Origin of the sequence: Dietzia sp. PP-33 (genome assembly GCF_033790845.1) — a bacterium.
Taxonomy (GTDB): domain Bacteria; phylum Actinomycetota; class Actinomycetes; order Mycobacteriales; family Mycobacteriaceae; genus Dietzia.
The window spans coordinates 227,228-283,735 of sequence record NZ_JAMYEI010000003.1; the positions used below are offsets into that span (position 1 = coordinate 227,228).

General features: G+C 71.2%; 54 protein-coding genes and 2 pseudogenes (2 of these 56 only partly in view). 29 read left to right on the top strand and 27 right to left on the bottom strand.

The genetic code is table 11. The features are described 5' to 3' along the window. A protein-coding gene (locus tag NJE57_RS07270) for a DUF3499 domain-containing protein (protein ID WP_319027721.1) crosses the window boundary here: on the bottom strand, nucleotides 1-69 show its start. 402 nt of this gene lie to the left of the window's left edge; the window shows 69 of its 471 coding nt (coding positions 1-69); it begins with the start codon at nucleotides 67-69; its stop codon lies off the left edge, out of view. Nucleotides 70-316: 247 nt separating this feature from the next. Here NJE57_RS07270 and NJE57_RS07275 point away from each other — a divergent pair, with 247 nt between their 5' ends. After that, entirely contained in the window at nucleotides 317-772 is a 456-nt protein-coding gene (locus NJE57_RS07275) for a metallopeptidase family protein (protein ID WP_413464382.1), read from the top strand. A 71-nt stretch (nucleotides 773-843) separates the two neighbouring features. Here NJE57_RS07275 and NJE57_RS07280 read toward each other — a convergent pair whose 3' ends face one another. Next, nucleotides 844-1,155: a WhiB family transcriptional regulator gene (locus tag NJE57_RS07280; protein WP_319027723.1), complete on the bottom strand. Its 312-nt coding sequence runs from the start codon at nucleotides 1,153-1,155 to the stop codon at nucleotides 844-846. A gap of 262 nt (nucleotides 1,156-1,417) precedes the next feature. Between NJE57_RS07280 and cofD the strand changes: the two genes are divergently transcribed. Both cofD and NJE57_RS07290 read left to right on the top strand, forming a co-directional pair. Beyond that, on the top strand, nucleotides 1,418-2,482 hold the full coding sequence (gene cofD / locus NJE57_RS07285; RefSeq protein ID WP_319027724.1) for a 2-phospho-L-lactate transferase: 1,065 nt from the start codon (nucleotides 1,418-1,420) through the stop codon (nucleotides 2,480-2,482). Further along, on the top strand, nucleotides 2,479-3,894 hold the full coding sequence (locus tag NJE57_RS07290; protein ID WP_319027725.1) for a coenzyme F420-0:L-glutamate ligase: 1,416 nt from the start codon (nucleotides 2,479-2,481) through the stop codon (nucleotides 3,892-3,894). Before cofD ends, NJE57_RS07290 begins: the two co-directional genes overlap by 4 nt. On the opposite strand, the gene NJE57_RS07295 is transcribed toward NJE57_RS07290, so the two are convergent. Together NJE57_RS07295 and NJE57_RS07300 are read right to left on the bottom strand one after the other, a co-directional pair. Continuing rightward, the gene (locus tag NJE57_RS07295; protein ID WP_413464383.1) at nucleotides 3,876-4,964 is read right to left on the bottom strand and encodes a sugar phosphate nucleotidyltransferase; all 1,089 of its coding nucleotides are present in this window, start codon (nucleotides 4,962-4,964) and stop codon (nucleotides 3,876-3,878) included. The two genes, NJE57_RS07290 and NJE57_RS07295, sit on opposite strands and share 19 nt — an antisense overlap. 140 nt (nucleotides 4,965-5,104) lie before the next feature. Then, nucleotides 5,105-5,983: a glycosyltransferase family 2 protein gene (locus tag NJE57_RS07300; RefSeq protein ID WP_319027726.1), complete on the bottom strand. Its 879-nt coding sequence runs from the start codon at nucleotides 5,981-5,983 to the stop codon at nucleotides 5,105-5,107. 180 nt (nucleotides 5,984-6,163) lie between these two features. Between NJE57_RS07300 and NJE57_RS07305 the strand changes: the two genes are divergently transcribed. Both NJE57_RS07305 and NJE57_RS07310 read left to right on the top strand, forming a co-directional pair. After that, nucleotides 6,164-7,723 (top strand): LCP family protein, encoded by a 1,560-nt coding sequence (locus NJE57_RS07305; protein ID WP_319027727.1) that lies wholly within the window; start codon nucleotides 6,164-6,166, stop codon nucleotides 7,721-7,723. 32 nt (nucleotides 7,724-7,755) lie between these two features. After that, nucleotides 7,756-8,442, top strand: coding sequence for a TIGR03089 family protein (locus tag NJE57_RS07310; protein WP_319027728.1), 687 nt, complete (start codon nucleotides 7,756-7,758; stop codon nucleotides 8,440-8,442). A gap of 114 nt (nucleotides 8,443-8,556) precedes the next feature. On the opposite strand, the gene NJE57_RS07315 is transcribed toward NJE57_RS07310, so the two are convergent. From NJE57_RS07315 to NJE57_RS07335, 5 genes are all read right to left on the bottom strand, one after another. Then, nucleotides 8,557-9,726, bottom strand: a complete 1,170-nt coding sequence (locus NJE57_RS07315) for an acyl-CoA dehydrogenase family protein (protein ID WP_319027729.1) — start codon at nucleotides 9,724-9,726, stop codon at nucleotides 8,557-8,559. Between the two features lie 221 nt (nucleotides 9,727-9,947). Further along, the gene (purE, locus tag NJE57_RS07320; RefSeq protein ID WP_319027730.1) at nucleotides 9,948-10,460 is read right to left on the bottom strand and encodes a 5-(carboxyamino)imidazole ribonucleotide mutase; all 513 of its coding nucleotides are present in this window, start codon (nucleotides 10,458-10,460) and stop codon (nucleotides 9,948-9,950) included. A gap of 28 nt (nucleotides 10,461-10,488) precedes the next feature. Next, nucleotides 10,489-11,775, bottom strand: a complete 1,287-nt coding sequence (locus NJE57_RS07325; RefSeq protein ID WP_319027731.1) for a 5-(carboxyamino)imidazole ribonucleotide synthase — start codon at nucleotides 11,773-11,775, stop codon at nucleotides 10,489-10,491. Nucleotides 11,776-11,797: 22 nt separating this feature from the next. Further along, on the bottom strand, nucleotides 11,798-12,361 hold the full coding sequence (locus NJE57_RS07330; protein ID WP_319027732.1) for a PH domain-containing protein: 564 nt from the start codon (nucleotides 12,359-12,361) through the stop codon (nucleotides 11,798-11,800). A gap of 3 nt (nucleotides 12,362-12,364) precedes the next feature. Next, the gene (locus tag NJE57_RS07335; protein ID WP_319027733.1) at nucleotides 12,365-13,243 is read right to left on the bottom strand and encodes a biotin--[acetyl-CoA-carboxylase] ligase; all 879 of its coding nucleotides are present in this window, start codon (nucleotides 13,241-13,243) and stop codon (nucleotides 12,365-12,367) included. 106 nt (nucleotides 13,244-13,349) lie between these two features. Here NJE57_RS07335 and NJE57_RS07340 point away from each other — a divergent pair, with 106 nt between their 5' ends. From NJE57_RS07340 to NJE57_RS07360, 5 genes are all read left to right on the top strand, one after another. Beyond that, nucleotides 13,350-14,999: an acyl-CoA carboxylase subunit beta gene (locus tag NJE57_RS07340; protein WP_319027734.1), complete on the top strand. Its 1,650-nt coding sequence runs from the start codon at nucleotides 13,350-13,352 to the stop codon at nucleotides 14,997-14,999. After that, on the top strand, nucleotides 14,996-15,244 hold the full coding sequence (locus tag NJE57_RS07345) for an acyl-CoA carboxylase subunit epsilon (protein WP_319027735.1): 249 nt from the start codon (nucleotides 14,996-14,998) through the stop codon (nucleotides 15,242-15,244). Before NJE57_RS07340 ends, NJE57_RS07345 begins: the two co-directional genes overlap by 4 nt. Nucleotides 15,245-15,446: 202 nt before the next feature. Continuing rightward, nucleotides 15,447-15,857 (top strand): cupin domain-containing protein, encoded by a 411-nt coding sequence (locus tag NJE57_RS07350; protein WP_319027736.1) that lies wholly within the window; start codon nucleotides 15,447-15,449, stop codon nucleotides 15,855-15,857. 93 nt (nucleotides 15,858-15,950) lie between these two features. Further along, the gene (locus NJE57_RS07355; RefSeq protein ID WP_319027737.1) at nucleotides 15,951-16,652 is read left to right on the top strand and encodes a Maf family protein; all 702 of its coding nucleotides are present in this window, start codon (nucleotides 15,951-15,953) and stop codon (nucleotides 16,650-16,652) included. Between the two features lie 144 nt (nucleotides 16,653-16,796). Then, complete coding sequence (locus tag NJE57_RS07360; protein ID WP_319027738.1) at nucleotides 16,797-18,584, top strand: acetyl/propionyl/methylcrotonyl-CoA carboxylase subunit alpha; 1,788 nt, start codon at nucleotides 16,797-16,799, stop codon at nucleotides 18,582-18,584. A gap of 84 nt (nucleotides 18,585-18,668) precedes the next feature. Here NJE57_RS07360 and NJE57_RS07365 read toward each other — a convergent pair whose 3' ends face one another. Then, nucleotides 18,669-20,441 carry a glycerol-3-phosphate dehydrogenase/oxidase gene (locus tag NJE57_RS07365; RefSeq protein ID WP_319027739.1) on the bottom strand — a complete coding sequence of 591 codons (1,773 nt, stop codon included), beginning with the start codon at nucleotides 20,439-20,441 and terminating at the stop codon, nucleotides 18,669-18,671. 80 nt (nucleotides 20,442-20,521) lie between these two features. Between NJE57_RS07365 and glpK the strand changes: the two genes are divergently transcribed. Next, entirely contained in the window at nucleotides 20,522-22,081 is a 1,560-nt protein-coding gene (gene glpK, locus NJE57_RS07370) for a glycerol kinase GlpK (protein WP_319027740.1), read from the top strand. Here glpK and NJE57_RS07375 read toward each other — a convergent pair whose 3' ends face one another. From NJE57_RS07375 to NJE57_RS07390, 4 genes are all read right to left on the bottom strand, one after another. Continuing rightward, nucleotides 22,082-23,155, bottom strand: coding sequence for an ABC transporter ATP-binding protein (locus NJE57_RS07375; protein ID WP_319027741.1), 1,074 nt, complete (start codon nucleotides 23,153-23,155; stop codon nucleotides 22,082-22,084). Beyond that, nucleotides 23,152-24,711 (bottom strand): iron ABC transporter permease, encoded by a 1,560-nt coding sequence (locus NJE57_RS07380; RefSeq protein WP_319027742.1) that lies wholly within the window; start codon nucleotides 24,709-24,711, stop codon nucleotides 23,152-23,154. Before NJE57_RS07380 ends, NJE57_RS07375 begins: the two co-directional genes overlap by 4 nt. Before the next feature lie 55 nt (nucleotides 24,712-24,766). Then, the gene (locus NJE57_RS07385; protein WP_319027884.1) at nucleotides 24,767-25,792 is read right to left on the bottom strand and encodes an iron ABC transporter substrate-binding protein; all 1,026 of its coding nucleotides are present in this window, start codon (nucleotides 25,790-25,792) and stop codon (nucleotides 24,767-24,769) included. 100 nt (nucleotides 25,793-25,892) lie between these two features. Beyond that, nucleotides 25,893-27,299, bottom strand: coding sequence for an NAD(P)H-quinone dehydrogenase (locus NJE57_RS07390; RefSeq protein WP_319027743.1), 1,407 nt, complete (start codon nucleotides 27,297-27,299; stop codon nucleotides 25,893-25,895). Nucleotides 27,300-27,451: 152 nt separating this feature from the next. Between NJE57_RS07390 and NJE57_RS20005 the strand changes: the two are divergent. The 4 genes and pseudogenes from NJE57_RS20005 to NJE57_RS07405 form a co-directional block, all read left to right on the top strand. Further along, nucleotides 27,452-27,737: pseudogene (locus tag NJE57_RS20005) on the top strand (gamma-glutamylcyclotransferase family protein); the annotation flags it as partial. A gap of 92 nt (nucleotides 27,738-27,829) precedes the next feature. Further along, nucleotides 27,830-27,988, top strand: a pseudogene (locus tag NJE57_RS20010) (gamma-glutamylcyclotransferase); the annotation flags it as partial. A gap of 2 nt (nucleotides 27,989-27,990) precedes the next feature. Next, nucleotides 27,991-28,824, top strand: coding sequence for a purine-nucleoside phosphorylase (locus tag NJE57_RS07400; RefSeq protein WP_413464377.1), 834 nt, complete (start codon nucleotides 27,991-27,993; stop codon nucleotides 28,822-28,824). Between the two features lie 23 nt (nucleotides 28,825-28,847). After that, nucleotides 28,848-30,344, top strand: a complete 1,497-nt coding sequence (locus tag NJE57_RS07405) for a phospho-sugar mutase (protein ID WP_319027745.1) — start codon at nucleotides 28,848-28,850, stop codon at nucleotides 30,342-30,344. Nucleotides 30,345-30,350: 6 nt separating this feature from the next. On the opposite strand, the gene upp is transcribed toward NJE57_RS07405, so the two are convergent. Beyond that, nucleotides 30,351-30,974 (bottom strand): uracil phosphoribosyltransferase, encoded by a 624-nt coding sequence (upp, locus tag NJE57_RS07410; protein WP_319027746.1) that lies wholly within the window; start codon nucleotides 30,972-30,974, stop codon nucleotides 30,351-30,353. Nucleotides 30,975-31,095: 121 nt separating this feature from the next. Between upp and NJE57_RS07415 the strand changes: the two genes are divergently transcribed. From NJE57_RS07415 to NJE57_RS07435, 5 genes are read left to right on the top strand one after another with little or no spacing between them, the layout of a single operon-like run. Then, nucleotides 31,096-31,443 carry a type VII secretion target gene (locus NJE57_RS07415; protein WP_319027747.1) on the top strand — a complete coding sequence of 116 codons (348 nt, stop codon included), beginning with the start codon at nucleotides 31,096-31,098 and terminating at the stop codon, nucleotides 31,441-31,443. Further along, entirely contained in the window at nucleotides 31,440-32,567 is a 1,128-nt protein-coding gene (locus NJE57_RS07420; protein ID WP_319027748.1) for a C40 family peptidase, read from the top strand. The genes NJE57_RS07415 and NJE57_RS07420 overlap by 4 nt, the downstream gene beginning before the upstream one ends. Further along, on the top strand, nucleotides 32,564-32,833 hold the full coding sequence (locus NJE57_RS07425; RefSeq protein WP_319027749.1) for a hypothetical protein: 270 nt from the start codon (nucleotides 32,564-32,566) through the stop codon (nucleotides 32,831-32,833). The genes NJE57_RS07420 and NJE57_RS07425 overlap by 4 nt, the downstream gene beginning before the upstream one ends. Beyond that, nucleotides 32,830-33,207, top strand: a complete 378-nt coding sequence (locus NJE57_RS07430) for a YbaB/EbfC family nucleoid-associated protein (protein ID WP_319027750.1) — start codon at nucleotides 32,830-32,832, stop codon at nucleotides 33,205-33,207. The genes NJE57_RS07425 and NJE57_RS07430 overlap by 4 nt, the downstream gene beginning before the upstream one ends. 24 nt (nucleotides 33,208-33,231) lie before the next feature. Further along, nucleotides 33,232-34,452 carry a primosomal protein gene (locus tag NJE57_RS07435; protein WP_319027751.1) on the top strand — a complete coding sequence of 407 codons (1,221 nt, stop codon included), beginning with the start codon at nucleotides 33,232-33,234 and terminating at the stop codon, nucleotides 34,450-34,452. A gap of 61 nt (nucleotides 34,453-34,513) precedes the next feature. Here the strand turns inward: NJE57_RS07435 and NJE57_RS07440 are convergent, their stop codons facing one another. Together NJE57_RS07440 and NJE57_RS07445 are read right to left on the bottom strand one after the other, a co-directional pair. After that, nucleotides 34,514-35,818: a thymidine phosphorylase gene (locus NJE57_RS07440; protein ID WP_319027752.1), complete on the bottom strand. Its 1,305-nt coding sequence runs from the start codon at nucleotides 35,816-35,818 to the stop codon at nucleotides 34,514-34,516. After that, complete coding sequence (locus NJE57_RS07445; protein ID WP_413464378.1) at nucleotides 35,815-36,243, bottom strand: cytidine deaminase; 429 nt, start codon at nucleotides 36,241-36,243, stop codon at nucleotides 35,815-35,817. Before NJE57_RS07445 ends, NJE57_RS07440 begins: the two co-directional genes overlap by 4 nt. A 190-nt stretch (nucleotides 36,244-36,433) precedes the next feature. Between NJE57_RS07445 and sdhC the strand changes: the two genes are divergently transcribed. The 5 genes from sdhC to NJE57_RS07470 all read left to right on the top strand — a co-directional run bounded on the left by sdhC (nucleotide 36,434) and on the right by NJE57_RS07470 (nucleotide 41,698). Beyond that, nucleotides 36,434-36,841: a succinate dehydrogenase, cytochrome b556 subunit gene (gene sdhC / locus NJE57_RS07450; RefSeq protein WP_319027753.1), complete on the top strand. Its 408-nt coding sequence runs from the start codon at nucleotides 36,434-36,436 to the stop codon at nucleotides 36,839-36,841. Between the two features lie 14 nt (nucleotides 36,842-36,855). Further along, on the top strand, nucleotides 36,856-37,287 hold the full coding sequence (locus NJE57_RS07455; protein WP_319027754.1) for a succinate dehydrogenase hydrophobic membrane anchor subunit: 432 nt from the start codon (nucleotides 36,856-36,858) through the stop codon (nucleotides 37,285-37,287). A gap of 48 nt (nucleotides 37,288-37,335) precedes the next feature. Continuing rightward, complete coding sequence (sdhA, locus tag NJE57_RS07460) at nucleotides 37,336-39,105, top strand: succinate dehydrogenase flavoprotein subunit (protein WP_319027755.1); 1,770 nt, start codon at nucleotides 37,336-37,338, stop codon at nucleotides 39,103-39,105. Continuing rightward, nucleotides 39,105-39,890 carry a succinate dehydrogenase iron-sulfur subunit gene (locus tag NJE57_RS07465; RefSeq protein WP_319027756.1) on the top strand — a complete coding sequence of 262 codons (786 nt, stop codon included), beginning with the start codon at nucleotides 39,105-39,107 and terminating at the stop codon, nucleotides 39,888-39,890. The genes sdhA and NJE57_RS07465 overlap by 1 nt, the downstream gene beginning before the upstream one ends. A gap of 404 nt (nucleotides 39,891-40,294) precedes the next feature. Next, a complete protein-coding gene (locus NJE57_RS07470; protein ID WP_319027757.1) occupies nucleotides 40,295-41,698 on the top strand; it encodes a D-alanyl-D-alanine carboxypeptidase family protein in 1,404 nt (467 codons plus the stop codon). Nucleotides 41,699-41,735: 37 nt separating this feature from the next. Here NJE57_RS07470 and NJE57_RS07475 read toward each other — a convergent pair whose 3' ends face one another. After that, nucleotides 41,736-42,335, bottom strand: a complete 600-nt coding sequence (locus NJE57_RS07475) for a TetR/AcrR family transcriptional regulator (protein WP_319027758.1) — start codon at nucleotides 42,333-42,335, stop codon at nucleotides 41,736-41,738. A gap of 252 nt (nucleotides 42,336-42,587) precedes the next feature. Between NJE57_RS07475 and NJE57_RS07480 the strand changes: the two genes are divergently transcribed. From NJE57_RS07480 to NJE57_RS07495, 4 genes are all read left to right on the top strand, one after another. Continuing rightward, a complete protein-coding gene (locus tag NJE57_RS07480; protein ID WP_319027759.1) occupies nucleotides 42,588-43,700 on the top strand; it encodes an iron-sulfur cluster-binding domain-containing protein in 1,113 nt (370 codons plus the stop codon). Between the two features lie 65 nt (nucleotides 43,701-43,765). Next, nucleotides 43,766-44,950 carry an acyl-CoA desaturase gene (locus tag NJE57_RS07485; RefSeq protein ID WP_319027760.1) on the top strand — a complete coding sequence of 395 codons (1,185 nt, stop codon included), beginning with the start codon at nucleotides 43,766-43,768 and terminating at the stop codon, nucleotides 44,948-44,950. 45 nt (nucleotides 44,951-44,995) lie between these two features. Beyond that, the gene (locus tag NJE57_RS07490; protein ID WP_319027761.1) at nucleotides 44,996-45,238 is read left to right on the top strand and encodes a hypothetical protein; all 243 of its coding nucleotides are present in this window, start codon (nucleotides 44,996-44,998) and stop codon (nucleotides 45,236-45,238) included. Nucleotides 45,239-45,319: 81 nt separating this feature from the next. Next, on the top strand, nucleotides 45,320-46,315 hold the full coding sequence (locus NJE57_RS07495; protein WP_319027762.1) for a ribonuclease HI family protein: 996 nt from the start codon (nucleotides 45,320-45,322) through the stop codon (nucleotides 46,313-46,315). A 361-nt stretch (nucleotides 46,316-46,676) separates the two neighbouring features. Here NJE57_RS07495 and trpS read toward each other — a convergent pair whose 3' ends face one another. The 9 genes from trpS to NJE57_RS07540 all read right to left on the bottom strand — a co-directional run. Then, nucleotides 46,677-47,747, bottom strand: coding sequence for a tryptophan--tRNA ligase (gene trpS, locus NJE57_RS07500; protein WP_319027763.1), 1,071 nt, complete (start codon nucleotides 47,745-47,747; stop codon nucleotides 46,677-46,679). Between the two features lie 70 nt (nucleotides 47,748-47,817). After that, entirely contained in the window at nucleotides 47,818-50,328 is a 2,511-nt protein-coding gene (locus NJE57_RS07505; protein ID WP_319027764.1) for an ABC transporter permease, read from the bottom strand. Further along, nucleotides 50,325-51,140 (bottom strand): ABC transporter ATP-binding protein, encoded by an 816-nt coding sequence (locus tag NJE57_RS07510; protein ID WP_319027765.1) that lies wholly within the window; start codon nucleotides 51,138-51,140, stop codon nucleotides 50,325-50,327. The genes NJE57_RS07505 and NJE57_RS07510 overlap by 4 nt, the downstream gene beginning before the upstream one ends. A 140-nt stretch (nucleotides 51,141-51,280) precedes the next feature. Next, the gene (locus NJE57_RS07515) at nucleotides 51,281-51,985 is read right to left on the bottom strand and encodes a response regulator transcription factor (RefSeq protein WP_319027766.1); all 705 of its coding nucleotides are present in this window, start codon (nucleotides 51,983-51,985) and stop codon (nucleotides 51,281-51,283) included. Then, on the bottom strand, nucleotides 51,982-53,382 hold the full coding sequence (locus NJE57_RS07520; protein ID WP_319027767.1) for a sensor histidine kinase: 1,401 nt from the start codon (nucleotides 53,380-53,382) through the stop codon (nucleotides 51,982-51,984). The genes NJE57_RS07515 and NJE57_RS07520 overlap by 4 nt, the downstream gene beginning before the upstream one ends. A gap of 36 nt (nucleotides 53,383-53,418) precedes the next feature. Beyond that, a complete protein-coding gene (locus NJE57_RS07525) occupies nucleotides 53,419-53,907 on the bottom strand; it encodes a PPOX class F420-dependent oxidoreductase (RefSeq protein ID WP_319027768.1) in 489 nt (162 codons plus the stop codon). Between the two features lie 78 nt (nucleotides 53,908-53,985). Next, nucleotides 53,986-54,831: an exodeoxyribonuclease III gene (locus tag NJE57_RS07530; RefSeq protein ID WP_319027769.1), complete on the bottom strand. Its 846-nt coding sequence runs from the start codon at nucleotides 54,829-54,831 to the stop codon at nucleotides 53,986-53,988. A gap of 72 nt (nucleotides 54,832-54,903) precedes the next feature. Continuing rightward, a complete protein-coding gene (locus NJE57_RS07535) occupies nucleotides 54,904-55,506 on the bottom strand; it encodes a response regulator transcription factor (RefSeq protein WP_319027770.1) in 603 nt (200 codons plus the stop codon). Further along, nucleotides 55,503-56,508: the 3' portion of a sensor histidine kinase gene (locus tag NJE57_RS07540; RefSeq protein WP_319027771.1), read on the bottom strand. Its footprint extends 224 nt past the window's final position; 1,006 of the gene's 1,230 nt are visible here — the last part of the coding sequence; its start codon lies off the right edge, out of view — the gene reads right to left on this strand; it ends in the stop codon at nucleotides 55,503-55,505. The genes NJE57_RS07535 and NJE57_RS07540 overlap by 4 nt, the downstream gene beginning before the upstream one ends.

Sequence of the window (56,508 nt, forward strand, 5' to 3'; positions counted from 1 at the left end):
GACGTAGGTGAGCGTGGCGACCGCACGATTGGGGCACCCCGGGCGGCAGCAACGACGGTTCTCACTCACGAGGCCCCAGGGTAGTCCGACGGGGCCGCGGGGTGTGCCGCGACCCGCCGCGCCGGTGCCGCGCCGCTACCGCGGCGCCCGCTCGGCGGCGGTTACCCTCGCTTCCATGACCCCACCCGCACCGGTTCCCGGTCGACCTCCGACCGGCAACGCCATCCCCGGCGCCGGCCAGAACGACGTGTGCGCCGGCAGCCGGATCTCGGTCCGCGACTTCCCCGGGGACCCCGGACCCCGCGGCCCACGCGTGGTGACCTCCCGGCGCGCCGAGCGGCGCGGTCACGGTCCCCGGGGACCGGTCCTGCCGCCGGAGGTCCCCCGGTGGCGGAGCCGGGCCGCCGAGTTCGACGCCGCCGCCCTCGAGGCGTTCGCGGAGATCGACCAGCACTGGCATTCCCGGCTGGTGCATCTGGACCTCGCCGTGGACATGGTGCCGAGGATGCGTCTCAAGCCCGGCGAATCGTGGCCGGAGGAGGTCGTGGCGGACGGCCTCGTCCCGCTGGCCCGGTTGGTCCCCGCCGGTGTCGACCGTTCCGGCCAGCCCACGAGGGCCCGGTTGGTGCTCTTCCGCAAGCCGCTGACCCGCCGGGCGCAGGGCGGGGACGACCTGCGTGACCTGGTCTACTCGGTCCTGGTGGAGCTGGTCTCCCAGCACCTGGAGATCTCGCCGGACGATGTCGAGGCAGGGCCGGACGACGACGCCTGACCGCTCCCGGGGGGACGGTCAGGCGGTGAGGGCCCTGGGCAGTGATCGGGACCGGTCGGTCCCGTGCGGGATCACATCACGGCTTCGCGCTTGATGCGGCGTCGTTCGCGCTCGGACAGCCCGCCCCAGATACCGAAGCGCTCGTCGTTGGCCAGTGCGTACTCGAGGCACTCCGCCTTGACCTCGCACCCCGTACAGATCTTCTTGGCCTCGCGGGTCGAGCCGCCCTTCTCGGGGAAGAACGCCTCGGGATCCGTCTGGGCACAGAGAGCCCGGTCCTGCCAGCTCTCCTCCTCGTCCTCCACGAAGAGCGCACCGGTTCCGAAGTCGACCAGGGTCAGTTCGGGCCCCGCTGCGGTGCGTGACTGTCGATCCACGGTCATCCCCTCGTGTTACTTTGCTCGTCGCTCATGCGTCTGCCGGGCCTTGAGGTGCCGCTCAGATGAGAATGACACACCTGTGATTACACACATGCGAGTCGCAGAGGTCAAGCGAATTCCGGGATCCCTAGCATTTTCCTCCGACAGCCAGGTCGGTGACACGCCGCGAATCGGTGTGGCGTAGGACACCGTCGACGCCGTGGCCGGGGCTGCCGGGCACGGCCACCGGGGCCGGTGCACGACCTCGTCACTACTCTTGGACCACGTGAGGATCTGTGTATTGGCCGGTGGCGTCGGTGGCGCCCGTTTCCTGCTCGGCGCACGCCGACTTCTCGGACTGGATCCCGCGCCGGAGGGCGCGGGGACCGGACCCGGGGGCGCCGACCCCGCGCACCGGGTCGACGCGGTGGTCAACGTCGGTGACGACGCGTGGATGCACGGCGTTCGGATCTGCCCGGACCTGGACACGTGCATGTACACCCTCGGCGGGGGCATCGACCCCGACCGCGGCTGGGGACACGCGGGCGAGACCTGGAACTGCCGGGACGAACTCGCCGCCTACGGCGTCCAGCCCGACTGGTTCGGGCTCGGGGACAAGGACCTGGCCACGCACCTCGTACGCACCCAGATGCTCGGCGCCGGCTACCGGCTGACCGACATCACCGAGGCCCTGTCCGTCCGCTGGTCCCCCGGCGTCCGCCTGTTGCCCGTGACCGACGACCGCTGCGAGACGCATGTGGTGGTGCCCGACGCCACCGACAGCGCAGACGGCGCCGGCGAGCGGGCGATCCACTTCCAGGAGTGGTGGGTCCGTCACCGGGCACAGCTGCCGGCCTCCGGGTTCGTGCAGATCGGTGCCGACGCGGCCCGGCCCACCCCGGAGACCATCGAGGCCATCGAGGCGGCCGACCTCGTCGTCGTCGCCCCCTCCAACCCCGTGGTGTCCGTGGGTGCGATCCTCGCCGTCCCGGGGATCCGCGCCGCGCTGCGTTCCACCTCCGCGCCCGTAGTGGGGGTGAGCCCCGTGATCGGGGGCGCCGTGCTCCGCGGGATGGCCGACGCGTGCCTGACCGCGATCGGGGTCGAGACCTCCGCCCTGGCCGTGGCCCGGCACTTCGGCGCCCGGTCGGGCACCGGCCTGCTCGACGGCTGGCTGGTCGCCCCCGGCGACGGCCCCGGCGACGGCCCCGGCGACTCCCGGGGCGAGGTGGACGGGATCGCCGTCCGCGAGGCCCCGCTGCTCATGACCGACCCGGACGCCACGGCGCGGATGGTGGCGGCCGCCATCGAGCTGGCCGGTCTCGAGGTCCCCGTGCGGTCCGACCGATGACCGACGGCGCCGTCCCCGAGATCCGCCACTGGTCGGCCGAACACGCCGCCCCCGCGGACGTCCGACTGTGGGCCCCGGACGGACTGCCGGAGTTCCGGCCGGGCGACGACCTCGCGGGCATACTGGCCGGCGTCCTCACCGGTGACCCACACGGACTGGCCGACGGCGACGTCGTGGTACTCACCTCCAAGGTGCTCTCCAAGACCGAGGGACGGATCGTGGCCGCCCCCACCGACCCCGACGAGCGTGACGCCCTGCGCAGACAGCTGGTCGAGCAGGAGTCCGTGCGGGTGGTGGCGCGGGTCAACCGCACCCTCATCACCGAGAACCGACTCGGCATCGTCCAGGCCGCCGCGGGCGTGGACGGCTCCAACGTCGAGACCGGCGAGCTCGCGCTGCTCCCCGAGGACCCCGACGCCTCCGCCTCCGCGCTGGCGCGCGAGTTGCGCCGGCGGACCGGGGTGACGGTGGCGGTCGTCGTCACCGACACCATGGGCCGGGCCTGGCGCACCGGTCAGACCGATGTGGCGATCGGCGCGGCGGGACTTCGCGTGTCGGTCGGGTACGACGGCGCCGTCGACCGGCAGGGCAACGAACTCCAGGTCACCGATGTCGCCGTGGCCGACGAGATCGCTGCGGCCGCCGACCTGGTCAAGGGCAAGCTGGGCGCCCGACCCGTCGCGGTGGTCCGGGGGGTGGGACACCTGCTGCTCCCGGACGACGACGAGGACAGCGCCCCCCGTCGAGCCCGCGACCTGGTCCGGGACAGCGCGTCGGACCTGTTCCGGCTGGGCACCGCCGAGGCGCTGGCGCAGGGGCGCCGGGAGGCCGTCCCCGGGCGCCGCTCGGTCCGGCGGTTCTCCGGCGAGCCGGTCCCCGCCGGGTCACTGGAAGACGCTGTGGCCGACGCCCTCACCGCTCCCGCACCGCACCACAGCACCCCGGTCCGGTTCGTCCGGGTGACCGGCGGCGCCCGGACGCGGCTGCTCGACGCGCTCCGCGCCGACTGGGAGTCGGACCTGAGGGCCGACGGTCACTCGGGCGACGTCCTGGCCCGGCGCCTGGCCCGCGGGGACCTCCTGCGTACCTGCCCCGAGCTGGTCCTGCCGTTCGTGGACGACTCCGCCGGGGCCCACGACTACCCGGACCCGCGCAGGAACGCCTGTGAGGAGACCATGTTCACCGTCGCCGGCGGCGCGGCCGTGCAGTCGTTGCTCGTGGCGCTGGCGGCCCGCGGTCTGGGGTCGTGCTGGGTGGGCTCGACGATCTTCGCCGCCGCGACCACCCTGCGCGCTCTCGACCTGCCGGCGACCTGGCGTCCGCTCGGGGCCGTGGCCGTCGGCGTACCCGCCGAGCCGGCCCCGCCCCGGGCCCCGCGCTCGACCGGGGACGCCTACATGTCCGTGGAGTAGCGGATCCCGCCGTCGGGGATCACGACCCCGGGCCAGACCCGGGCCCCGCGCAGCAGCTCACATCTCGCGCCCACGTCGGCGCCGTCGCCGATGACCCCGTCGCGGATCAGCGCGCGGTGGCCGATGCGCGCCCCGGTCCCGATGATCGACCGCTCGACCGTGGCCCCGGCCTCGATCCGGGCGCCGTCGAAGACCACGGCCCCGTCCAGTCGCGCGCCCGCACCGATCTCGGCTCCGCGCCCGACGACGGTGCCGCCGATGAGGACCGCCCCGGCGCCGATGCCCGCGCCGTCGTGGACGAGCGCCTCCCCGTGGTTGCCGGCGAGCGCGGGCGACGGCGCGATGCCACGCACCAGGTCGGAGGACCCGCGGACGAAGTCCTCGGGCGTGCCCATGTCCCTCCAGTACGCCGAGTCGACGAAGCCGTAGACCCGCCTACCCTCCCCGAGCAGCTGGGGAAAGGTCTCACGCTCCACCGAGACCGGGACGCCCTCCGGGATCTGCTCGATGAGCTCGCGCCGGAAGACGTAGCAGCCGGCGTTGATCTGGTCGGTCGGCGGGTCCTGCGTCTTCTCCAGGAATTCCAGCACCCGCCCGTCGTCGTCGGTCGGCACGCAGCCGAACGCGCGGGGGTCGGAGACGCGCACGAGGTGCATGGTCAGGTCGGCGTTCTTGGCGTGGTGGAGGTCCAGGATCCGGGTGAGGTCGGTGCCCCCCAGTACGTCCCCGTTGAACACCATGATCGTCGAGGCGGTGAGCTGGTCCAGGACGTTGCGGATGCCGCCACCGGTGCCCAGGGGCTCGGTCTCCACCACGTACGTCAGTTCCAGGTCGAGGTCGGACCCGTCCCCGAAGTACTCCTCGAACACCTCGGCCTTGAACGACGTCCCCAGCACCACGCGCCGGATCCCGGCCGCCCGGATCCGCGAGAGCAGATGGGTGAGGAAGGGCAGGCCGGCGGTGGGGAGCATCGGCTTGGGCGCCGAGATGGTCAACGGCCGTAGACGGGTCCCCTTGCCGCCCACCAGGACCACCGCCTCGGTGTCGGCGATCGGCTCGGTGGCGGCGATCGGGACGGAGTCCGCGACCGGTTCGCCCGGCCCGGCGCTGAAGGAGGTCGTCGAGGTCACGTTCTGGCTCCCGCTGTGTTGGGCCCCGAGGCCGCGCACTCGCGCGGCCCGGACGGGCCGGTGGATGGTCTTGCCCGGCGTCAGCGTAGATCGCGCCTGGCGGATCGGATCGCGAGGCGGCACCGCAGCTGCAGGCCGGCCTTGAGGGCCCAGCGTATCGGCGCCTGCCACACGTGCGGATGCCTGTCCGCCTGGAACAGGTACGCACTGCGGTGGTGCGCGCGGAGGGTGAACTCCGGCACCGTCCTGGCCGCGTGGCCCTGGTCGTGGTGGATCACCGACGACGGCACGTAGACCGATTGCCACCCGGCGCGGCCGAGCCGGTCCCCCAGGTCCACGTCCTCCAGGTACATGAAATAGCGTTCGTCGAATCCGCCGAGCGCGTCGAACGCCTCCCGCCGGAGCAACAGGCACGAACCCGACAACCACCCCGCGGGGCGCTCGGTGTCCATGTCCGCATCATCGAGGTACCGGGCGGTCCACGGGTTTCCCGGCCACACCGGGCCGAGGAGGGCGTGACCGACACCGGCGCCGAGACGCGGGACGGCGCGGGCGGAGGGGTACACGGACCCGTCGGGCTCGGCGATCCGCGGTCCGAAGGCCGCCGCGCGGGGCCAGCGGTCCGCCGCTTCGAGCAGCGCGTCCACCGAACCCGGCTCGAACCGGACGTCCGGGTTGACGACCAGCACGAACTCCTGGTCGAAGTCCTCGGGGCGGCCGGAGATCTCCGTCACGGCGCGGTTGATGGCCGTCCCGTAGCCCAGGTTCCCCCCGGTCGGGAAGAAGTCGGCGAAGTCGTGCGCGGCCGCCGCCGCCTCGGGGGCGCCGTCCGTGGAACCGTTGTCCGCCATCACCAGCCCGACCGGCCTCGTCGTGGACCCGGGCAGGGTGTCGATGAAGCGTCGGAGATGGTCGCCGGGAGAGTAGGTCACCGTCACGACGGGCAGTCGGGTCGTCACGCGCAACACCCTACGACGCTGCACGCCGATTCCGACGCCCGGCGCGCGGCGCGGTACCGTGGGGTGATCATCGGCGGCCTCGTGCGGTCTTCGTGCCGCCCCGACGCCACCGGCCCGCGGGCCCGTCCCTCCACTCGCCGGAGCGGACCGACCGCCCCGATTCGACGACAAGGACGGTGGATGAGCGCCGAGCTACCAGCGACGCCCCGTCGCGCACCGGCCCCCGGGCGCGGTCGACGTCGTGCCACCCCCTCCCGACCGGTGGCCTCGAGGGTCGGCCGCGTGCTCGCCGCGCTGGTCTCGGTGTTCTGCCTCCTGGTCACCGGTGTGGGCTGGTCGCTGTTCAACGGTCTGAGCTCGGACCTGTCCTCCGCCGGCGGCCTCGACGTGGGCGACGGCGGTCTCGACGGTGCCGTCGACATCCTCCTGGTGGGTACGGACAACCGCACCGACGCCCAGGGCGAGCCGCTGAGCCAGGAGGAGCTCGCCACCATCCGGACGGGCGAGGAGGACGGCGAGAACACGGACACCATCCTGCTCATCCGGATCCCGGAGGACGGCAGCTCGGCCACCGCGATCTCCATCCCGCGGGACGTCTACGTGGAGACCAGGACCCTCGGGGGCAGCAAGATCAACGGGGTGTACTCCGCCTACAAGGAGGCCCACCTCGAGGAGGCGATCGCGGAGGACCCCGACGGCGCGCTCACCGAGCAGGACCAGCGCGAAGCCGTGCAGGCCGGCCGCAACGGACTGATCAACGCCGTCCAGGACCTCACCGGCGTGCAGGCCGACCACTACGCGGAGATCGGGCTGCTGGGCTTCGTGCTCCTCACCGACGCGGTCGGTGGGGTCCCCGTGTGCCTGAACGAACCCGTGGATGAGCCGCTGTCCGGCGCGAATTTCCGGGCGGGGGTCCAGACCGTCTCCGGGTCGGACGCCCTGAGCTTCGTCCGGCAGCGGCACGACCTGCCAGCCGGAGACCTCGACCGCATCGTCCGTCAACAGGCGTTCATGTCCCAGTTGGTCAAGAAGACCCTGTCGGCTGGCACGCTCGCGGACCCGTCCAAACTCGGAGCGCTGGTCGACGCGGCCAGGCGCTCGTTCGTCATCGACGAGGACTGGGACTTCGTGGACTTCGCCATGAAACTCCAGGACATCAGCGGCGGCGACGTGCGGTTCGAGACCATCCCCGTCACCAGCATCGACTCGTTCACGGAGTGGGGCGAGTCCATCGTCACCGTCGATCCCGACGAGGTCGCCGAGTTCGTCGGCGGTTTCGCCAGCTCGGAGGACCTGCCCGAGGAGTCCGAGGAGACCGGGACCGGCACTCCCGGTGTGGACCCCGCCTCCGTGAGCGTGTCCGTGGTCAACACCACCGTGATCGACGGTCTCGCCGCCCGGGTCTCCGGTTCCCTCAGCGAGCTCGGGTACGGCGTCGGGGACCTGCTCACCGACCCCGCCGCCGCGTACACCTCGCACGTGGCGGCCGGTTCGGCGGACGACCCCGTGGCGTTCGCGGTCTCCGACGCCCTGGGCGGCCTGCCCGTACAGGTCGATCCCGCGGTGCCCCCGGGGGCCGTGCGGGTGGTCCTCGCGGAGGACTACAGCGGCCCCACCGGAGACGCGTCGACGACCGAGTCCCTCTCCCCCGGGACCACCACCTACGCCCCGCTGCCGCCCTCGATTGCGCAGCGTCCCACCTTCGACGCCGGGGGCTCGGACGTCCCCTGTGTCAACTGACCGGGCCCGCCCGACGATCCGGAGGACGAACCGTGAACACCGCCGCAGACACCGTGCTCCAGCCGCTGCTCTCCGCGGACCCGGGCGCGCCGCTGGTCACCCACTACGACCTCGAGGCCCCGTCCCGCATCGAGCTGTCGGTGGTCTCGACCGCCAACTGGGCCGCCAAGATCGCCGGACTGCTGCGGGACGAGGTGGGCGTGGCACCGGGTGAGGTCGTGGTGTGTGACCTGCCGGCCCACTGGCTCACCGCCGGGGTACTCCTGGGCGTATGGTGGGCGGGGGCCGAGGTACGGACCGGAGCGGCCGACGACGCCGTCGCGGTGGTCACCACCTCCGAACGGCTGGACCGCCATCCGACCGATGTCGAGACCCTTCTCATGACCACCGACCCGATGGGCCGTCCGCTGGCCGCGGCCGGTGTGGATGTACCCCCCGGCGTCACCGATCTCGCGGAGGCCTGCCGGATCCACCCGGACGCGTTCGTACCGTCCGGTGCGGGTGGGCAGGCCCTGGACGGGCTGGGAGTGCACCAGCTCGCGGACCCGGCGCTGTCCGGTCGGGCGATGATCGCGGGTCTGGAGCGCGCGGACATCGTGGGCGTCCTCGCCCGGGTCTTCGCCTCGGGCGGTTCGGCGGTGCTGGTGACCGGAGCGGAGGCGGACGCCCCCCAGGTCGCCGACGTGGCGACCACCGAGCGCACCACGCTCTCCCTCTGACCGGCCCGCCACCGCCAGGGTCGCTCTCCACGGCCGTGTGGACGTGGAGAGCCGCCACCCCCGGTCGGAAGTGGCGGCTCTCGAGTGCCGGTCAGCGGACCGGGGCCCGTCGGGTCAGCTCAGGATCTGACGCGCCATCACCATGCGGTTGATCTGGTTGGTGCCCTCGTAGATCTGGGTGATCTTGGCGTCGCGCATCATGCGCTCGACCGGGAAGTCGCGGGTGTACCCGGCGCCGCCGAAGAGCTGCACGGCGTTGGTGGTGACCTCCATCGCGACGTCCGAGGCGAAGGTCTTGGACGCCGCGGCCATGAAGCCCAGCTTCTGGCCACCCGGTGCGCTGCCGCGCTCGGCGTTGGCCGCAGCGGTGTACACCATGAGGCGGGAGGCCTGGACCTTCATCGCCATGTCCGCGAGCATGAACTGCGTGTTCTGGAAGTCCGAGATCGCGCGCCCGAACTGCTTGCGCTCCTTCGTGTAGGCGATCGCCGCGTCGAGCGCACCCTGGGCCAGGCCCACGGCCTGGGCGCCGATGGTGGGGCGGGTGTGGTCCAGGGTCTGCAGGGCGGTCTTGAACCCGGTGCCCGGCTCGCCGATGATCCGGTCACCCGGGATGCGGCAGTTCTCGAAGTACAGCTCCGCGGTGGGCGAGCCCTTGATACCGAGCTTCTTCTCGGTCTTGGAGACGCCGAAGCCCTCGTCGTCGGCGTGGACCATGAACGCGGAGATGCCGCCGGCGCCCTTCTCCGGGTCGGTGACCGCCATGACGGTGTACCAGGTGGACTTGCCGCCGTTGGTGATCCACGCCTTGCCGCCGTTGAGGATCCAGTCGTCGCCGTCCTGGCGGGCGCGGGTGCGCATGGCCGCCGCGTCCGATCCGGCCTCGCGCTCGGACAGGGCGTAGGAGGCCATCTTGCCCTCGGCGATCTCGGACAGGACCCGCTGCTTGAGGTCCTCCCCCCCGGCCAGGATCAGGCCCATGGTGCCGAGCTTGTTCACGGCCGGGATCAGGGAGGACGAACCGCAGACGCGGGCGACCTCCTCGATGACGATGCAGGCCGCGACCGAGTCCGCTCCCTGCCCGCCGTACTCCTCCGGCACGTGGACCGCGTTGAAGCCCGAGGCGTTGAGCGCGTCGAGGGCCTCCTGCGGGAAACGCTCGTTCTCGTCGACGTCCGCGGCGTGCGGCTCGATCTCCTTCTCGGAGAGGGCCCGGATCGCGGCGCGGAGCTCCTCGTGCTCCTCCGCCGGGCGGTACAGGTCGAAGTCGGGGTTACCGGACATGTGCGGTCCTCCATGAGGGATTCGTCGGGGCAGATCGCGCGGCGGACACCGTCCGGGGTACCTCCCGGCGATGCCGACGACGCACGTCCTGCCGTCATCCTCGCCGCGGGGTCTGACGTGCCGCGCCCGACCACCCAAGTTACCAGCCGGAAACCTCCGCCCGGTCCTGGCGCCGCCGCCCCCTCGACCGTCCCCCCGGTCGCACGCGGGGAACCGCCCGGTCAGCCCAGGAGGGTCTGCCGCAGCGCGGCGTCCTTGCGCTCCACCATCGCCTCGAGATCGTCCTGGAAGCTCTCCATGCGCTCACGCAGCGCGGGGTCGGAGGCGGCGAGGATCCTGACCGCCAGGAGCCCGGCGTTGCGCGCGCCGCCGATCGACACGGTGGCCACGGGGACCCCGGCGGGCATCTGCACGATCGACAGGAGCGAGTCCATCCCGTCCAGGTACTTGAGCGGTACCGGCACGCCGATGACCGGCAGCGCGGTGGCCGAGGCGACCATCCCGGGCAGGTGCGCGGCACCACCGGCCCCCGCGATCACCACCCGGATCCCCCGGCCGGCGGCCGAGCGGGCGTAGTCGAGCATCTTCTGCGGGGTCCGGTGCGCCGAGACCACCCCGACTTCGAAGGCGATACCGAACTCGGCGAGCGCCTCCGCGGCCGCCTCCATGGTCGGCCAGTCGGAGTCGCTGCCCATGATCAGACCGACCTGCGGCCCGCCCTGTGGTGCGGTCATGGTGGTGCCTTTCGTCGAAGGTGTGGCGTCAGCGGTCGAAGTCCCCGACCGGAGCCCCCGTGTGGGGGTCCCAGCCGTCGGCCCACTCCGCGTGGGAGAGCCAGTGTGCGGCGTGCTCGGCCACCGCGCGGACCGGGGCCACCTGGTCGGCGTCGTCCGGGTCGACGCCGGGGTCGGCGAGGACGTTCACGTGTCCGATCTTGCGGCCCGGCCGTTCGGATTTGCCGTAGAGGTGCACCTTGGCGTGCGGGAAGCGGGCCCCGAGGTGGTGGACCCGCTCGTCCATGCTCATCTCCGGCGCCTCCGGCGCCCCGAGCACGTTCGCCATCACGGTCACCGGGGCGGTCGGCACCGTGGAACCCAGCGGGTAGTCGAGCACGGCACGCAGGTGCTGCTCGAACTGACTGGTCGTGGCACCGTCCATGGTCCAGTGACCGGAGTTGTGGGGACGCATCGCCAGCTCGTTGACCAGCACACCGGGGCGTCCGTCGGAACCGATGACCTCGAAGAGCTCGACCGCCATGACACCGGTGACGTCGAGGTGTTCGGCCAGGCGCAGGGCGGTGGCCTGCACGGCGGATCGGAGGTCGTCGGGTAGCCCGGTGGCCGGCGCCACGACGACCGCGCAGATGCCGTCACGCTGCACCGTCTCCACGACGGGCCACACCGCTCCCTGACCGAAGGGCGAGCGTGCGACGAGAGCGGACAGCTCCCGGGTCCACGGCACGCGCGCCTCGGCCATCATCGGCACGCCCGCGTCGAGCTGCTCGGTCGCGATCCGCTCGGCCGCCTCCAGGGAATCCGGCATCCACACCCCGCGGCCGTCGTATCCCCCACGCGCGGCCTTGAGGACGATGCGTCCCTCCTGCTCGGCGTGGAAACGCCGCACGTCCTCGACGGAGTCGACCGCCGTGAACGGCGGGATCGGAGCCCCGATCTCGTCGAGCGCGCGACGCATGACCAGCTTGTCCTGGGCGTGGATGAGCGCCGCGGCACGGGGTCGCACCGCCACGCCGGCGGACTCGAGCTCGACGAGGATCTCCGGCGGCACGTGCTCGTGGTCGAAGGTCATCACGTCGGCGCCGGCGGCGACGCTGCGCACCGCGTCGGGGTCGTCGTGGGCGCCGATCACCACGTCGGGGGTGACCTGGGCGGCCGGGTCCTCCGGGTCGGCGGCGAGCACACGCAGGGTCTGCCCGAGGGCCACGGCCGACTGGTGGGTCATCCGGGCGAGTTGCCCGCCCCCGATCATCGCCACGACGGGCGAACCGAGTGGATTGCGGCGAATGCGCGAGTCGTCGTTCACGTGGCCCATGTTCTCACGTGTGGCGGGGTGGTCAGCGTCGCCCCGGGAGCCCCCAACGGAAGCGGGCCGCCGGAGCGGGTGGCCCGGGCGGCGGCGGAGGGGGTAGCCGGAGCAGTTCGTCGTAGACCGTGGCGTGCACGCGCGCCACTCCGGGCACGTGGTCGATCTCCACCGGGGGCAGGTGACCGCACTCGAGGATGAGGCACCCCGTGCCCAGCGCCCGGTCGGCCAACGTGTGCTGGAACCGCACTGCACTGACCCTGCGCAGCGGGACGTCGACGCACCGCCGGGACGATCCCGCCGGCCGGTAGAGGACGCGTTCGTCGGTCACCACGAGATCGGTACGCGCCCAGCGGAGGGCGGGCCACAGGCCGAAGCGCAACACGACGAGGAGGTAGAGCCCCGCCACCATCGCCCAGGTCGCGGCGCGGTCGCCCGGGTGCACGACCTGCGTCTCGATGAAGCCGCCCGCGATCCCGGCGAGCCCGGCACCGATCACCGTCACCAGCGCGGGGCGCACGAGGCCCCGCCAGTGCGGGTGGCTGTGGACGATCAGCGTCTCCCCCGGCGCGACGACCGAACGGACGAAACCCACGGGTCAGCCGCCCCACCGGCCGGCGGCGGGACGGACGTGGGTCACGTCCCCGGCGGCGACGGCCAACTCGCCGTCGGACGTGACGACGACGAGGCGGCCCTCCCTGTCCACTCGTGCGGCACGCCCGGTCCGCACGACGTCTCCCGGGAGCTCGACGCGGACCTCGGCGCCGAGGGTCGAGCAGGCCTGCGAGTACTCGGCCATGAGCTCGTCCGAGATGGTCGATCCGCTCCCGTGTTCGCATCGGCGCCACTGCTCGTGCCGACTTGCCAGGGCCTCGAGCACCGCGCGCGCCACGGCGTCACGGTCGGTCGTCCCGCCGGAGAGGGCGAGTGAGGTCGCGTGCGGGATGGGCAGTTGCTCCCGCGTCAGGGTCACGTTGATCCCCACACCGACCACCAGGGCAGGGAGTCGGAGTTCGAAGTCCCCCTCCGCGGGGACGGTGGTCATCTCCGAGAGGATCCCCGCGATCTTGCACCCGTCGACCAACACGTCGTTGGGCCACTTGAGGGTGGCGTCCACACCACCCGCCGCCACGAGCCCGTCACGGATGGCGAGTCCCGTGACCAGGGGAAGCCATCCGAACAGGGTGGGTGAGACCGTTCCGGGCCGCAGCAGGACGCTCACCACCACCTGGGTCCGGGGCGGCGCCGTCCACGTGCGACCGAGCCTGCCGCGGCCCGAGGCCTGGAATTCCGCCAGCACGACACTGCGGTCCGGCGCCCCGAGGCCCGCTCGTCTGATCGCCTCCGCGTTGGTCGACCCGATCTCCTCCAGCACCTCGAGCGACGTGTACAACGCATCCGGCCCCTCGACCAGCGCTCGGCGGAGCGCGTCTGCGTCGAGCGGGCGCGGGAAATCGGTTTCGGGGTCTGCGTGCACGAGGTCCAGAGTAGGTCCGATCTCCGACCGCGGGCGGGGCCGGTGTCGGGGGAGTAGACCGGGTCACATCGCCACGGGGCCGTCCGAGTCGTTAGAGTCTTGCAACATGACGACTGCCTCAGAACCGGACGTGAGTGACGACGTCCAGACCGACGCTGCGACGCCCGACATCCACACGACCGCCGGCAAGCTGTCCGAGCTGCGTCGGCGCCTCGACGAAGCCCGCGCCCCGATGGGGCAGGCGGCGATCGACCGGACGCACGAGAAGGGCCTCATGACGGCCCGCGAGCGGATCGAGAACCTCCTCGATCCCGGTTCGTTCGTGGAGATCGACGCGCTCGCCCGCCACCGGGCCACCACCTTCGGCCTGGCCGAGCGTCGTCCGCTGGGTGACGGGGTGATCACCGGATACGGCACCATCGACGGCCGGAGCGTGTGCGTCTTCTCGCAGGACGCCACCGTGTTCGGCGGGTCGCTCGGTGAGGTCTACGGCGAGAAGATCGTCAAGGTCATGGACCTGGCCCTCAAGACCGGCCGACCGATGATCGGGATCAACCACGGTGCCGGTGCTCGCATCCAGGAGGGTGTGGTGTCGCTGGGTCTCTACGGGCAGATCTTCCACCGCAACGTCCTGGCGTCCGGGGTCATCCCCCAGGTGTCACTGGTCATGGGCCCCTCCGCCGGCGGCCACGTCTACTCCCCCGCGCTCACGGACTTCACCGTGATGGTCGACAAGACCTCGCAGATGTTCGTCACCGGCCCGGACGTCATCAAGACGGTCACCGGCGAGGAGGTCACCCAGGAGGAACTGGGCGGCGCCAACACCCACATGACCAAGTCGGGCGTCTCCCACTACACCGCGAGTGACGAGCAGGACGCTCTGGACTACGTCAAGGACCTGCTGTCCTACCTCCCCAGCAACAACCGGGCCGAGGCCCCCCGCTTCCCGTTCCCCGAGGCCGAGGGAGCGATCGAGGACAACCTCAGCCTCGAGGACCACGAGCTGGACACGATCATCCCGGACTCCTCGAACAGCCCGTACGACATGCATGAGGTCATCAGCCACATCGTCGACGACGGCGAGTTCCTCGAGACCCAGGCGCAGTACGCCATGAACGTGATCGTCGGCTTCGGCCGGGTCGAGGGCCGCAGCGTCGGCGTGGTGGCCAACCAGCCCACCCAGTTCGCCGGCTGCCTGGACATCAAGGCCTCCGAGAAGGCCGCGCGCTTCGTCCGCACCTGCGACGCCTTCAACATCCCGATCCTCACCCTGGTCGACGTCCCGGGATTCCTTCCGGGCACCGGCCAGGAGTTCGACGGGATCATCCGCCGCGGCGCCAAGCTGCTCTACGCCTACGGTGAGGCCACCGTCGGGAAGGTCACCGTGATCACCCGCAAGGCCTATGGCGGCGCGTACGACGTCATGGGCTCCAAGCACATGGGCGCCGACATCAACCTGGCGTGGCCGACCGCCGAGATCGCCGTCATGGGCGCCTCCGGCGCCGTCGGGTTCGTCTACCGCGAGCAGCTCAAGGCCGCCGCCGCGAACGGGGAGGACGTCGACGCGCTGCGGCTGAAGCTGCAGGCCGAGTACGAGGACACGCTCGTCAACCCGTACGTCGCCGCGGAGCGCGGGTACGTCGACGCGGTCATCCCGCCGTCGCACACCCGCCTGCAGGTGGCACAGGCCCTCCGGTTGCTCGACCGCAAGGTGGTCGAGGTGCCCGCCAAGAAGCACGGGAACATCCCGCTGTGACGGCCGCGGAGAAGCAGCCGGACGGGGAGAAGCCCGCAGCACCGTTCTTCGAGGTCGTGCGAGGCAACCCCACCGCGGTCGAGGTGGGCGTCCTGTCCGCGGTCCTGGCGACCGCGCAGGGAAACGCCGTCCACGAGGGCGAGTCACCCACGGACATCAAGGACGACTGGGGCTCGTACGAGGAGCGACTGCGGCCGCCGTTCGGCTACAACCCGACGTCGTTCCTCAACCGCCGCCAGTACTGAGTCGGCCCACCACGACCGGCCCTGGCAGCCGCCCCCGGCCTTGCACTCCCGCGCGCACCGAAGCGCCGGCGGGAGTGCAGGGCCGGGGGCGGTTGTGGTCGGAGCGGGCAGGCGCTGGCGCGGATGCCGCCCCACCACGACGACGTCCGCAGAGCCGCGTGGCCGGTACGCTGGGAGCTCAGCCAGTTCCAGGAGGCACCTCATGTCCGACCAGCCCACCACCCCGGAGGAGGGTTCGGACGCCGCCGCCCGCGACGACCGCGATCACGGCAGCCGCGCCGGGACCACCGAGGGCTCCGCCACCCACCTCACCGGCATCATCGGCCGCGAGGAGCCGTTCGAGGGCCGGCCGCGGGCCTCCGTGATCCACCACGACGAGACCACCAAGATCGTGGCGTTCGAGTTCGGTGAGGGACATGAACTGGGCGATCACGCCGCCCACCACCCCGTGCTGATCCAACTACTCCGGGGGCGCGTCGAGTTCGGCCTCCCCGACCGCACGGTGGACCTTCGCCCGGGCGAGATCCTGCACCTCACGCCGAAGCTGCGACACTCCGTGCGCGCGCTCGAGCCCACCACACTCACCGTCACCATGCTGCTGCCGCGGGACTGACGCCGGGCCGCGCCGCGGGACTGACGCCGGGCCGCGCCGCGGGACTGACGCCGGGCCGCGCCGCGTACCCGACACCGTGGCTACGCTGGCCACATGATCTCGTTCGTCCTCGCCTCGGCCTCTCCCTCCCGCCTGCGGATCCTCGAGCACGCCGGGGTGGACCCACTCGTCAGACACCCCCACGTCGACGAGGACCTCCTCCAGGCCTCACTCCCCCCGGGGACCCCGCATGTCCGGGTCGTCGAGGAACTGGCCCGGGCGAAGGCCCGGGACGTCCTCGAGCGCGAGGGCGGATCCCTCGCGCAGGAGGCCCGCGCGGCAGGGGCCGACACGCTCATCGTGGTGGGCTGCGACTCGATGCTCCTCGTGGACGGCCACCTCGAGGGCAAACCCCACACCTATGAGCGGGCGATGGAGCGCTGGAAGAAGATGCGCGGTCGACACGGGGTCCTGCTCACCGGGCACGCCCTGATCGTGGCCGACCTCACGGGAGACGGCCCCCTCGTCGTCACCGACACCGGATCCGACACCTCCGACACCACCGTGCACTTCGGCGCGCCCTCGGACGCCGACCTGGACGTGTACCTCCGCACCGGCGAGCCACTGGAGTGCGCGGGCGCCTTCACCATCGAGTCCCTCGGTGGGTGGTTCATCGACCGGATCGAAGGCGACCCGTCGAGCGTCATCGGGCTCAGTCTGCCTCTGCTCCGGCGCCTCCTCGAGGACGTCGGGCTCCACGCGCACCGGGTGTGGCGTCCCGAGCTCCGTCGCGGAACCGCAGGTCACAGCGAGTAGCGCTCGGAGAGGCCGCCCCCGTCGGGCAACCCATGGACCCCCAAACCCACACATGAGGGGGGCCTCTCATTAGACTGCGGAAGAATATCGGTGCCCCCACCGGGCGCACCGGTCTAAGAGACGTCCATCACCAGGAGGCCCTGAGTGCCCAGTCATGCCAGCTCTCACATCACGAAGGTCCTCGTCGCCAACCGCGGCGAGATCGCTGTCCGTGTGATCCGCGCGGCGAAGGACGCCGGTCTGGCCAGCGTGGCCGTGTACGCCGAGCCCGACGCCGACGCACTGTTCGTCAAGCTGGCCGACGAGGCCTTCGCACTGGGAGGCCAGACGTCTGCGGAGTCCTACCTGGTCTTCGACAAGATCCTCGACGCCGCCGCCAAGTCCGGCGCCGACGCCATCCACCCCGGGTACGGCTTCCTCTCTGAAAACGCCGACTTCGCGCAGGCCGTCATCGACGCCGGGCTGATCTGGATCGGCCCCCCGCCCCACGCGATCCGCGACCTCGGTGACAAGGTCACCGCCCGCCACATCGCCGAGCGGGCCAAGGCCCCGATGGCCGCCGGGACCAAGGACCCGGTCAAGGACGCGGGCGAGGTCGTCGCGTTCGCCGAGCAGTACGGCCTGCCCATCGCCATCAAGGCCGCCTTCGGTGGTGGCGGGCGCGGCATGAAGGTCGCCCACGAGATGTCCGAGGTCGCCGAGCTCTTCGACTCGGCCACCCGTGAGGCCATCTCCGCGTTCGGCCGCGGCGAGTGCTTCGTCGAGCAGTACCTCGACAAGGCCCGCCACGTCGAGGCGCAGGTGCTCGCCGACCAGCACGGCAACGTGGTCGTCGCCGGCACCCGCGACTGCTCCCTGCAGCGCCGTTTCCAGAAGCTCGTCGAGGAGGCCCCGGCGCCGTTCCTCACCGACGAGCAGCGCAAGCGGATCCACGACTCGGCCAAGGCCATCTGCAAGGAGGCCGGCTACTACGGCGCCGGCACCGTCGAGTACATGGTCCAGGGCGACACGATCTCGTTCCTCGAGGTCAACACCCGCCTCCAGGTGGAGCACCCGGTCACCGAGGAGACCGCGGGCATCGACCTCGTGCTGCAGCAGTTCAAGATCGCCGAGGGTGAGGTGCTCGAGTTCACCGAAGACCCGGCACCCCGTGGCCACGCGTTCGAGTTCCGCATCAACGGCGAGGACGCCGGCCGCGGCTTCCTCCCGGCCCCCGGCACCATCACCGCCTACCACGAGCCCACCGGCCCGGGGGTGCGCATGGACTCCGGCGTCGAGCAGGGCGACACGATCGGCGGCCAGTTCGACTCGATGCTCGCCAAGCTGATCGTCTGGGGCGAGGACCGCGACCAGGCGCTCGCCCGCTCGGCGCGCGCGCTCGCCGAGTACAAGATCGAGGGCATGGCCACCGTCCTGCCGTTCCACGCCCACGTCGTCACCAACCCCGCGTTCGTCGGCGACCGCAAGGGCTTCGACGTCTACACCAAGTGGATCGAAGAGGAGTGGGACAACCCGATCGAGCCCTGGACCGCCACCGGCGCCCCGGCCGACGATGACGAGCCCGTCGAGCGCAAGAAGGTCGTCGTCGAGGTGGACGGTCGCCGCGTCGAGGTCTCCCTGCCCGGCGATCTGGCCTTCGGTGGATCGCACAACGGCGGCACCGTCCGCCGCAAGGCCAAGGCCCGGACCCGCGGCGGCGCCGCCGGGGCGGCCGCGTCCGGTGACGCCGTGTCGGCGCCGATGCAGGGAACCGTCGTGAAGGTGTCCGTCGAGGAGGGCCAGGAGGTCAAGGCCGGTGAGCTCGTGGCCGTGCTCGAGGCCATGAAGATGGAGAACCCGGTCACCGCACACAAGGACGGCGTCATCACCGACCTCGCGGTCGACGCCGGCGCGGCCGTCACCCAGGGCACGGTGCTCTGCGAGATCAAGTGATCTCCTGACCGCCACACCACAGGGCCCCGGCGACCGCATCGGTCGCCGGGGCCCTGTCGTCGCCGGGGCGGCCTCAGTCCCCTGCTAGACCGGGTGGTCGATGACCGGTTCGGCGCTCGCGGGATCGAACGCCGCCTCGACCAGGAACTCGCGGACCTCGGGCACGCCGCGCAGGAAACCGTCCGCCTCGTCGTCGGACTCCGTCACCTGGCTGGCCAGCTCGGCCGCGACGCGCTGCTCGAACATCTCGATCTCGCGCTCGACGCGATCGGTATCCCAGGCCAGCACCTCCGCCATGAGCTGGGCGACCTCGCGCGCGCACGCCACGCCGCCGTGCTGGTACTCCATGGAGATCCGGGTCCGGCGCACCAGGACGTCCTCCAGGTGCAGTGCGGCCTCCGCGAGGGCGGCGTAGACGATCTCGACACGCAGGTAGCGCTCGGCGCCACCGAGGGTCTCCAACAGATCGGGGCGGCCCGAGGCCAGGTCGAGAACGTTCTCGAGGAGTGAACCGTAACGACCGAGTAGATGCTGGGCCTGCTCCTCGCGGATCTCGTAGTGATCGGCGATCCGGTCGGCGCGGTTGACCATGGCCGGGTATCCGTCGGCGCCGAGGAGTGGGATCTGTTCCGTGGTGGAGGCGGGCACCGTCGCGACACGCTCCCCCAGTTCGTTGACCGCCGCGTCGACCGCATCCGCCGCCATGACCCGGTAGGTGGTGTACTTGCCGCCCGCCACCACCACGGCACCCGGAGCCACGGTCATCACGGCGTGTTCCCGTGAGAGCTTGGCGGTGGAATCGGCCCCGCCCGAGAGCAGCGGGCGCAGCCCCGCGTACACGCCGCGCAGGTCCTCCCGCAGGATCGGGTTCTTCAGCACCGCGTTCACGTGCCCGAGGATGTAGTCGATGTCCGCGCCGGTGGCCGCCGGGTGGGCCAGGTCGAGCTGCCAGTCGGTATCGGTGGTGCCGATGATCCAGTACTCGCCCCAGGGGATCACGAAGAGCACGGACTTCTCGGTGCGCAGGATGAGCGCGGCCTCCGAGTCGACCTTGTCCCGGTCCACCACGATGTGCACCCCCTTGGAGGCGCGGACCGTGAACCCGCCCTCCTCGCCCAACATCTCCTGGAGATGATCGGTCCACACCCCGGCCGCGTTGAGCACCACCCCTGCGCGCACATCGGCTTCCGCACCGGTCTCGGCGTCCCGGACCCGCACGCCGGTCACTCGTTCGCCCTCCCGCAGGTACCCGATCACCTGGGTGGAGTTGGCTACCACGGCGCCGTGCAGGGCGGCGGTGCGGGCGAGCGTGAGTGTGTGCCGTGCGTCGTCGACCAGCGTGTCCCAGTACCGGATCCCACCCACCACGGCGTCCTCGCGCAGACCCGGAGCCACGCGGCGTGCGCCGGCGCGGCTGTAGTGCTTCTGCGGCGGGACGCTCTTGGCCCCGCCCATCAGGTCGTAGAGGACGAATCCCGCGGCCATGTACGGGCGTTCCCAGAAGCGGCGGGTGAGCGGGAACAGGAACTTGAGCGGCTTGACCAGGTGCGGGGCGAGCCGGGTCATGCTCAGCTCCCGCTCGTGCAGGGCCTCGGCCACGAGTCCGAAGTCCAGTTGCTCCAGGTAGCGCAGCCCACCGTGGAACATCTTGGAGCTGCGCGAGGACGTCCCGGCGGCGAAGTCCCGTGCCTCGACCATCGCGACGCTCAAGCCCCTGGTGGCGGCGTCGACGGCACTGCCGGTACCCACCACACCCCCGCCCACGATCACGATGTCGAAGGACTCCTCCGACAGCCTGCGCCACGCCTCGGCCCGGTGTTCCGGACCCAGGACGGACCGGGATGTGAACCTGGGCATCGCGCTCCCTCCGGCGGCCGGGGGTCGGTCTCCGGCCGGTCGCGCCCGACTCTACGCCCGGTCGGACGTAGTCTGTCCCTGTGACGCGTACCACCTGCATTCTCGCCATCGACCAGGGGACCACGTCCTCCCGGGCCATTCTCTTCGGTGGCGACGGGCTGCCGGTCCCCGCGGCGACGGCCCAGGTCGAGCACCGACAGATCCTCCCGCGGGCCGGGTGGGTGGAGCACGACCCCCTGGAGATCTGGGAGAACGTCCGTACGGCCATGGCCCAGGTCGCCGGCCGCGTCGACCTCGAGCCGGCGACGGTGAGCGCGATCGGCATCACCAATCAGCGCGAGACCGTGGTCGTGTGGGAGCGGGAGACCGGAGAACCGGTCTACAACGCGATCGTCTGGCAGGACACCCGGACCTCCGGGATCTGCGCCCGGTTGGCGGAGGGGCACCCCGAGGGCGGCGACCGGTTCCGGGACGTCACCGGCCTGCCCCTGTCCACCTACTTCGCGGGTCCGAAGATCCGGTGGATCCTCGACCACCTCGACGCCGAGGGCCTCCGCGGCACCGAGCGGGCCGAGTCGGGCGAACTGTTGGCAGGCACGATCGACTCGTGGCTGGTGTGGAATCTGACAGGCGGCCGGCGGGGCGGGTCCGACGGCGAGCCCGCACTCCACGTCACCGATGTCACCAACGCCTCCCGGACCCTGCTCATGGATCTGCGGACCCTCCAGTGGAGTGACGAGCTCTGCCGCGAGATCGGGGTGCCGCGGGCGATGCTGCCCGCCATCGTGCCGTCGTCGGGTGTGATCGGGCACGTCACCGAGCGGCGCATGTTCGGCGGAACGCCGATCGCGGGGATCCTCGGCGATCAGCAGGCGGCCATGTTCGGTCAGACCTGCTTCGAACCCGGCGACGCCAAGAACACCTACGGCACCGGCGCGTTCCTCCTGCTCAACACCGGCACCACCCCGCAGTTCAGCGAGAACGGGCTGCTCACCACCGTCTGCTACCAGTTGGGTGACGCCGACCCCGTGTACGCCCTCGAGGGCTCCGTGGCGGTGGCCGGCTCACTGGTGCAGTGGCTACGGGACAACCTCGGGGTGATCTCGAGCGCGGACGAGACCGAGGAGCTGGCGAAATCGCTGGAGGACAACGGCGACTGCTACCTCGTCCCCGCGTTCTCCGGCCTGCTCGCCCCCCGGTGGCGCCCGGACGCGCGCGGCACACTGGTGGGCCTGACCCGGTTCCATACCCGCGCCCACCTCGCGCGTGCGGCACTCGAGGCCACCGCGTTCCAGTCCCGCGAAATGACCGATGCGATGGCGGCCGACGCCGGGGAGAGCGCCGAGTCCCTGCGAGTGGACGGCGGCATGGTCGTGAACGACTACCTGATGCAGTTCCAGGCCGACATCCTGGGCATCGACGTGGTGCGACCCGAGGTCACCGAGACCACCGCGCTGGGCGCCGCGTTCGCCGCGGGGCTGGCGGTGGGCCAGTGGGACTCCCCTGACCAGCTCCGCGACCTGTGGAGGGAGGACCGCCGGTGGACGCCGCGGATGTCGGAGGCCGAACGCACCCGCCTCTGGGGTCGATGGAACGACGCCGTGGAGCGCACCCTGGGGTGGGCCGGGACCGAGAGCTGATCAGTCCGGTGCCGGAGAGGCCTCGTGGAAGACGGCGGGGCGGAGCGGGGTCACCTCGACCCGGGACCCCACCTCGAACACCTCACCGCCCGAGACCGGGACCGCGAAGCTCTGCTCGGTGCCGTCGAACCACATCCGCACGAGTGTCGACGCGCCCATGAACTCCACGCCGGTGCACACGCCGTGTCCGTCCGACCCGACCCTGCGGACCGCCAGGCTCTCGGGCCGCCACAGGACCGTCCCGACGCCGTGCGCGGCGGCGTCGAGAGGGACCGGACCGATGACCGTGTGCGCGATCTCCCCGTCCGCGGTGGCCGGGAGCAGCACCACGTCGCCGGACAACCGGGCGACCTCGCGGCTCACCGGATGGAGGTAGAGCCGCTCGGGGGTGTCGACCTGGGCGAGACGGCCGTCGATGAGCACCGCGACACGATCCGCGGTGGCCAACGCCTCCGACCGGTCATGGGTGACGAGGACGGACGTGGCACCGGACTCGGCCAGCAACGCCGCGACCTCGGCGCGGACGCGCCCCCGGAGTGCGGCGTCGAGCGCGCTGAACGGTTCGTCGAGCAGGACGAGTCCTGATCCCGGAGCGAGCGCACGAGCGAGCGCGACCCTCTGCTGCTGTCCGCCCGAGAGCCGCGACGGACGGTCGTCGGCGCGGTCCGCCAGCCCGACCAGCTCGAGGACCTCCCGGACACGGGCCGCCCGCTCGCCGCGACCGCGCCACCGCGCCACCGGAGCGACCGGGACGAGACCGAACCCGACGTTCCTCGCGACGCTCAGGTGCGGGAAGAGCGCCCCCTGTTGTGGGACGAGTCCGACCCCCCGGTGTTGGGCGGGCAGTGTGTCCACGCGCCGGTCGTCCACCAGGATGCGGCCCGCGGTGACGGGGTGGAGACCGGCGATCATGCGCAGCACGGTCGTCTTGCCCGACCCGGAGGCCCCGAGCACGGCCAGCAACTCCCCGGACCCCACCCGCAGATCGAGGTCCCGGACGACCGTGCGGCCCCCGTATCCGCCGGTCACTCCTCGGAGTTCGAGCACCCCACCGGTGCGTTGCCTCGCGGTCATGTGGCTCCCGCCCCCGTCTTCTCCGAGCGTGCCGAGATCGCGGTCCTGGCCGGTACCCCGCGCCCGGACCCACCGGCGCCCCACCCGAACGACCTGCCGAGTACGGCCGCGGGGATCACCGCGACGGCCACGAGCATCGCGGCGTACGGCGCCGCCTGGGAGTACGCCGCCACCTCGGTGTTCGCCCACATGGCCGACGCCAGGGTGTCGGTGCCGGTCGGGCGCAGGAGGAGCGTGGCCGGCAGTTCCTTGGCCACACTGAGGAACACCAGGCATCCCCCGGCGAGGACGCCCGGCATCGCGAGCGGGGCGACGACGCGGGCGAAGGTCCGGAGACGCCCGGACCCCAGGGCGCCGGAAGCGTCCTCGAGGGCAGTGGGGATCGCGTCGACCGCCGACCGGACCACACCCACGGCGAGCGGGAGGAACAGCACGACGTACCCGAACACGAGCATCGGGACCTGCTGGTAGAGGCCGGGGACCAGACGGATCCCCACGAACACCACGGCCAGTCCGACCGTGATCCCGGGCAACGCGAACCCGATCTGGGCCACCGCCTCGGTCGTCCGGGCGACCGGGCCGGTCGACCGGGCCGCGAGGATGCCGATGGGCAGCGCCAACACGATCGTCACGAGCGCTGCGACGCCGGAAACCCCCGCGGTGGCGGCCGCAGCGGCGAACACCGGGGCCCACGCCACGTCGACCTCCGCGGCGGCCCGTACCCAGCGGACCAACCCGACGAGCGGGGCGAGCACGCCACCGGCCAGGACGAGGCCGACCACCGCCAAGGCGAGCGGCCGCAGTCGCCCGAGCGGGAGACGGTCGGGAAGGGAGTCCACTCCCGCGCCGACCCTGGCCACCTCTCCCCGGCGCGCTCGCCGCTCGCCCGCCATCACCACGAGCGCCACCACGATCAGCACGCAGGCCAGGACCGCGGCGGGAACCCTGTCGAACGAGGCGCGGTAGCTGTGGTAGATGCCGACCGTGAACGCGTCGTACCGGAGCAAGGCCACGGCGCCGAAGTCGGAGAGGGTGTACAGCGCCACGAGGAGCGCCCCGGCGGCGACGGCGGGCCGGATCTGACGCAGCGTCACCCCGAACACCGCCCTGACCGATCCGCGTCCCAGGGTCCGGGCCACCTCCTCGAGGCCCGGGTCCACGGTTCGCAGCGCCGCGGCGGCGGGGAGGAAGACGTACGGGTAGCAGGAGATCGTCAGCACGATGGCCGATCCCGGCAGTCCCGTGACCTGGGGGAAATCGGCGACCCACAGATACCCGAGGACGTAGGAGGGCATGGCGAGCGGAACGCAGAGCAGCGCGCCGACCACCGGGGCCCCGGGCAGATCCGTCCGCACGGTCAGCCACGCGAGAGCGACACCCACCACCACGCTCGCCGCCGTGACCAGGACGACCAGCACCACGGTGTTGACCAACAGTTCGGCCGACCGGCCGGACAGGACCACCTCGAGCGCGTACGCGAGTCCTCGCTCGCCCGCCCGGATGACCAGGTAGACCAACGGGATAAGGGCTGCGGAGCACGCGAGAATTGCGGCCACCCCGAGGACGGGGCGGCCGCCACGCAGCCGGGAACGGACGCCTATGACGGTTCCGTCAGATCATGCCCACGCGAGTGAGCATCTGTTGGGTCTCCTCGAGTCCGTCGAGGTCCCCCAGGTCGATGTCCGGGCCTCCGAGCGTCTCGAAGGGGGGCAGCCCGACGGCGTCCGAGGTGATGCCGGGCACCACCGGGTACTCACTGTCCTCCTCGAGGAAGAAGAGCTGGGCCTGCTCACTGAGGAGTTCCTCCACCACGCGCCGAGCGTCCTCGGGTCGGTCCGTGGAGGCCAACACGCCGACACCGGCCACGTTGACCAGCGCTCCGGGATCGCCCTTCTCCAGGTAGTGGACGCGCGCCCGCATGTTCTCCGCACCCTTCTCCTGGGCGGTGTTGTACCAATAGTAGTGATTGGTGAGACCGAGCTCCACGTCACCGTTGTCGGTGGCGTCGAGGAGCGCCAGGTTGTTGTCGTAGGTTTTCGGCTCGTTCGCCAGGAAGTCTCGGAGCCACTGCTCAGCGGCCTCGTCCCCCCGGTCGACCCGCAATCCGGTGACGAACGACTGGAAGGAGGCGTTGGTCGGGGCGTAGCCGAGCCTGCCCCGCCATTCGGGGTCGGTGAGTGCGTCGATGGTGTCGGGGACCTCGGACTCCTCGAGCTTCTCGGAGTCGTAGACCAGCACGCGGGCGCGCAGACTCGTCGCGACCCAGGTCCCGTCGGTCGCGCGGTACTCGGCGGGGACAGCCTCGACCGTCGCGTCGTCGAGTGGGGCGAGGAGGCCCTCCTTGGACAGGGCGCCGAGCGCCCCGGCGTCCTGGGAGAAGAAGACGTCGGCCGGGCTGGCCTGGCCCTCCTCGGCGATCTGCGCAGCCATCTCGGGGGTGCTGGAGTAGCGCACCTCGAGGTCCAGGCCGGTGGACTCCTCGATCTGCGCGAACAGTGGGCCGACGAGATTCTCGCTGCGTCCCGAATAGACCACCAGTGCGTCAGAGTCGCCGGCACTGTCGTCCGTGGTGCAGGCCGCAAGCCCCACCACGAGCGAACCGGCTGCGGCGATCGCGGTAAGACGGCGTCGCATCATCACGGTTTCTCCTCACGGTCCCGGTGCCACGGCACGGACACCGTGCGTGAGCTTAGCCTAATCTAAGGCCCGGTTTCACACCGGTGGGTCGCGCGCGGTATCAGTCGAGGTCGTCGTGCCGCATGAGCTGACGGGCGGCCTCGGTGATCGACCCGGTCATCGAGGGGTACACGGAGAACGACCCTGCGAGGTCGCCCACGGTGAGCTGGTTACGCACGGCCACCGACACCGGCAGGATGAGCTCGGAGGCGGTGGGCGCCACGATCACCCCACCGATCACCACTCCCGAGGCGGGGCGGCAGAACAGCTTGACGAACCCTCGGCGCAGGCTGCGCATCTTGGCGCGCGGATTGCCGGCGAGCGGGAACACCTCGACGCGGGCGGGGACCTCCCCGCTCTCGATCTGAGCGTGGGAGATGCCGACGGTGGCGATCTCGGGTCGGGTGAACACCGCCGAGGCCACGGTGCGGAGCTTGATGGGGCTGACCCCCTCACCCAGCGCGTGGTACATGGCGATCCGGCCCTGCATCGCCGCGACGGAGGCGAGCGGGAACAGGTCGGTGCAGTCCCCGGCGGCGTAGATGCCCGCGGCGGTGGTCCGCGAGACGCGGTCCACCTTGATGTGGCCGCTGCGCTGGACCTCGATGCCCGCACTCTCCAGCCCGAGGTCGCCGGTGTTGGGGATCGAGCCCACGCACATCAGGGCGTGCGAACCCGTGACCGTACGACCGTCGCCCAGGCGGACGATGATGCCGTCCTCGTGGTGCTCGACCGCGTCCGCCCGGGCGTGCTTGACCAGCGCGACGCCCCGCTCGCTGAGCGCTTCCTCCAGCACCAGGGCCGCGTCGGCGTCCTCGTGCGGGAGCACGCGGTCCCGGCTGGAGACCATCGTGACCTTCACACCCATCTCGGTGAAGGCGGAGACGAACTCGGCACCGGTCACACCGGACCCCACGACCACCAGGTGGGAGGGGAGCTCGGTGAGGTCGTAGAGCTGGCGCCAGGTCAGGATCCGCTCGCCGTCCGGCTCCGCGCCGGAGAGGATGCGCGGGTTGGACCCGGTGGCGACCAGCACCACGTCCGCGTCGAGGATCTTCTCCTGCCCGCTGTCCAGGGAGACGTGCACGCGGTGCGAGGCCATGCCCGGCTGGGAGTCGTGCAGGCGTGCGGTCCCCGACAACAGGCGCACGCCCTCGCGTTGGAGCTGCGACCGGATGTCGGCGGACTGGGCGCGGGCCAGCGACTTGACCCGGCCGTTGACCTGGCCGAGTCGGTACGCGGTGGGGTCGAAGTGCATCTCGACACCCATCTCCTCCGCGCGACGCATGTCGGTGCGCACTCCCGTCGTGGCGATGAACGTCTTGGACGGTACGCAGTCGGTCAGCACACAGTTGCCGCCGATCCCCTCGGCGTCCACGACCGTGACGTCCGCACCGTACTGCGCGGCCACCAGCGCGGCCTCGTAACCGGCGGGTCCGCCGCCGATGATGATGATGCGCTGGGTCACAGGTGGTCCTCCACGGGTCACGGGGTCGGGGCCGGGCGCCGCGATCCACTGTGGTGCACCGCGCCGCGTCCGCCGTACACGGTAGTCGAACCGGCGGTGCCCGGCCGGAGGACGCCGGGGCCACACCCGGCGGAGGGACTACTCTGTTCGTCGTGCCTCTCTACGCCGCGTACGGGACCAACATGCATCCCGAGCAGATGACCACCCGCGCGCCGCACTCCCCGTTCGCCGGAACCGGCTGGCTGGAGGGCTGGCGCCTGACCTTCGCGGGCGAAGACCCCACCTGGGAGGGCGCCGTGGCCACCGTGGTCGAGGACCCCGATTCGAGGGTGTTCGTGGTGCTCTACGACGTGCCGGACGAGGACGCCCGCGCCCTCGACCGCTGGGAGGGCACCGATTCGATCCCGGCCCGCAAGATCCGGGTGCGCGTGCAGCGGCGCCCCACGGTACCCCCGGGGCCCCCGGTCGGCGCCCAGGAGTCCGAGTTCGCCGTCACCACCTCCCCGCCCGAGGGGGGCGAGGACACGGAACTGGTCTGGCTGTACGTCATGGACGCCTTCGAGGGCGGCCTGCCGTCGGCGCGCTACCTCGGCCTGCTGGCCGACGCCGCCGAGTGTGCGGGCGCCCCGGACCCGTACGTCCGCCAACTGCGCACCCGTGAGTCCCGCAACGTGGGCCCGGGCGCCTGACCGTGGCCCCACTGCTCTCCCCCACTCCCGGAGCCCGCGCGGCCGCCGAACAGATCGCGCGCCTGAGCGGCCGCGCCCACCACCAGGTGGCCCTGGTCCTGGGATCGGGCTGGTCCGAGGTCGTGGCCGGGCTCGCCGACCCAGGTACCGCGGTGACGTTCTCCGCAGCGGACCTCCCCGGCTTCGCCGTCCCCACCGCCACCGGCCACCGCGGGACCGTCACCAGCTGTCTTGTCGACGGCGTGCCGCTGCTGTCGGTGGCCGGCCGCACCCATCTCTACGAGGGCCTGGGCACCGAGCCGGTGGTGCACCCCGCCCACGTCGCGGCCGCCGCCGGGGCCCACGTGCTGGTGCTCACCAACGCCGCCGGCGGGTTGCGGTCCGACCTCGCCGTCGGCGACCTGGTCCTGATCTCCGACCACCTCAACCTGACGGGTCGGTCCCCGCTGACCGGCCCCGCCTTCGTCGACCTCGTGGACGCCTACTCGCCGCACCTGCGCGGCATCGCCACCGACGCGCTGGAGTCCGTCTCCGGTTCCCGGCCCGCCGAGGCCGTCTACGCGGCCATGCCCGGCCCGCAGTACGAGACCCCCGCCGAGATCCGCATGCTGCGCACACTCGGTGCGGACCTGGTGGGGATGTCGACGGTCCCGGAGACCGTCGCCGCCCGGGGTCTCGGGCTCCAGGTGGTCGCGGCCTCTCTCGTGACCAACCTCGCCGCCGGCGTGACCGGGCAGCCGCTGGACCACGCCGAGGTCCTGGCCGCGGGGGCCGCCGGGTCCCGTCGCCTCACCGGGGCGCTGCGCGCACTGGTGCCCGCCGTGGCACGGGCCTGAGCGACGGGCCGGGAGCGGATGCCGTGACCCTAAGCTTCGGTACTGCCGGGGTCCGCGCACCGCTCGGCCCGGGGCCCGATCAGATGAACGCCGGGACCGTCGCCCTGGTGGCCACGGCCGTGGCCCGCCACCTGCGCGAGCGCGAGCCCGCCGGATCGACCGTCGTGGTGGGCGGCGACGCCCGGCACGGGTCCGCCCGGTTCGTGGAGGTCGCGGCTGCGGTGCTGGCGGCGCACGACCTCGTCGTCGTCGTCCCCTCCGGCCCCGTCCCCACCCCGGTCGTCGCGGCGGCGGTCCGGGCGCGCGGCGCGGTGGCCGGCCTCATGGTGACCGCCTCCCACAACCCCGCCACCGACAACGGCATCAAGGTCTACGGACGAGGGGGCGCACAGATCGTGCCCCCGACGGACACCCACATCGAGCGGCACCTGCGCTCCGCCGCGCGGGAGGGCGTCGCCGCCGGAACGGCCGGGGCCACGGGGGTGCGGGTGGACCCCACACTCGTCGACGACTACGTGGACTCCGTCGTGTCCGGCCTGCCCACGCCCGCCGTGCCCCCGCGCGTCGCCCTGACCCCGGTCCACGGCGTGGGGGGCGAGATCTGTCGACGGGTGCTGGCGGGCATCGGGATCGACGACGTCCACATGGTGCCCGGGCAGGCGGACCCCGACCCGGATTTCCCCTCCGTCGCCTCACCGAACCCGGAACGGCCCGCCACCACCCGGAGACTCCTGGAGCTGGCCGCGGAGATCGACGCCGACGTGGCGATCGCGCTGGACCCGGACGCGGACCGGTGCGCCGTGGGCCACCGCGACCCGCGCGGACGATGGCGGATGCTCGACGGCGACGACACGGGCGCGGTGCTGGCCGATCACCTGCTGCGCACGCCGCTGCCCGGTTCCACCGGCGGTCCCGACGCTCCCGTGGTGGCCTCGACGATCGTGTCGTCCAGGCTGCCGTCGCTGCTGGTCCCGGCCCGCGGCGGGCGGCACGTGGAGACGCTCACGGGATTCAAGTGGCTGGTCCGGGCCGGGCAGCCGCTGCGCTACGCCTACGAGGAGGCGATCGGGCACTGCGTACTGCCGGAGGTGGTGGCGGACAAGGACGGGATCTCCGCGGCCGGCGCGTGGTGCGCGACGATCGGATCCGGCGGTGCGCCCGTGGAGGCGAGGCTCGACGCGCTCGCCCGGGAGTTCGGTGCGCACCTGCGGCGCAACGTCCCGCTGTCGCTCGTGGCCGGCTCCGACCCCGCCGCGGCGCTGGGACGGGCGGCCGACCTGCTCGCCTCGACGGGAGAAGTGACCCCGTTGGAGGGGACGGCCGGGTTCCGTGTGACGGTCCCGGGCGCGCGTGCGGTGATCCGGCCGTCCGGTACCGAACCCCTGCTCAAGACGTACGTGGAGGCGTGGACGCCTGCGCGGCCGTCGGGGACCGACCGCACGGACGCCGCCCACCGACTGGACGGGCTGTCCCGGGCCGTCGCGGGGGCGACCGTCCCCACCGGGGACGACCGCGGGTGAGAGCGGTCAGCGGGGGCCGAAGAGGCGGTCCCCGGCGTCACCGAGCCCGGGGACGATGAAGGCGTCGTCGTCGAGCCTGTCGTCGATCGTCGCGGTGACGAGCGCGGCGGCCAGTCCCGACGCCCGCACCGCCTCGATCCCCTCCGGTGCGCACAGGACGCAGACCACGGTGACCCCGGTCGCTCCGCGCTCGGCCAGCGTCTCGAGCGTCGACACCAGCGAGCCGCCCGTGGCGAGCATGGGGTCCAACACCACCACGTGTCGACCGGACAGGTCGTCGGGCAGCGAGCAGAGGTAGGAGACCGGTTGGTGGGTCTCCTCGTCTCGCGCCAGGCCCACGAACCCGACCTGCGCTCCCGGGAGCAGTCGGGTGGCCGGATCCAGCAGCCCCAGACCCGCTCGGAGGACCGGCACCACGAGCGGGACGCCGTCCACCGCGACTCCCGTCGTCTCGGCCACGGGGGTGGTCACGGGCACCCCGGTGGTCGGGATGGAGCGGAAGGCCTCGTAGCAGAGCATGGTGCCGAGCGCGTCCATCGCGGCCCGGAAACCGGCGGTGTCGGTGGCGGAGTCCCGCAGCGTGCGGAGCCGGTCTCCGACCAGCGGGTGGTCCACGACGTTGATGTCCATGCCGACAGGATCCCACAGCGGACATTTCCCGGATCCGGTGGAACCGTGGTGCGTCCCCGACGCGTCGAACCCTGTGACGGGATAAGAGGCGACGGGGGGCGAGGCGATGGTGGGCGAGGCGATGGTGGACGGATCGATCGACGTCGACGTGGACGGGATGCGGGAGCTGGGTGCGGGACTGACGACGCTGGCCGACGCCCTGGGCGGTGCGCTCGGGGCGGTGGACTCACTCGACCTCGGCACGGTGGCGTCCGCCGTCGGACCGGTGGGGGCCGACTTCATGTCCGCGCTGCTCTCGGCCACCGAACGGCACCGGGGGGTGCTCGCCGGGGTGGCGCGGGTCACCGATGCGGCGGGGCAGCTCGTCCTCGAGACGGGCCGCGTCTACGCCGGGACCGACGCCGAGGGGGCCGCCGCGATCAGCGCAGCCGGTACCGGCGTGACCGGGACGCCGGGGTTGGACGGATGATCGCCGACGCGCTGGCCTATGCGGGGCCGATCCGGCAGATCCTCGACCTGCTGTCCGCCGAGGAGATCGTCCCCGAACCGGCCCGGGACATCATGCGCCCGGTCAGCGACGGGTTGGAGGTGGCCCAGCGGCTGGGGCCCCCGCTCGAGCGACTGCTCTCCGAGTCCTGGGACTCCCTGGCATCGCTGGGCGCCGCCCACTCGGTGGCGGAGATCGGGCGGACGGTGGGGGCACTCGGCGAGTCGGCGGTCGAGATCGCGCGCGTCACCGCGGTGGCTGCCGACATCGTGGTCCGGGGCACGATCGAGGTGATCGGCATCGTGCAGCAGTTCATCGCCCGCGCCGCGGCCCTGGGACCCGCTCTGATGACCCCGCCGGGGCAGGCCGCGCTACTCGGTCTGGCCGCCGAACACCTGGCCCGCGGGATCCAGGTGGCCGAACGCGTCCAGCTCGAACTCACGGGCCCCACGGCCGAGCTCCGAGCCATCGCGGCGGGCATCCCGGACGCCCCACGGATGCCCGGGACCATCACGGACTCGGGGACCGGCGGCGCGATCACCGCCTCGACCGTCGCCCACACCGGTTCCGGGTCGGGTTCGGCGACCCCGGCGGGGGTCGTGGCCCCGGACGCGTCCGGGGCGTCCGGCGGCGCCGCGAGCAGCACGGACGTGGGCGTCGCGGAGTCGGCGGGAGTGGCCTCCGGGGACGGATCGGGGGTCGTCGGCGGCGGCGTCGAGGTGGTGCTGCCCGACGGGTCGGTGGCCAGCGCCCCCAACGAGCAGGCCGCCGGCGCCGTGCGCAACGCGCTCAGTCAGCAGGGCGTCCCCTATGTGTGGGGCGGCACCACGCCCGACCAGGGGTTGGACTGCAGCGGCCTGACCCAGTGGGCCTATCGGGACGCCGGGGTGGAGATCCCGCGGTTGGCACAGGAGCAGGACGTGGGCGTGCAGGTGTCGCAGTCGGACCTCATGCCGGGGGATCTGGCGGTCTGGGACGGCCACGTGGCGATGTACATCGGCAACGGCCAGCTCGTCGAGGCCGGGGACCCCGTAGCGGTATCGGGCCTGCGCACGGACAATATCGGCATGTCCTTCCACGGGTTCTACCGCCCGACAGGCGGATGACGTCCGAGACCTGCCGCCACACCGACCCGATGACGGGAGTCGTCGCCGAGGTCGGTACCGACGGCGTGCCTGTGGGCCTGGCCCTGCCGGCCGAACTCCTCGACCGCACCCCCGCCGACGTCGCGCGGGTGGTCCTGCGCGCCCTGACCGCAGCTGCGGGCGAGGCCCGTGAGCTCCTCGACCGGTGGGCCGAGCAGGAGTGGGACGGGCAGGAATGGGACGACCCGCTGCTGGACGACCCCACCCGCGACGGCGGGACGAGGTGAGCGCCGGGGTGGACGTCGAGGCGTTCCTGGACCGACTGCGTGGGATCGCGTCCGAGTGGGAGTCGGCCCACGACCAGCTGGAGACCCTCCGGGTGGTGGCCTCGAGCCCGGATCAGCTCGCCACCGCCACCGCCGACTCCGGCGGTACGGTGATCGACCTCGTGCTGGCCCCCGGACTGCGCAGGCACGGCTGCGAGGTGGTGGCGTCCGCCATCCTCGACGCCACCTCCAGCGCGGTCGAGCAGGCCAACGCCCGCCGCGCCGAGCTGGTCTCGGGGTCGGTCTCCCTGGCGATGAGCGGCCGCAGGCAGGCCGCCGAGGGTGCGGTGCACGACTTCGTGGAGGCCCCGGCGGCGGGCCGTGGCAGAGGCTGACCGGCCGTGGATATGCTGACCCGCATGGCCAAGGACATAGTCCCGATCGAGCTCGGTCTCCCTGAGGGAGACGTCACTACCCTCTGGGCACCCAGTTGGCGGGAGGACAACGACGACTGGGAGGCGTTCCTGGGTCTGGACGAGGACCTCTACGCGTTCGACTCGACGGCCGGACTCCTGGCCCTGGTCCGGAGCGGCGCCCCGCACGACCTCCAGGATCACCCGTCCTGGACCGAGTTCGCCCGCTCCGACGTCCTGGAGTTCCGCGCCGTGGACGACAACTGCTACGACCTCGTGGGCGTGCTCGAGCTCCTCGGCGACAACCCCACGGAGGCGTCGGTCGACGAGATCGATCAGTCCTTCGCCATCGCGCGGTCGATCGGCGAGGTGTGCGAGTTGGACACCGTCACCAAGTTCTTCAACGGCAACCCGATCCTCGCCGCCGTCACCCGCGGGATGGACGAGTTCTACGGGCGGGACGGCCTGAAGCTATGGAAGTCCATCCGCAAGACCGTCGCGAAGGGCTGGGACGAGGTGCTCGACGCGATCCAGGGAGTCATGACCACGCCTGAGATCGCGGACGCCGAGATCGAGCGCGCCCGCACGGATCTGGAGGCCGCCGAGGCCGCGCTCCCGGAGCCCGAACCCGAGGTCGAGGCCGCTGCCACCGGATACCCGGAGGGGTCACTCTGGGAGACCGTCGGCATCGACCCCATCAGGATCGTCTTTCCCGATCAGGAGTTCCTGAGCCTGCGTTGCTACCTGGGCGACCGGCCGGTGTTCCTGGGTGACGGCGACCAGGTGTACGTGTTCACCAGCGCCCGCGGGATGTCCCGGTACCTGGCGGACAACGACGACGAGACGCTCAGCCGTGTGGCGACCTACGAACGCGTCAAGATCGCCGCGACCGACGGCAGCCTCGACGTCCACGTCACCGACGACAACGCCTACGTGTTCGCGGGCATCGACCGCGATATCGAGGTCGGCCCCGGGATGGTCGACTCCGAGCAGCTGGGACTGGCGGTGGAGCTGGTCACGGACCTCGCGAACTACGTGGGTGACTCGGACCTCGAGGCGGCAGTGACCGGCCGCGGTTCCTCACTGCGTCGATTCCTGCACTACGTCCTCAACCCGGGCGATGCCAAGCTCCTCGAGCCGAGCGCGCCGTTCGACGACGAGGCCGGCGAGTGGCGCGACCTGGTCGACGACGTCGAACGCCTGCTGATCACCCCCGACCTCGAGTGAGGCAGCGGGGCCCGGCCCTCCGACCGTCGGCCTGCTGAGGGGCGGGGGCCCGCGGGGGCCCTCACCAGCCGCGTAGTCGCCCCAACACGGTCCCGGCCGGTCCCCGAGACGTGCCCGGCCCCCCGGTCCCCACCGCGCCCTCGAGCTCGGAGAGCGCTGCGGGCAGGCGCTCCGGGTCCCCCGCGTGGACTGTCGCGACGACCTCGCCCTCCCGGACCACGTCGCCCTCGACGCGGTGCAGCAGCACCCCGGCGGTGGGATCGACCGCCTCGCCCGGCCGGGTACGTCCGGCGCCCGCCAACCACGACGCGCGGCCCACGCCCAGCGCGTCCAGGGTCACCTCCCCCGCCGCCCGGGCCCGCACCTCCCGGGTGTGCCGTGCCACCGGCAGCGGGGCGTCGGGATCGCCTCCCTGTGCGGTGATCATCGCGCGATAGGAGTCCATCGCACGCCCGTCTGTCAGGCGGTCGCGGGGGTCGCCGTCGATCCCCACGGCGTCCAGGGCCTCCCGCGCCAGGGAGCAGGTGAGCGCGATCATGTCGGGCGGCCCGCCACCGGCGAGGATCTCGACGCACTCGGCCACCTCCAGGGAGTTGCCCACCGCCCGGCCCAGCGGGGTGTGGTTGGCGGTCACCAGTGCGCTGGTCCGGACCCCGGCCGCCGTACCGATCGCCACCATCACCCGGGCCAGCTCCTCGGCGTCGGCGCGACCCGGCAGGAAGGCCCCGGACCCGCATTTGACGTCCAGGACCAGCGCGCCGGTGCCCTCTGCGATCTTCTTGCTCATGATCGAGGCCGCCAGCATGGGGATGGAGGGGACGGTCCCGGTGACGTCCCGCAGCGCGTAGAGGGCCCTGTCGGCGGGCGCGAGGTCGGCACCGGCCGCGCAGATCACGGCGCCGGTCTGCTCGAGGATCCGGCGCCGGTCGGCGGCGTCGAGATCGGCGCGCCAGCCGTGGATCGCCTCGAGCTTGTCGAGGGTGCCGCCGGTGTGGCCGAGTCCGCGCCCGGAGAGCTGGGGCACGGCCAGGTCCCAGGTGGCCAACAGCGGGGTCAGCACCAGCGTCACGGAATCACCCACCCCACCGGTGGAGTGCTTGTCCACGGTGGGCACGGGCCGGCCGGACCGGGTCAGGTCGGACAGATCGAGCCGCGTACCGGAGGCCACCATCGCGGCCGTCCAGCGGGCGATCTCCCGGTCGGTCATGCCCCGGAAGTAGATCGCCATCGCCAACGCCGACATCTGCTCGGGCGACACCCGACCGCGGGTGTAGCCGTCGACGATCCAGTCGATCTCGTCGTCGTCGAGCTCGTTCCCGTCCCGCTTGGACTCGATGATCCGGACGGCGTCGACCGAGCGGCTCATCCCAGGTCCCCCGGACCGAAGGCGTCCGGCAGCAGCTCGTCGAGGCGCACGACACCGCGGGCGGTGTGGACCACCAGACCCGGCCCGCCGTGCTCGTGGAGCAGTTGCCGGCACCGCCCGCACGGAGCCAGGGGGTCACCGGTGTCGGTGACGACGACGAGCTCGAGCAGCCGCCCGCCGCCCGTGCGGTGCAGGTCGGACACGAGGGAGCACTCCGCGCAGAGGGTGAGCCCATAGGAGGCGTTCTCGACGTTGCACCCGGTCACGATCCGCGACCCGCCACCACCGGGATCCGACGCCGTCGCGGCGGCCCCCACCCCCAGTCCCGAGTACGGCCGATAGGCGTTGCGGGCGACGGTCAGCGCCGCCGCGTGGAGTTCGTCGTCCACCACGTCGCGTTGTGCTGCGGATTCACCCGGCGACACCCTGACTTACCCCCCGGTAACATTGTTTAGGGTCGCCTAACAGGCATTACCCGCTCGAACCACCGTACCCACCCTGCTTCTCATCAGTGTGATCTCAGGTCTAAAGTCCTAGTAGGCGCCCGCTGTGCTCTCGGGCAGGAACGCGCGCCGATGGCACCACGCCCAGACGATTCGGAGGCACCACAAGCCCATGAGTACTGCGCAGGCGCCGGCGCGTCCGGCCCCCAAAAAGAAGATCAGCGTCTACAAGGGTGACCCGGGGATGTGGTCGTGGGTCGCGCACCGCATCTCCGGCGTAGCGATCTTCTTCTTCCTCTTCGTGCACGTGCTCGACACCGCGCTCGTCACGGTGAGCCCGGAGTCCTACAACGCGGTCATCGACACGTACAAGACCCCGATCGTCGGGCTCATGGAGATCGGCCTCGTCGCGTTGGTGCTCTTCCACGCGCTCAACGGGCTGCGCATCGTCGCCGTGGACTTCTGGTCCAAGGGCGCGAGGTACCAGCGTCAGATGCTCTGGGCGGTCCTGGCGATCTGGGTCGTGGTCTTCGCCGCGGCCACCGCCCGCCTCCTCTTCCTTCTCTTCCAGCACCTCTAAGGAGAACGATCACCATGGCAGACGCACCTGTTCTCCAGACGTCGTACGATCGCCCCGCCTCGCTCGCCCAGCCGCGCTCCCCGCGCCTGCGCTCCCGCGGCAACTTCGAGCGCTCCGCGTGGATCTTCATGCGCGCCTCGGGCGTCGCGCTGGTCATCCTCACGATCGGCCACCTCACCGTCGGCCTCATGATCGACGAGGGTGTCCACCGCATCGACTGGGCCTACGTCGCGGACCGCTGGCAGAGCCCGTTCTGGGCCACGTGGGACCTGTTGATGCTCTGGCTCGCCCAACTCCACGGCGCCAACGGCGTCCGTACCGTCATCGCGGACTACTCGCGCAAGGACTCGACCCGGTTCTGGCTCAACGCGATCCTCGTCGCCGCGACCGTCCTGGTCCTGGTCCTGGGCACCTACGCCATCTTCGGCCTCGCCTACGACGTCTGATAGACGCCTGCGGACCACCACACTTCGAAAGCGAGCACTGAGAATCCAATGACCGATCGTCAGGTCCACCAGCACCAGTACGACGTCGTGATCGTCGGCGCCGGCGGCGCAGGCATGCGCGCGGCCATCGAGGCGGGCCCGCGAACCCGCACCGCTGTCCTCACCAAGCTCTACCCCACCCGCTCCCACACCGGCGCCGCCCAGGGCGGCATGTGCGCCGCCCTCGCGAACGTCGAGGAGGACAACTGGGAGTGGCACACGTTCGACACGGTCAAGGGCGGCGACTACCTCGTCGACCAGGACGCCGCGGAGATCATGGCCAAGGAGGCCATCACCGCGGTCATCGACCTGGAGAACATGGGCCTGCCGTTCAACCGCACCCCCGAGGGCAAGATCGACCAACGTCGATTCGGCGGCCACACCCGCGACCACGGCAAGGCGCCCGTGCGTCGGGCCTGCTACGCCGCCGACCGCACGGGTCACATGATCCTGCAGACGCTGTACCAGAACTGCATCAAGCACGACGTCGAGTTCTTCAACGAGTTCTACGTCCTCGACCTGTGCCTGTCGGAGACCCCGGAGGGCCCCGTTTCCACCGGTTGCGTCGCCTACGAGCTCGCCTCCGGTGACCTGCACGTCTTCCATTCCAAGGCCACGGTCTTCGCGACCGGTGGCTCGGGCCGGATGTACAAGACCACCTCCAACGCCCACACCCTCACCGGTGACGGCATGGCCGTGGTCTTCCGCAAGGGCCTGCCGCTGGAGGACATGGAATTCCACCAGTTCCACCCGACGGGCCTCGCCGGCCTGGGCATCCTCATCTCCGAGGCGGTCCGTGGCGAGGGCGGCATCCTGCGCAACGCCGACGGCGAGCGCTTCATGGAGCGCTACGCCCCCACCATCAAGGACCTCGCGCCGCGTGACATCGTCGCCCGCTCGATGGTCCTCGAGGTCCGCGAGGGCCGCGGCGCCGGCCCCGAGAAGGACTACGTCTACATCGACGTGACCCACCTCGGCGCGGACGTGCTCGAGGAGAAGCTGCCCGACATCACCGAGTTCTCGCGGACCTACCTGGGTGTCGACCCGGTGACCGAGCTCGTGCCGGTGTTCCCGACCTGTCACTACGTCATGGGCGGCATCCCCACCAACATCCGGGGCGAGGTGCTGCGCACCAACGACGACGTGGTCCCCGGCCTCTACGCGGCCGGTGAGTGCGCCTGCGTCTCGGTGCACGGATCCAACCGCCTGGGCACCAACTCGCTGCTCGACATCAACGTCTTCGGGCGCCGCGCCGGTATCGCCGCCGCGGAGTACGCTGCGGGCCATGACTTCGTCGAGCTCCCCGAAGAGCCGGAGAAGATGGTGCGCGACTGGATGGAGCGCATGCTGGCCCCCCACGGCCAGGAGAACGCCGCAGACATCCGCAGCGAGATGCAGGCCATGATGGACGACAAGGCGTCGGTGTTCCGCACCGAGCAGTCGCTCACCGAGGCCCGCGAGGAGCTCCGCGCCCTCAAGAAGCGCTACGCCGACGTCACCGTGAGCGACAAGGGCAAGCGCTTCAACACCGAACTCCTGGAGGCCGTCGAGCTGGGCTTCCTCCTGGAGCTGGCGGAGGTCACCGTCGTGGGTGCCCTCAACCGCAAGGAGTCCCGCGGAGGCCACTCCCGCGAGGACTTCCCGGACCGCGACGACGCCACCTACATGAAGCACACGATGGCGTACAAGGAGGACGGCCTCGACCTCCTCGCCGAGATCCGGCTGGACTGGAAGCCGGTTGTGCAGACCCGCTACGAGCCGATGGAGCGTAAGTACTGATGACCACCGCAGTCGACACCGCCAAAGCCACCGATGGCAAGGACCCCAAGCGTCCCGTGCCGCCCGGCTCGACCATGGTCACGCTCAAGATCGCCCGGTTCAACCCGGAGGATCCGGACTCGGCGGGCTGGAAGGAGTACGAGGTCCCGTCCCTGCCGACGGACCGCCTGCTCAACCTGCTGATGTACGTCAAGAACTACATCGACGGGTCGCTGGCGTTCCGGCGGTCGTGCGCGCACGGCATCTGCGGCTCCGACGCCATGCTGATCAACGGCGTCAACCGCCTGGCGTGCAAGGTCCTCATGAAGGACCTGCTCCCCAAGGACGGCAAGCCCATCACCATCACCATCGCCCCGATCCGTGGGCTCCCGGTGGAGAAGGACCTGTACGTCGACATGGAGCCGTTCTTCAAGTCGTTCCGTGACGTCATGCCGTACCTCATCACGTCCGGAAACCATCCGTCGGCCGAGCGCATCCAGTCCCCCACGGACCGGGCCCGCTTCGACGACACCACCAAGTGCATCCTCTGTGCGTGCTGTACCAGCTCGTGCCCGGTCTTCTGGGCCGACGGGTCGTACTTCGGGCCGGCGGCGATCGTCAACGCGCACCGCTTCATCTTCGACTCGCGTGACGAGGGCGCCGCCGAGCGCCTGGAGATCCTCAACGACGCCGAGGGCGTGTGGCGCTGCCGCACCACCTTCAACTGCACCGACGCGTGCCCCCGCGGCATCCAGGTGACCCAGGCGATCCAGGAGGTCAAGCGCGCTCTGCTGTTCGCGCGCTGACCCACCGGCGTCTCGCCTCGAGCGGGGCCGCACCTCTCCACTGCCGGGGGGGGGTGCGGCCCCGCCGGCGTTTCTGTGACGTGTCGGCCGGGCGCGCACCTCGCCGGCATCCGCTCCCGCGCCTGCCCACACGGCACCAGCCGCTCCTGCCCACCCGGCGCCAGCCGCCTCCTCCCCGCCCGGCGCCAGCCCACCCGGCGCTGCGCCAGCCGCTCCTGGCGATGCACTCCCGCGTGTACCAAAGTGACGGCGGGAGTTCAGGCACGAGCGCGGCTGTGGTGGAGGCGTCCATCCGCTCGCGCGCCTGCCGGTCGGAAATCCGGAGCGCGCTGGGGCACTCACCCCGGGCCCGCCCGGGCGGGTCCGGGCGGGGACAGCCGGGCCCGGACGTAGACTCGGGACCCGTGACCCGCACACGCCGAGGCCCGGCACACAGAGTGATCGGCCTAGTCGCGGCCGCGATCGTGGGAGCGGCGCCGCTGATCTGCACAGGCCCCGCTACGGCCGTCGAGCCCGCACCCGGACCCGCGCTCACCGAGGCGCCGCCGGCCGCCGTCCTGCCGTCGACGACCTCGCCCGAGTACTTCGACACCCCGCGGGACATCACGGGGTGCCCGTACCGCACCACCCCGCCCGCGCCCGTCGACGAGTCCGAGGTCCCGCTACCCGGCCAGACCTCGCCCACCCCTCCCCCGGTGCCCGGGTTCATCGCGGGCGGCGAAGCGCTGGACAGCTGCGGTCTCGTCGCGCCGGACGGGTTCCAGATGCCCCGCGACGTCACCGCCAGCGCCTGGATAATCTCGGACCTGGACACGGGCGACGTGGTGGCCACCCGCGATCCGCACGGCCGCTACCGGCCCGCGAGTCTGATCAAGACACTGCTCGCCTCGGTCACGCTGGACCGCCTGGAGCCGGACCGCGTCATCGAGGTCACCGACGCGGATCTCGAAGGCGCGGAGGGCAGCCTGGTGGGTGTGGGCGCAGGTGGGGCCTACTCGGTCGACGAGTTGGTCCGCGGCCTCCTCATGTCCTCGGGCAACGACGCCGCCGTCGTCCTCGCGCACCGGATGGGAGGGCTCGAGGCCACGGTGGAGGCGATGAACAGCCACGCCGCCGACATCGGGGCGGTGAGCACCCACGCCGCCACCGTGAACGGCCTGGACGGGCCCGGGATGATGTCGTCGGCTCATGACATGTCGCTGATCTTCCGCGACGCCATGAGCCGCCCCGATTTCGCCCGCATCGTGGGCACGCGGCTGTCCGGGTTCCCCGGATATCCCGCGGGCGAGGGTGCGGGCGCCCCGGATCCCGAATCGGCGCCCGCCCACACCGGCCCGACCGTCCGCCCGGACGGAACCCTGGTCAACCCCGGGTTCGTCCTGTCCAACGACAATCAGCTGCTCCACGGCTATCCGGGCGCGATCGGCGGCAAGACCGGATTCACCGACGACGCCCGGCACACCTTCATCGGTGCGGCCGAGCGGGACGGTCGGCGCCTGGCGGTGGTGCTGCTCGACGGCACGCGTGTCCCCAGCCCACCCTGGCAGCAGGCGGGGATGCTCCTCGACGCCGGGTTCGCCACCGACGCCTCCGTGGGGCTGCTGGGGTCGGGATCGCCGACCGGGGCGGACGAGGAGACCGAGAAGCTGGCCTCCGGTCCCCTGGGTGTGGTCGGGGAGGTCGGCCGGCGCGACCCGGTCGGATCGGGCGGTTCGGTGATCTCACGGTACGGCCCGTGGTTGGCCGTGGGCGCCGCCGGACTAGTCGTGGTGGTCGGTGCGGTGCTGACCGTGCGGTCGCGCCGCTGAGCGACCCATGACGGACCCCGGCGGCGCGGCACACGTGTCAGGAGACCGTGCCGGCCCCGGCGAGGATCACCCTCAGGCGGCCGGTGCAGTTCTCGATCGCCGCACGGGCGTCGTAGCCCACCGCCACCTCCACGAGGAGCCGTAGGAGGACGACGACGACGAGGTCGGCCGCGACGTCGACAGCGGCACTGTCCGCTCCGGAGAGCGTGTCGAGCCGGCCCAGGGCGATCCCCAGCCTGCGGCGTGCGGTGTCGACGGCCGCCGAGAGCACCCGGTGATCGGCGTGGGCGGTGTCCACGAGACCACGGGCGAGCACCGACCAGGTCTGCGGGTCCCGGACGGCTGCGTCAGCGGCCCGCACGGGCCACGCGACGGCGGGGTCCGATGCCGGGTCGGTGACCAGGTCGTCGACGAGTGCACCGAGCGTCTCGGCCGCACCCGCGGCGAGTTCGGAGGCCAGGGCGCCCACCGACTCGAAGTGCCGGTAGAACGCGGTGGGGACGATGCCCGCCTCGCGAGCGAGTTCTCGTACCGCGAGCCCGGAGAAGCCCCGGGTGGCCACGGCGTTCCGGCCCGCGGCAACGATGAGTGCACGAGTGTTCCGCTTCTGCTCGGCCCGGGTTCCTGGTGTCGCCACGCCCGCGATGCTATCGCTCGAGGAGCGTTTCCGCATGTGGGGGACCCCGGCTGGGGTTGTGACCCAGCATACAAAGACAGGCCCTTCTCATTTCAGAGAACGTATGTACACTCAAACTCGTCCGGTGGTCGAACCGGGCGGATACGCCCCCGTAGTGCGACCTCACCCCTATCGGACGACGAGCGCACAGTACGGAAGAAGGCCGCGTCCGACGGCGCCGACCACACCGACCCACACCTTCCGGAGGTCCTCATGACCGCCCCGACCATCAGCCGACTCTTCTCCCGCGGGATCACCCGCACCCTGCTCACCCCGCATCCGGTGGAGCACTACGTCCGCTCACTGGGCGTGACCTGGTCCGACGACCCCACGGGCGCCACCGTCGTGACCGTCGACCGGCCCGTGGCCGACGTCACCGTCCTCACCCTCCGCCTCCCGGCGGGTGTCTCACGGCCCGCACCCGGTGCGGCTCTCGAGATCGGCGTGGTGATCGACGGTGTCGTCCACCGCCGTCACTACTCCCCCATCGACTCGGCGTCCCGCTCGGACGGCCTGGCGACGATCGCCGTCCGCCGGCATCCGGGGGGCGTCGTCTCCGAGCACCTGTGGTCCGAGGCGGCCGCCGGGATGCGGCTACTCCTCGGGAGCCCGGTCGGGGAGGCCGCGCTGCCCCGGGACCGTCCCGCCGACGTGCTCCTGGTCAGTGGAGGCAGCGGGATCACCCCCATGCTCTCCATCGCGTCCACCCTCGCCGGGGAGGGGCACTGTGGTGACGGGGCCGCGGGCCGGGTCGCCTGGCTCCACTACGCCCGCCGGGTCGAGGATGTGCCGTTCCGCGACCGGATCCGCGAGCTCTCGCGTGCCGGGGTCGACGTCCGGGTGGTCCCCACCGCCGGTGTTGACCCGTCCGAGCAGACCCCGGGGAGCCCGGCCGGTCATCTCACCGCCGACCACCTCGCCGAGGTGGCGCCGTGGCACGCCGACGCGACGGTGTTCCTCTGCGGTCCCGAGGGACTGGCCGACGGACTGTCGGCCGCGCTCGGTGCCGAACGCTACGCCGGTGTCCTGCGCGAGCGGTTCACCGCCTCCAACGGCCCCGTCCCAGAGGGTGACGGCGGCACCGTCACCCACGTCACGAGCGGCGTGTCCGCCCACAACGCCGGGACCACGCTGCTGGAGGGTGCCGAGGCCGCCGGACTGTCGCCGAAGCACGGGTGCCGCATGGGCATCTGCCACACCTGCACCGCCGTCCGCGTCTCCGGTGCCACCCGTGACCTCAGGACGGGCGAGGTCGACACGGAACCCGGCTGCCGCGTCCAGATCTGCGTCTCCGCACCCGTGGGTGACGTCGAGATCGAGCTCTAGGACCCGGCGGACCCGCCACCATCACACTCCGCACGCCACCCGGAACCCCCGGAAGGACCCACATCATGACTCTGTTGCAACTGCCCACCATCCGCACCAGGAAGCCGAAGGCCGAGAAGAAGGTCGCCACCGCCCCCGAGCCGGTGGTCCTGTCCGCCGAGTCGGTGGAGATCATCGGCCGCGAGCTCGACGCGATCCGCGACCGCGTGGTGGCCGACCTCGGCACCGCCGACCGCGACTACATCCTCCGTGTGGTCCGCACCCAGCGCCGGCTCGAGCTGACCGGCCGCGCCCTGATGTTCCTCGGTTTCCTGCCTCCCGCCTGGCTCGCCGGCGTGGCCGCACTGAGCGCGTCCAAGATCCTCGACAACATGGAGATCGGCCACAACGTCATGCACGGCCAGTACGACTGGATGCGCGACGACATGCTCCACTCCTCCAGCTTCGAGTGGGACAACGTGTGCCCCTCGGACCAGTGGCGGCACTCGCACAACTACATGCACCACACGCACACCAACATCCTCGACCTGGACCGCGACATCGGGTACGGCATCCTGCGCATGGAGTACGAGCAGCCGTGGCACCCGCTGCGTCTGGGTAACCCGCTGTACGCGTTCGGGCTCATGATGGCGTTCGAGTGGGGCGTCATGCTCCACGATCTCGAGTACGACAACGTGCTCAAGGGCAAGCGCAAGTGGTCGGACGTCAAGGGGCTCCTCGCCGGCTGGTGGGGCAAGATGCGCGGCCAGGTCGCCAAGGACTACATCGTCCATCCGGCGCTCACCGGCCCGCTGTTCCCGCTCACCTTCGCCGGCAACCTCACCGCCAACCTCGTTCGCAACGTCTGGGCATTCTCGGTGATCTTCTGCGGCCACTTCCCGTCCGGCGCCCAGGTGTTCACCCAGGAGGAGACGGCTGAGGAGACCCGCGGCGAGTGGTACGTGCGCCAGATGCTCGGCTCCGCCAACATCTCGGGCAGCCCGCTCATGCACCTGGCCACGGGCAACCTCTCCCACCAGATCGAGCACCACCTGTTCCCCGATCTGCCGGCGCACCGCTACCCGGAGATCGCGGAGGAGGTGCGGGCGCTGTGCGAGGAGCACGGACTGCCGTACACCTCCGGACCGCTGTGGAAGCAGGTCGCCAACGTGTGGGCCAAGATGTTCCGGCTGGCCCTGCCGCTCCCGCCCACCCCGGCGGACACCCCGGCCGTGCTCATCGAGCGCAGGAAGACGACATCGGCTGCCTGAGCCGGGGTACCTTCGTGGACACCACAGACGAAGGGGGCGCATCCGATGGGCGACTTCGAGCGCAACAAGGACCAGGTCCAGGCGGGTGTCCAGGCGGGGGCCTCGCTGGTCGGCCGGATCACCGTGATCATCACCGACGCGATCGGCTCCATCGCCAAGGAGGTCGGTGACTTCGTCACCGACGGCATAGAGATGCGGGAGGCCGCCCGGGCCGCCCGGCTCGACGAGAGCACGCGCTCCCCCGAGATCGACATGGACGGCATCGAACCCGACGAGCTGTACGGATAGCCGCCACCGTGGCCGGTGGGAACGCCAACCGGCCACGGTCGGTGAGCGTGCCCGCTGGCCACGGTGGCAGGATTGCCTGTCGTGACGATCATCGCCGCCGCGGACGGCTCCGCTCTCGGTAACCCCGGCCCCGCCGGCTGGGCCTGGTACATCGACGACTCCCGGTGGCGCTGCGGCGGCTGGAAGCGCGGCACCAACAACCAGGGTGAGCTCACCGCCGTGCTCGACCTGTTGCGTCAGACCGCGCACTCCCCCGAGCCGGTGCACATCCTGTGCGACTCGCAGTACGTCATCAACTCGGTGACCAAGTGGATGGCCGGGTGGAAGCGCAAGGGCTGGAAGAAGGCCGACGGCAAGCCCGTGCTCAACGTCGAGGTGATGAAGGCGCTCGACGAGGCGATGCGCGGCCGCGAGGTCACCTTCGAATGGGTCAAGGGCCACGCCGGTCACGAGCTCAACGAGAAGGCCGACGCCCTGGCGAACGGGGCCGCCAGGGCCCACTCCTCCCGGCAGGAGCCCGAGTCCGGTCCCGGTTTCCCCGGTGCCCGGGCCGTGGGAGCCGGAGACGACCCGGCCTCCCCGCCCACCGCCGACGGCCCCGCGCGCCACTCCGCCGCCGCGACCTCCGGGACCGGGCCACGGGCGGCGACGACATCCCGCGCCCCCGAATCCCGCGCCCCCGAGTTCGATCTGTTCTCGATGGAGGACGAGACGCCCTCCGCCGCCGACAGGCCCGCGGTGGACCTGGTCGTGGACCTGGAACGGTCACTGCTCACCGACGCGGTCCGCGGGGACCGCGCACATCTCGAGGCACTCCTGGACCCTTCGTGGAGCCACGTGTGCGCCCGCGGAGAGGTGTGGTCGCGCGGGGACAGGCTCGCGGCCGCCGAGTCGCCCGACACCGCGACCGGCGAACGCACGATGGAGGTCCTCGAGGCGCGCGAACTGGGCTCCGACGCGATCCTGCTCGTCTGGCGCGAGCGCACGGGGGGCGGCTCGCTACTGCGCAGCTCGGTGTGGGTACGGTCCCGGGGATCCTGGCGCCAGACCTTCCAGCAGGGCACTCCTGAGGCGTGAGTTCCTGAACCGCGGACACCCCACCCGAGCTACCGTCCGCACAACGGAACGGCGCCCCTCACCACGTCTGGAGAGGGGCGCCGTTACTCGACCGTGGCGCGGGGCCTACAGGCCGCCCAGCAGCAGGTGAAGCAGATCCCCGACGATTCCGATAAGACCGGCGACTAGACCCATGGTGCGACTCCTTAGAGGTGATGTGACGCCCGGCGGGTTCCTCTCCCCGTCGAGCTGAGAACGACTCTAGGGACGTAGTGTGATCGAGGTGTTTCCTCCCTCGGTCAGTGCCGTGAACACAGGTTTCGGGGATGTAAGGATACATCTGTATAGATTTTTCTTCACAGTATCTCCGGACACCCGTGTCTCACCCGCGACGCGGTGCGGTGAACCCCACCGCCTGGTACACCTGTGACAGCACCGGCCCGGCGACCGCCCTGGCCCGGTCCGCGCCGTCCGCGAGGATCCGCTCGAGTTCGGCCCGGTCGGACATGTACTCGTCGAACCGAGCACGTAGCGGGGTCACGAACGCCTCCAGGGCGTCGGCGGTGTCCGTCTTCAACGCCCCGTAACCGGCCCCGGCGGACTGGTACCCGGCCACGATGTCGGCCACCGGCCGCCCCGTGAACGATGACTGGATGGTCAGGAGGTTGGACACACCCGGCTTCATCTCGCGGTCGAATCGGATGTCGCCGTCGGAGTCCGTCATCGCGCTGCGGATGCGCTTGGCGGAGGTCTTGGGATCGTCCAGCAGGTTAACGACGCCCTTGGGGTTCGCTCCCGATTTGCTCATCTTGGCCGTGGGGTCCTGCAGGTCGTAGATCTTGGCCGACCCCTCGAGGATCTTGCCCTCGGGCACCACGAAGGTCTTCTTGAACCGGGAGTTGAACCGCATCGCGAGGTCGCGGGTCAGTTCCAGGTGCTGGCGCTGGTCCTCGCCCACCGGGACCAGGTGCGGTCGGTAGAGCAGGATGTCGGCGGCCATGAGCACCGGGTAGGTGAACAGGCCCACCGTGGTGCCGTCGGTACCCTGCTTGGCGGACTTGTCCTTGAACTGCGTCATCCGGGCGGCCTCGCCGTAGCCGGTGATGCAGCCCAGCACCCACGCCAGCTCGGCGTGCTCGGGCACGTGCGACTGTACGAACAACACCGACCGGGCAGGGTCCACGCCCAGCGCCAGAAGCTGTGCGCAGCCGCGGAACACGCGCTCGCGCAGCTCCTTGGGGTCCTGCTTGACGGTGATCGCGTGCAGGTCCGGGATGAAGTAGTAGGCGTCGTAGTCCTCCTGCAGGTCCACCCACTGCCGCACGGCGCCCAGGTAGTTGCCGAGGTGGTACGAGTCGGCGGTCGGCTGGATGCCGGACAGGACCCGCTGGCGCTTCGCAGGCGTCTCGATCAGGGCGGGAGCGGGCGCTTCGGTGGAGGGCTGCTCAGACATGGCGTCCATCTTCCCACGCCCGGGAGCCTCCGCCTCGCCTGGCCGACGGCGGAGCCACCCGGGCCATCGATCAGCCGGCGGACAGACCCACGGTCGGCGAGAGTCTCGCGGCCCGCCTGGCCGGGAGGATCGAGGCCAGGAGCCCGGCGAGCAGTGCCGCGACGACCACCAGCACCAACTGGAACCACGGCAGACCGAAGGACAGCGGCACGTCCATCTCGCCCAGTAGGGCACCGATACCGACCGCACCGAAGCAGGTCCCGGCGACGATGCCGATGCCGGCGGCCACGACCGTCATCTGCACGGCCTCACAGGCCAGCATCACCCGCATCTGCCCCCTGGTCAGACCCAGCGCACGCAGTAGCGACGACTCCCTCGTGCGTTCGATGACGGACAGCGAGAGCGTATTGGCCACACCGATCACCGAGATCACGATGGCCACCGCCAGCAGGGCGAGCACGATGCCGAGCATCGTCGTGATGATCTCGTCGACCATCGCCCGTTCCATCGCCGGGCCGACTTCCGCCTGCAGGCCCGTATTACCGGAAATCGTCGATGCCAGCGTCTGCAGCTGCGCAGAGGACAGGTCTTCCACCTGCGCCCAGATCTGCATGGCAGCGGCGTCGGGATCCAGTTCCAGAAGGATGTCCCGCGGGATCAGGATCGCCCCGGGCCAGGGGGCGCCAGTCGTCGCCGTCTCCACGTCAACCTGTCGGCCCCCGACCGAGAGGGTGAAGGCCGAACCGGGACCGCCTGTCACGTCGACCAGCGCATCCCCCACCGCTACCGTGCCCGGGGCGGGCACCGTATCGTCGCCACGTGACGCACGGGCGACGGTCTCGTCCACGCCGAGGACCAGGACCTCGTCGTCGCCCACACGGGCCATGGTGCCCGGTACGACTTCTGCCTGTGCGACGCCCTCCGCGCTGGTGACCGCGGTGAGACCAGCCGGATCGATCGGACTCGACTCCTGGTTCATGACGAACATGTCGACGGGGCGCTGGGCATCGATCTCCTTCGAGATCGACCCCTGTGCCAGGGCGGCCCCGACCATCATCGTGGTGACGACGGTGACGCCGATGACCATGCCGATCGTGGTGGTCGCGGTCCGCCCCGGATGCTTGCGCGAGTTCAGTGCGGCCAGTCGGAACGGCACCCAATCGCCCGGGACGAGCCCCGCCAGTCCCGCGATCATCGGAGCAGCCGCCAACCGGAGCAGGACGATCAGACCGATCGCGGTGACGGCCGCGGCCGGGATGGCGATGAGCATCCGGGACACCAGGAGCGCGACGACCATTCCCGCGAGACCCCCGACGAAGAACAGCGTCCCGACGATCAACGTCCACACGCGTGCGCGCGGGTCGGGAGCGACCGCCTCGAGCGGGCGCATCGCCATGAGCGGTGGCGTGCGCATCGCCTTGCGGGCCGGCAGTGACACGGAGACCAGGGTGACGGCCAGCCCGAGACCCAGGCCGACGGCGACCATCCACCAACGCAACACCGGCGGCTCGAGCGCGGCCAGGGCCGGAACCCTTCCGCTGACGGCGGCGAGCACATGGCCGAGACCGTATCCGCCGGCAGTGCCGAGGAGGGAGGCCACCCCGCCGACCAACGCACCCTCCAGGAGCACCAGCCGTCGGATCTGGCCGGAGGTCGCGCCGAGGCACCGCAGCAGAGCCAGCTGCCTGGTGCGCTGGGCGATGAGCACGTCGAAGGTGTTCATGATGACCAATGCGGCGACCACCAGCGAGATGACCGTGAAGGCCAGCACGATGACGGCCAGCATCGCGGCGTCACCGAAGTACCTTTCCGTCTCCTGGTCGATGATCTCCTGCTGGGTGAGGACGGGTGCGTCCACACCGGCCGAACGCAGCGTGGCACCCACGGCGTTCTTGAGCGCCTCGCCATCATCGCCGGAGGACGCGGATAGACCGCCGTCGGAAGGCCCGGCGATCCCCGCGTCCGGGGACGCGATCCTGATCTCCGTCGTGGAGACCTCTCCCAGCCCAGCCAGGTCCTCGGCACGCACGAGCACGCTGGGAAGGGGGTTGACCCCCACACCTGTGTAGAGGCCGGTGATCTGCAGCCACGGTCCCGGCACCTCCTGGCCCGAGTCGTCGTACACCCGGGCGGCAACCGTGTCCCCGACGGCCAGCCCCAGGTCCTGCGCCGTCGCCTCGTCGATGGCGCTCTCATGCCGGTTCTCCGGCCATCGGCCGTCGGCAAGCTCTTCTGCGCGCAGATCAGCAGCCGGCAGGCTCCGAGCCACGGCGCTGTAGTTCCGATCGTCGATCTCCAACTGGACGAACGACGTGGAGTGGACGTCGGCCATGCCGGTCTCCCCGGACTCCTGCACGGCGGTGAGCGCCCGCTCGACCTCGTCGTCGTCGAGACTCCGTACGTCCACCACGGCGCCGACACCGCCGTACACGCCGGCGAGCTGGGTGCGCATGCTCGATTGGAAGGAGTCCATCGCCGTCAGGGTCGCGACGACGAATCCCACGGAGATCGCGATCGCGAGGCCCGCCGCGAGCAGTCGGCCACCACCGGAGCGGAACGTGGACACCAGAAAAGTTCTCATCGTGCGAACGCCCCCTGCTCGCGAAACGGCAAGGGCTCATCACGGGGGTCCTGGTTGAGGTGCAGCAGGGTGTCGGCGACGGCCTCGGGGCCGGGATCGGTCAGATCGGCAGCCGGGCGCCCATCGGCCAGAATGATGACCCTGTCGGCGTAGACGGAGAGCCCCGGGTCGTGCGTGACCATGACGACGGTCTGCCCGTATTCGCGTACCGCCGCGGCGAGCAGTCGCATGACCTCCGCCCCCGAGACCGAATCGAGATTGCCCGTGGGCTCGTCGGCAAAGACCACCGCGGGACGGTTGACGAGGGCGCGAGCCACCGCCACGCGCTGCTGCTGCCCACCGGACAGTTCGTGGGGCTTGCGGTCCAGCAACGCCGCGATACCCAGCCGCTCGGTGACCGTCCGGCCCCAGTCGGCATCCACCTTCTCACCGGCCAACTGTGCCGGCAGGCCGATGTTCTGTTCCACGCTGAGAGTGGGGATCAGGTTGAAGGACTGGAAGACGAATCCGGTGCGGGTGCGCCTCAGCTCGGTCAGCGCCTTGTCGCTCATCTCCGTGATCTCGCGACGTCCGATGAACACCCTGCCCTCGTCAGGCGAGTCGAGGCCGGCCAGCACGTGCATGAGCGTGGACTTGCCGGACCCCGAAGGACCCATGATCATGGTGAATCGCCCGGCTTCGACGGAGATGCTGACCCGGTCGAGGGCGAGGACCTGGTTCTCGCCGCTGCCGTGTCTGCGGGTGACGTCCGTCGTCCGGACGGCGGCCTCTCCGGTAACGGCCTCGTCGGTGCCGTCTGGGTTCTCGGTCATCGTGTACTCCTGGTGATCGGGAAGGTTCCAGATCACCTTATGAAGGTCTGAACTGCGCAGACATCATCCCTGAGGTCGTGATCCGACCTCGCGATGTCCTCCTTCCGGATGACCCTGGTCCCCGCCGGGGAGGAGGTGATTCAGTCGTCTCGGGCAGCGGCCGGTCCGACGACTCCGTGCTCATACGCCCAGATGACCGCCTGGACGCGGTCTCGGGTACCGAGCTTGGCGAGTATCCGCCGGACATGGGTTTTGACGGTGGCCTCGGAGAGGAACATCCGCCCGGCGACCTCCTGATTCGACCGCCCAGCGGCAATTTCCAGGAGGATTTCCGTCTCCCTGTCGGTCAGGCCCGCGCGGCGGGCCCGGTCACGTGGATGCTCGGGGGACTCGGAGGCGTCGAGCATCGGCCCGACGTGCTCGAGGAGACGTCGCGTGGTGGTGGGCGCGATCACGGACCCGCCTTCGTGCACCTGCCGGATCGAGGCCAGCAGTGCCTCGGGCGGGACGTCTTTGAGCAGGAACCCGGCGGCTCCGGCCTTGAGTGCCACAAACGCGTACTCGTCGGTGTCGAACGTGGTCAGAACGACGATGCGGGTCGCCGGGACTTCTCCACCGTCTGCCATCGCCAGGATCTCCTGCGTGGCGGCGATCCCGTCCTTGATCGGCATGCGCACGTCCATGAGGATCACATCGACCGGTCGCTCACGGACCAGCTCGACCGCCCGGGCCCCGTTTCCGGCTTCCGCGACGACCTCCATATCCGGCTGCGAGCCGATGAGCATGGCGAACCCGGCCCGCAACAGGTGCTGGTCGTCCACCAGCATGACCCGGATGGGGTTCATCGGCGAGCATCCCAGGTCAGGGAGTCAGTCGATGTGGGGACGGCGCTGCGCCCGGTGCGCGGGATACGGGTGGGGTCGGCGGCCGGCAGTTCTCGGGAGGCTGGGAAGCGGGCACGGACGGCGAACCCGGCTCCCTCTACACCTGCTTCGACGGTTCCGGAAAACAGTGCCACCCGCTCCTTCATGCCCTCGATCCCCGAGCCGGGGCGGGCCTGGCTACGCTGCTCACCGCCGCCGATCGACGCGGAGGGGGCGACTCGCGAGCCGGACGGGTCGTGGTCGACGATCTCCACCAGGAGGTCTGGGCCTGCCGTCGTGATGAGCACCCGGGCGCGGGCATCGGGGCCGGCGTGTTTGAGAGTGTTGGTCAGCGCTTCCTGGACCACCCGGTAGACGGCGAGGGACTGCCCCTCGGGCAGCTCGTCCAGCCATTCTGGCTGCCGGTGCTCGACCGGTAGGCCCGCGGCCCGCACCGAGCCGACGAGTTCGGCGATGTCGGTGGCTTTTGGTTGTGGGCGGTGCTCCACAGGATCCTCCGAGCTGCGCAACACGCCGAGCATCCGTCGCAGGTCCACCAGCGATTCCCGGCCGGTACTCGCGATGGTGCCCAATGCACGTTCGGCGGCGTGCGGATCCGAACTGGCGATGTAGCGACCGCCGTCGGCCTGCGCAATCATCACTGACAGCGAGTGGGAGACCACGTCATGCATGTCACGGGCGATCCGCAATCTCTCGTCGGTGGCAGCGGCCGCCGCTTCGCGCGCCCGTTCCCTGATGAGCAGGCGGTTGCGCTCCTCGATCTCGGCGACGCGTCTACGGCTGCGGGCACCGACCTCGCCCAGCATCCACGCGACCATCACCGTCGAAGCGCAGAAGCCCGCGACGACGGTCGCGAGGACGGCCTCTTGGAAGCCGAGCGCAGGGGCCTCGGCGCGGCCCGCTGCCGGGAGTCCGATCCCGAACACATTGGCCGAGTAGGGCACGAGTACCAGCAGTGACCCCGCCAATCCGATGCCGAGGAACGTCCTGGAGACCTTAGGGCTTCCGAACCTCGCCACCGTGTAGACGGTGATCGGAACCGCCAGAATCTGTATGGACGGCGGGATGAGCAGAACCACCATGAGCAGCGCCGCCGCCGCCACAGTGACCGCTGCCGGGACCAGCAGCGTGCGGCGCAACGCCAGGACACCGGTCATGGCGAGCGAGAGCACCAGCTCCACCCAGCCCGGCAGGAAGAGGTTGTGCCCGTAGAAGGCGTCACGGCTGGCATAGCTCAGCAGGCTCAACGGCATCGCCACGAAGAGCGCGTCGGTGATCCACGGTTGCCGTTCCAGGAACACCAGGACACGCTCGACGCCGCCACTCGGCGGCGTAGCCGGAGCAGTGGCGTCACCCATGCCCGCCACTGTAGTTCGGCCGGACCGCCCTCCGAATCAGCCTGGAGGATGATCTCCGGCCGAAGACTGGTGACGCGGCGGCGGGAACCCGCCGGTCGCGACAGGGCCCCACTCGTCGATCGTGATCCGGATGAGGCATTTACCCTGCCGGACCATCGCCTCGCGGTACTCGTCCCAGTCGCTGTGCTCGCCCGCGACGCTTCGGAAGTACTCCACCAGCGGTTCGACGGCCTCGGGCAGGTCGACGATCTCCGCGGTGCCGTCCAGGTGGACGTACGGGCCGTTGAAATCGTCCGAGAGGACGCACACGCTGACCGCCGGTTCACGGCGGATGTTGCCCACCTTCGCGCGCTGCGGATACGTCGCGACGACGATCCGCCCGGCCTCGTCGACCCCGCAGGTCACCGGCGAGGTCTGCAGACCACCCGAGGCTCGCCGGGCGATGAGGACGGCGCGGTGACGTGGACGCAGGAAGTCGACGAGTCCGTCGCGGTCGGGACGGTCGGCGGTGGCGTACGTCGTCATGGGGCCGAGGCTACTGACACGGCTCGCTCGCGGCATCCTCGACTGCGGAGCCGCCCGACACGCACGCCCTCGTCGTCGTCACTCGTATACGACGGTCACCGGCGCGTGGTCGGACCACCGCATGTCGTGGGCGCTCGCCCGGTCCACCCGGTCGGACACCGCGCGGTCGACCAGGCCGTCGGAGACCACGTGGTAGTCGATGCGCCAGCCCGCGTCGTTGTCGAATGCCTTCCCCCGCTGGCTCCACCACGAGTAGGGGCCGATCTCGTCGGGCCGGCGATGACGCACGATGTCGGTCCACCCGCTGCCCTCCGAGAACACGTCCGTCAGCCAGTCGCGCTCGTGGGGCAGGAATCCGGAGCTCTTGTGGTTGCCCTTGTGGTTCTTCAGATCGGCCTCGTGGTGCGCGATGTTCCAGTCACCACAGATGATCATCTCGTGGCCGTCGCGGGCGCGCACGGACTCCGCCCGCCCGGCCAGGTGCTCGCGGAAGCTCGCGAGGAAGCGGTCCTTCTCGTCCTGCTTGGGGGTGTCCGCGGTACCCGAGGGGAGATAGAGGCTCGCCACCGTGACGGTCTCGCCGTCGAGAGCACCCGGGTACACGGCCTCGATATACCGACCGGAGTCGACGAACTCCGGGTCCCCGTGGCCGATACACACGTCCGACGGCTCCTGCCTGGACAGGATCGCGACCCCGGCGCGGCCCTTGAGCGACGAGGGCGAACCGATCAGATGCCATCCCGCCTCGAGCGCCGGGGCGAGGGCCTTGCGGGTCTGGTCCTCGTCGGCACGGACCTCCTGGAGGGCGACCACATCCGCCCCGCTGCTCTCCAGCCAGGGCAGGAAACCGAGGTTGGACTCCGAACGCTGCTTGACGGCGGCTCGGATCCCGTTGACGTTGACTGTGCTGACGGTGAGGCTCACGGCCGCCATCGTAACCATGGCCCGCGACACGACGCCCGTCCCGCCTCGGCCCCGCGACCTTGCCTCCCGGAGTTAGATCCAGCCCTCCTCCCATGCCTTGTCCGATGCTTCGCGCCGGGTGCTCACACCCAGTTTCTGCATGGCCTGCGACAGATAGTTGCGCACCGTACCCGGCGCCAGATGGAGGCCGTCCGCGATCTCCTGGACGGTCGCGGCCGATCTCCCCACCCGCAGGACGTCGAGTTCCCGCTCCGTCAGGGGCGAGCGCTCCGCCGAGAGCGCCGAGGCCGCGATGTCCGGGTCCACGTGGCGCCGGCCGGAGTGCACCGTCCGTATCACCTCGGCCAGCGCACTGACCTGGGTGGATTTTGTGACGAATCCGGAGACCCCTGCGGTCATCGCGCGACGGAGCACGCCCGGCCGTGCGTGTCGGGTGACGATCACGACCCGCGCCGCGTAGATGCCGGCCACCCTCCCGGCGACCTCGACACCGTCCAGGCCCGGCATCTCCAGGTCGAGCAGACACACATCGGGGCGGAGTCGGTCCGCCTCGGCCACCGCGGTCACCCCGTCACCGACCGAGGCGACAACGTCGAGGTCGGGCTCCAGGTCGAGGAGGGCGGCGAGCGCGGAGCGGATCATGTCCTCGTCGTCCGCGAGCAGCAACCGGATCATTCCCGCCCCTCCGGTCCGGATCCCACGGGCACTTCCACCGTGAGGATGAACTCCCCGGTACCCGCGACGTCGCGGACCTTAGTATCCACCCGTCCGCCGAGTCTCTCCGCCCGTTCGGTGAGTCCCGCGAGGCCCGCACCGTCACGGGGTCCGGACCCACCGGCTCCGGGCGATACCGCGACCCTGTTGACCACCCTGAGCTGCCATACGCCGCCGCGTCGGCCCACCGCTCGCCGATGCTCCAGTCCGATACGGACCGGGCCCGCGGCGGCGTGGCGCAGGACGTTCGTCGTCGCCTCACGGAGAGCGCGGCCGAAGAGCGAGCGGGTGGTGTCGCCCCGCGGCAGGTCCTCGACCTCCGTCGTGCATTCGAACCCGGCCACGGTGAGGACGTCGCGAGCGTTGTCCAGCTCGTCCTCGATGCCGGTCGCCCGGTAGCCGCGGGCCAACTCGCGGGTTCGCCCCAACGCATCCGCCGCCTCGACCCGGACCTCGGAGATCTGGACCGCGGCGGCCTCGGGCTTCGCCCCGAGCAGCCTCTCCGCGAGCTCGGCCTTGAGGGCGATCACCTGGAGTGAGTGCCCCTGGATGTCGTGGAGGTCGGCGGCGAACCGCAGACGTTCGCGGGCCACGGCGAGGTCCGCCTGCGTCGCCCGCGCCGCGTCGAGTCGCGTGACGACGTCCCAGGCCCACACCGAGGCGAACACGATGTACGGGTACGCGATGGTGAAGAGCGACAGGGCGGGCGTCACGTGGTCGCCGGTCGCGACCACCCACGCCACCACCGCGGCGATCACCGCCAGAAGGAACAGCCCCCGCCTGACCGTCCGCTCGCTCGCACACGCGATCAACGACAACGCCGCCACCAGGGGAAGGACACCCAGCCCGGCGTCGACCACCACCGCCCAGAGCCCGATTCCGGCGGCCAACGCCACGACGGCCACCGCGGGTGACGCGATCCCTCCGCCGAGCCCTGCACGAAGCCAGGGGATCATCGCCAGT

Coding starts and splice junctions, on each gene's coding strand:
- NJE57_RS07280 (WP_319027723.1), bottom strand. CDS start 1,155: ATGACCGTGGATCGACAGTCACGCACCGCAGCGGGGCCCGAACTGACC.
- NJE57_RS07290 (WP_319027725.1), top strand. CDS start 2,479: ATGACCGACGGCGCCGTCCCCGAGATCCGCCACTGGTCGGCCGAACAC.
- NJE57_RS07305 (WP_319027727.1), top strand. CDS start 6,164: ATGAGCGCCGAGCTACCAGCGACGCCCCGTCGCGCACCGGCCCCCGGG.
- NJE57_RS07315 (WP_319027729.1), bottom strand. CDS start 9,726: ATGTCCGGTAACCCCGACTTCGACCTGTACCGCCCGGCGGAGGAGCAC.
- purE (WP_319027730.1), bottom strand. CDS start 10,460: ATGACCGCACCACAGGGCGGGCCGCAGGTCGGTCTGATCATGGGCAGC.
- NJE57_RS07325 (WP_319027731.1), bottom strand. CDS start 11,775: ATGGGCCACGTGAACGACGACTCGCGCATTCGCCGCAATCCACTCGGT.
- NJE57_RS07340 (WP_319027734.1), top strand. CDS start 13,350: ATGACGACTGCCTCAGAACCGGACGTGAGTGACGACGTCCAGACCGAC.
- NJE57_RS07350 (WP_319027736.1), top strand. CDS start 15,447: ATGTCCGACCAGCCCACCACCCCGGAGGAGGGTTCGGACGCCGCCGCC.
- NJE57_RS07355 (WP_319027737.1), top strand. CDS start 15,951: ATGATCTCGTTCGTCCTCGCCTCGGCCTCTCCCTCCCGCCTGCGGATC.
- NJE57_RS07365 (WP_319027739.1), bottom strand. CDS start 20,441: ATGCCCAGGTTCACATCCCGGTCCGTCCTGGGTCCGGAACACCGGGCC.
- NJE57_RS07375 (WP_319027741.1), bottom strand. CDS start 23,155: ATGACCGCGAGGCAACGCACCGGTGGGGTGCTCGAACTCCGAGGAGTG.
- NJE57_RS07385 (WP_319027884.1), bottom strand. CDS start 25,792: ATGATGCGACGCCGTCTTACCGCGATCGCCGCAGCCGGTTCGCTCGTG.
- upp (WP_319027746.1), bottom strand. CDS start 30,974: ATGGACATCAACGTCGTGGACCACCCGCTGGTCGGAGACCGGCTCCGC.
- NJE57_RS07415 (WP_319027747.1), top strand. CDS start 31,096: ATGGTGGACGGATCGATCGACGTCGACGTGGACGGGATGCGGGAGCTG.
- NJE57_RS07420 (WP_319027748.1), top strand. CDS start 31,440: ATGATCGCCGACGCGCTGGCCTATGCGGGGCCGATCCGGCAGATCCTC.
- NJE57_RS07425 (WP_319027749.1), top strand. CDS start 32,564: ATGACGTCCGAGACCTGCCGCCACACCGACCCGATGACGGGAGTCGTC.
- NJE57_RS07435 (WP_319027751.1), top strand. CDS start 33,232: ATGGCCAAGGACATAGTCCCGATCGAGCTCGGTCTCCCTGAGGGAGAC.
- NJE57_RS07440 (WP_319027752.1), bottom strand. CDS start 35,818: ATGAGCCGCTCGGTCGACGCCGTCCGGATCATCGAGTCCAAGCGGGAC.
- sdhC (WP_319027753.1), top strand. CDS start 36,434: ATGAGTACTGCGCAGGCGCCGGCGCGTCCGGCCCCCAAAAAGAAGATC.
- NJE57_RS07455 (WP_319027754.1), top strand. CDS start 36,856: ATGGCAGACGCACCTGTTCTCCAGACGTCGTACGATCGCCCCGCCTCG.
- sdhA (WP_319027755.1), top strand. CDS start 37,336: ATGACCGATCGTCAGGTCCACCAGCACCAGTACGACGTCGTGATCGTC.
- NJE57_RS07465 (WP_319027756.1), top strand. CDS start 39,105: ATGACCACCGCAGTCGACACCGCCAAAGCCACCGATGGCAAGGACCCC.
- NJE57_RS07480 (WP_319027759.1), top strand. CDS start 42,588: ATGACCGCCCCGACCATCAGCCGACTCTTCTCCCGCGGGATCACCCGC.
- NJE57_RS07485 (WP_319027760.1), top strand. CDS start 43,766: ATGACTCTGTTGCAACTGCCCACCATCCGCACCAGGAAGCCGAAGGCC.
- NJE57_RS07490 (WP_319027761.1), top strand. CDS start 44,996: ATGGGCGACTTCGAGCGCAACAAGGACCAGGTCCAGGCGGGTGTCCAG.
- trpS (WP_319027763.1), bottom strand. CDS start 47,747: ATGTCTGAGCAGCCCTCCACCGAAGCGCCCGCTCCCGCCCTGATCGAG.
- NJE57_RS07505 (WP_319027764.1), bottom strand. CDS start 50,328: ATGAGAACTTTTCTGGTGTCCACGTTCCGCTCCGGTGGTGGCCGACTG.
- NJE57_RS07510 (WP_319027765.1), bottom strand. CDS start 51,140: ATGACCGAGAACCCAGACGGCACCGACGAGGCCGTTACCGGAGAGGCC.
- NJE57_RS07515 (WP_319027766.1), bottom strand. CDS start 51,985: ATGAACCCCATCCGGGTCATGCTGGTGGACGACCAGCACCTGTTGCGG.
- NJE57_RS07520 (WP_319027767.1), bottom strand. CDS start 53,382: ATGGGTGACGCCACTGCTCCGGCTACGCCGCCGAGTGGCGGCGTCGAG.
- NJE57_RS07525 (WP_319027768.1), bottom strand. CDS start 53,907: ATGACGACGTACGCCACCGCCGACCGTCCCGACCGCGACGGACTCGTC.
- NJE57_RS07535 (WP_319027770.1), bottom strand. CDS start 55,506: ATGATCCGGTTGCTGCTCGCGGACGACGAGGACATGATCCGCTCCGCG.